Below are 57,671 nucleotides of genomic sequence, written 5' to 3'. Positions count from 1 at the left end.
ATAGAAATCACCGTTGATCTGTGTATGGTGAATCACGTAGTCAAGAAAGGCTTGATAGAGTGCCATATCCGGCGGTTCAGCCTCGCTCCAGAAGGAGTGCAGCCCTTGCTGCCACGTGAGCCCCGGGATGTCATAAATTGCGTCGCCCAGTGCGATGAGCGGACGCCGGTGATGCAAAGCCGAGAGACCCACCGTACTGTTGACTAGGACGACACCCAGCGCGTGATCGAGCAGCGTCGGCAAATGGCCGGCGTCGATGAAGCGCAGCCGATTTTCGATATCGAGTTCCCGGGCAAGCGATTGCGCATAGCGGCGATAGTCGATCAGCCCCGTGTCAAGCGGATGATTTTTGATCACCAGGCAGTTCCCGATCGGCGCGTGTGAAGCAAATGACCGCATGACCTGCTCGATCGCGTGCCGAACCCCATCGAACTCGGAGTGGACGACGATCTGCGTATCCGAGTTGAGCTGGAGCGGAAACAGATAGTACGGCAGCCTCGACTCCAGCAACTCCCGGGTCACCTCGTCCGCATGTCGGTGTTGCCACCGCGATTTCAACGCACGCGAGGCAAGTCCCGCGTACTCTACGAATCCGTTTTGGGGCCGATGGCTTCGATAGTGCGGAAAGCGGAACGCATACAGCGCATTCGCAAGACGGTAGCGGATATCGTGAAACGCCCGCTCACGCAGGTTATAGCCGGTCTCTCGCCCAGGCGCACTGGCAGGAATGTCGGCCCGATGCTCCAGATACCACGCCGGATCACGCGGTAGCAGCGAACGGCCGTTGACACCATGCTGTTCAAACGTGAGCCAGTTCGGACGAACGTAGCCCTCTTCGAACACACGCACGGCAACGCCGGCCTGCTTTGCGACGGCATGCACCGGGCGGTGGATGGGCCGGCAATCCCCGAACATCAACACATCGGTAAATTTTCCACCAGCTAGGACTTCCGAGTACCAGTCCGGTAACAACTCCGACGACGACGTAAAATTCCAAGCATCGCAAACACCCCCATACAAGGCATCTCCGCCGCAAAAATTCACTCGACGGACAGCATGCCCGCGCTCGGTCAAGGCAACCGCAAGGCGCCCGAAAAACGGCGAAGCCGTACCTTGCAAAAGCAAAAAGGAACGTCGCATGCGGTAAAGCAACGGGAAGTAATGTGAGTTGTAAGCAGAACAGGCAGCAGCCTACCGAGGCAGATCCGTAGAATCATGCGGCGGCCGGCAGAAATTTTATGTTCCGTAGGCAAAATAGACCGCGCAGGGCGGTTGCAATATACAACATTGCAGCCCAAACGAATACCACCCGGCCCAAAATAACAACACGCAAACCGCCATCAATTAAGGTAGCGAAGTCACAACAAAATCTCTACAATGCCGCCCCTTCCGCGGAAGCCCCGAGCTGCCGGAACGTCGCAAGCCCCTTCAAACCTACACTTTACGAGTCGGAGCGACCAAGAGGAGCGAGTTCAGCGCGCGTACGAGCCGGGCACATGAAACACAATTTCGCACCGCCCAGCGATCACGCCTACAATCTCCTCACCTCCGTTTCGAGGGGGAACCGTTGTCCTGCCCCCCTCGCACTCCTTAGTACGTACGCGCCTGCTCGAATTGCGCAAACGCATCGGCATTTAGAAATGAGTCAACCGAACCCACCCGACACCCCGCGACGGCGCATTCTACTGGAAATGCGCCCTGCTCTCGACGGCTTCGCCGGCATCCCGCAGGAGACCCGACTCCTGTTCCGCAATCTAGCGACCAGCCCCTTGATCGAAATTGCCGGCTTGCTTCAAACATCGCTGCGATTTCTCAGCCCCGGAACCTTGCTACCCAATGACGGCAAGGACGACGACACGCACCCCATAAGCGAGCGATTTAATCAATATTCCAGAACGATCGTTAGCCTGGATACGAAACCGAACAACAAGTTGCTGAGTGAAATCGAGCTGTATTTGAAGCGCAGGCGAGTCGCGTATGGATTGATGCTAAAGACCGCTCTACTCGGCGGACGCAACACGATCCCGCTTACACATTTCGACTCGCGTCATTTTGAGGAATACGTGTGGCAAGCCCTGTTCAGTAAAACCTTGCCAGCCGAGGATTTTTCACACGTCACATTACGCCCGTTCCGCGTATGCACGGTCCCGTGGAACATAATGCAGTCAGCCGGATTGCTGTCTCTCAAATGGCGAAAACGCGCCGTTTATCCGACAATTGATACCACTGGGCACGACGTCTTTATCGCACAGACGCCTTATCCTGGCCGGGTTGCGCCAGGCACGAAGTTAGTGGTCCGGTATCATGACGCTCTACCGATTTTCATGCCGCATGCTTTCGCAAACAAATCAAGACACCAGGCAACACACTTTCGCGCCTTGGCAGACAACGTCGCGCAAGGAGCTTATTTCGCGTGCGTATCGGAGTCTACCCGCCAAGATTTGCTGAGTGTATTTCCGGAGCTTGAAACACGCAGCGTCACGATCCCCAATATGGTGTCACACCATTTCTTTTCGGAAGATTCGCCAACTAGTCACGTCGAATCTATAGTCCGAACTAGACGAAACACCAGCATTAGCGACACTCCATTTCAGCACCCGCCAGGCGTAACGTTCCGCTATCTACTGATGGTGTCGACGCTTGAGCCGCGAAAGAATCATGCATTGCTGATATCTGCGTTTGCGGCACTTCGAGCCTCTACCGATCCGGAACTGAAGCTCATAATTGTAGGCAGCATTGGATGGGACGCTGACTCAATCATCCGGGATATGCAACCCTGGCTTGAACAGGATGCAATCTACCCACTGGAAAGGGTTCCAGCCGATGAGTTGAGGGTACTTTACCGCCACGCGACTGCAACCGTCTGCCCGAGTGTGGCGGAGGGTTTCGATTTTTCGGGCGTCGAAGCGATGCGCAGCGGCAGTGTGGTTGCAGCATCGGATATACCGGTGCACCGGGAAATTTACGCTGATGCTGCTGAGTACTTCGATGCGCATAGTGCGGCGAGTTTGACCGACAGTTTGAGACGGATGCTGACCTCACCTGAAGCTAGCGCGAAGCGTCAGCACGCGATCGAACGCGGCGCAGCAATTTCGGAGCAATACCTCCCCGACAACATCCTCCCTCAGTGGGAGGCATTTCTTTCACGGGTAGGCCCAACGGCATAAGTACAGCGCGAGGAGCAAATTTACCGCTCCTCGCCGAACATACCAGCAAATTCTAGTTAGAAATACTCAGCGTCAGCAAATGCAGATGCTGCCGCATCCTTCGCAGACACGATCGCCTCACCTTCAACCGGCCACTCGATCGCAATCGCAGGATCATCCCAACGGATCGCACGTTCTGCGTCCGGGTACCAATAGTCGGTTGTCTTATACAAAAACTCAGCCGACTCGGACGTTACAACGAAACCGTGCGCAAAGCCTTCAGGCACCCAGAGCTGCCGCTTGTTTTCCGCCGACAGGGTAACGCCGACCCACTGACCGAACGTTGGCGACGCGCGGCGAATATCCACTGCAACATCAAACACCTCACCCGCCACTACGCGCACCAATTTGCCTTGCGCATGATGAATCTGATAGTGCAACCCGCGCACAACGTGTTTTGCTGACTTCGAATGATTGTCCTGAACGAAGACAACAGGTCGACCGACGGCCGCCTCGAAAACCTGTTGGTTGAAACTCTCGAAGAAAAATCCACGCGAATCACCAAATACCCTCGGCTCGAAAATCTTGACGTCGGGAATAGCAGTCTCAATCACGTTCATCGTGCAGTTTCCCTCAGAATGTCCTTCAAATACCGACCATAGCCATTCTTGCTCAGCGGCTGCGCAAGACGAAGCAATTGCTCATCATCGATGTAACCAAGTCGGTATGCCACCTCCTCGATACACGCCACCTTCAAGCCTTGGCGATGCTCCACCGTAGCGATGAATTGTGACGCACTGAGCATCGAATCGTGCGTACCGGTGTCCAGCCACGCATAACCACGCCCCATTGTCTGCACATCGAGCGTACCCTCCTTAAGATAGAGCGCGTTGAGGTCGGTAATCTCGAGCTCTCCACGCGGCGACGGCTTGATCGACTTCGCGAAGTCTACGACGTGCTCGTCGTAGAAATAGAGGCCTGTCACTGCAAAGTGCGATTTCGGCTGCTCTGGCTTTTCCTCGATACTGATGGCCTTACCCGCGTCATTGAACTCAACGACCCCGTAACGCTCCGGATCCTGTACGTGATAAGCGAACACGCTAGCCCCGGACGTCTTGGCAGCGGCCTTTTGCAGCAACAACGCAAAATCGTGGCCGTAGAAAATGTTGTCACCGAGGATCAACGCTGACGGATCGCGACCGATAAACGACTCGCCAAGCAAGAACGCCTGCGCGAGCCCGTCGGGACTCGGCTGCACCTTGTATTCCAGGTTGATACCCCATTGCGATCCGTCGCCGAGCAACTGCTCGAAGCGAGGCGTGTCCTGAGGCGTCGAAATGATCAGGATGTCCCGGATTCCCGCGAGCAGTAAGGTGCTCAGCGGGTAATAGATCATCGGCTTGTCGTAAATAGGCAGGAGTTGCTTACTAACGACCTGCGTCGCGGGATAAAGCCTGGTGCCGGACCCACCGGCGAGAATAATGCCCTTTCGTTTCATATTGTCGCTACTCCTGCCTCAGTCGTGTATTTCAGAAAAGACGTGATCGACGCCATGGCGCCAATCAGGCAGATGTAGCCCGAACGCACCGGTCAACTTGCTGCAATCCAGCCGCGAATTGGCGGGACGCCTTGCTGGCAAAGGATATTCGTACGTCGCAATCGGCAGAATTTCTTCCGCCTTCAGTTTTAACGCAAGACCGCTTCGCTCCGCTGCGGCCACCACATGGCGCGCGTACTCATACCATGTCGTCTCGCCTCCGGCAGCCAAATGGTAGGTGCCATAGTCAAAAGCATCAGGCTGCTGACCATGTCGCGCAAGAAGAAGTGCCGTAACGTCGGCGATGAGAGCCGCGGAAGTCGGCGCGCCCACCTGATCCGCAACAATTTTAAGCTGCTCACGTTCACGAGCAAGACGCAAGATGGTCTTCAGAAAGTTGGCACCATGCGCTCCGACGACCCAACTGGTCCGCAAAATCAGATGCCGGCCTCCGGAGCGGCGCACCGCCTGCTCCCCCTCCCACTTTGTCAAACCATAGACGGACTGCGGGTCTGCCTGGTCCGACTCTCGGTAGGGCGTGGTTCCCGAACCCGAAAATACGTAGTCAGTCGAGTAGTGAACGATCGTTGCTCCGTGCGCGGCGGCCCACTCTGCCATGACACCCGGCGCCGCGCTGTTGATTGCACGCGCGACATCGGGCTCGCTCTCAGCCTTGTCGACAGCCGTATAAGCGGCCGGATTGACGATCACATCGGGCCGCTCTCGCTCAAGCACAGCGAGAATGCTGTCGGTCTTGCAGAGATCCATGTCCTGCCGGGTCAGCGCCGTAACCATACCCAACGGAGCAAGCGAGCGGCGCAACTCAAATCCGACCTGACCGTTAGCTCCACTAATCAGAATTCGCCGCATCGTCATGCTCCGTATTGCGACTCGATCCACGAGCGATACTGCCCACTTGTCACGTTCGCCACCCATGCTTGATTTTCAAGATACCACGCGACAGTTTTGCGTATCCCCGTCTCAAATGTTTCGACCGGCTTCCACCCCAGATCGCGCTCGAGCTTGCGCGCATCGATCGCGTACCGACGATCGTGGCCAGGACGATCCTGAACGAAACTGATTTGCGTCGCATACGACTCTCCGTCCACACGCGGCTTCAATTCGTCAAGAATCGAGCAAATCGTACGCACGACATCGAGATTGGCTTTTTCGTTCCATCCACCGACATTGTAGGTCTCGCCCAAGACACCCGACTTCAAAACCGCTCGAATCGCAGAGCAATGATCTTTCACATAGAGCCAGTCGCGAATCTGCTGACCATCACCATAAATAGGCAAAATCTTTCCAGCCAGCGCATTGAGAATGACAAGCGGAATAAGTTTCTCAGGAAAATGATACGGACCGTAGTTATTCGAACAGTTTGTCGTCACCGCAGGCAGGCCGTACGTGTGATGCCACGCCCGAACCAAATGGTCAGAAGCAGCCTTGCTGGCAGAATACGGGCTGTTCGGTTCGTACGGATTCGTTTCTGCAAATGGCGGATCGCTCTCGTCAAGCGTGCCGAATACCTCATCGGTCGACACATGAAGAAACCGGAACGCCTGACGTTCGTCGCTGGGGAGTTCGCTCCAGAAACCGCGCACGGCTTCAAGCAGATTGAACGTGCCCACCACATTCGTCTGAATGAACTCCCCTGGCCCCGTAATCGAACGATCTACATGGGATTCAGCTGCGAAATTCACAACGGCGCGAGGCCGGTACTGCTCAAGCAGCGAGCTGATAAGCTCACGATCGCCAATATCGCCGCGTACAAATGTGTGACGATTATCGCCATCCAGCGATTTCAGCGTATCAAGATTTCCAGCATAGGTCAGCTTATCGAGGTTGAGGATGTGCTCGTCGCTATTTGCAAGCCAATCCAGTACAAAATTGGCGCCGATAAAGCCAGCCCCGCCAGTAACGAGCAACATAAGTTCTCCCAGTCATGTAATCAAACAGAAAATCGAAAACAATTAACCCGAAGATCGGATTCGCGTTTGATTTTCTCAAATTATTATATTGACACATCCACGACCTTTAGAGTCAGGCCAGGAAATTCAAAAAATCGCACTCCAACGGAGATCAACCTCGTGCGCACCACCGATTTTCTCAGCATTCAGGAGCGCACGATCCTCTCCACATTTTTCGAGTTATCGCGTAACTTGGACACCCGTCAGGACAGGATATGCAGCCGAGAATACGAGATTCAAAACCTTCTGAAGCTCAGTGACAGGTGCATTAGACACATACAACAAGTCCTTGTTGTCCATCATGAAATTTCGCGCAATAAAAAACGAATTGGGATCATGGAGATCTAGTCGATAGACAACTGGCACTTTCCCGTCAGCAGTCGTACGCGCAGGCTGATCCGGCCAATTGAGAGCGTTTGCGTCCTCCATACGGAAGACGAACACCCCTTGTGCGTCGGCGCGCGAGTCTTCAAGCCCGCCGGCACGCGCAAGCGCCTGCGCGAGCGAGATACCCTGAGCTTCGAAATTGATTTCCTGATTCTTGCCGGTCGCCCCTAACGCCAGGAAGCTATATGGCTGGAAAAGCGCGGTGACGACATCGCCAGCACGCAGCGGAACATTTTGCCTCGGATCGCGAATCACGGTTTCAAGCGGCAGTGCAACCACCTTGTCACCACGGGTCACCTGCAGCGTGATCTTGTCGATTGGCTGGCGTACGCCGCCAGCGCTCGCCAGCGCATCTAGCAGCCGCTCGCCACGAGCAGACAACTGCATGCGGTTGCTGTTCACCACGTCCCCAACCACAGTCACGTATGAGGTCGCATTGCGAGAAAGCTTGACTAGGACCTGCGGATCGTGTGCGATATTCTTCAATCGATTTGTGATATCGCCAGCCAATTGTGTCGGTGTGCGGTTGGTCGCCTTGACATTGGCGATGAACGGTACGCTGATATAGCCGCTACCATCGATTGTCTGGTCCGGCAGCACCGTCACGCGAGCATTGCTGGGCCCGCTACGGTTGTCGCCCTGCGACGCCCCGAACAGCATTGCAGGAGGCGCCTCCCAGATCGACACTTCGATCGTATCGCCAACACCCAGTTGCTGCTGGAAGTTCGCTGAACCGCCAAGTGCCGTCGCAAAATCAGCACGGCCTCTCTCCGCAAAGAGCTTCCGAGCAATGTCGTCGGTTATGTCGACAACCTGGATTCCGGTCGCACCCTGGGTGGCAGATGAGGAATTCGCTGCTCGGTTGACCCGCGAGGCACTTGGCCCCGATGTCGGGATGGCGGAGCAACCAGCGAGTACGCCGATCAGCAGCAAGGGCGTTACGGCACGGCTTAGCAAATACGACATGTAGCGCGGATTTAAAAATAGACTGGCGCGAATTGTCGCACAGTGCGAGATATCATAGAATGATTTGGTCATTTCTGTTGCTTGAGTCTTCGAAGTTCAGCAAACGAACGCCATCCCACGACGATCGCCGCCTGCGCAGCGCAATACTATTACATCCCTGTGACACAATTTCTTCTGGACGTCACCCGACTTGTCAAACGTTTTCATAAAGGCCTGATTCCCACCGGCGTCGATCGAGTCGGGCTAGCTTACATTGAAAGATATGGCGAGCGAGCCCGTGGGATTCTGAGTGAACAGGGCTTCTCTGCGATAATGTCGGATCGGGACTCCCAGCGCATCTTCTCGCTGCTCCTGTCGGCAAAACAAGACACCGGATTGCTGCGCAGGCTTGTCGCTCGAACCTTGCTCCGGTCACTTGCCTCGCCCGAATCAGAACGCGCCACACTCCTCCATACCAGTCACAATGGCATGGAGTTTCCGCGCTACTATCGGGCCATGAAGAAGCGCAATGTCCGCACGGTCTTCATGGTGCACGACCTCATCCCGCTAACTCACGCTGAATACTGCCGCCCAGGCGTCGACGAGGCGCATCGCAAACGTATCCGGACTGCATTACGACATGCGAGCGGCCTAATTGCCAATTCTCGGGGCACGCTCGATGCGCTCGTCGACGAGGCACAACTGGCGGGTTTGCCGTTGCCCCCTAGCGTCGTTGCACATCTCGCGCCAGCGCCGGCGCACCGGATCACAAGCGCCCCGCCGCCGAGCGAACCATACTTTGTCATGCTTGGCACCATCGAACCCCGGAAGAATCACTGGTTCATGCTGCATGTATGGCGCAGACTTGTCGAACTGCATGGTGACACCGCACCGAAGCTCGTGATTGTCGGCCGTCGTGGCTGGGAATGCGAAAACGTCGTCGACATGCTCGAACGCTGCGCCGAACTGCGAGGCTTTGTCGTTGAGGAGCCGGACTGTTCGGACGAGCGCCTGAGCGCGCTGTTGCAACGTGCTCGTGCGCTGCTTTTCCCGTCTTTTGCGGAAGGTTACGGCCTGCCCCTCGTCGAAGCGCTCGGGCTGAACGTACCCGTGCTGGCAAGTGACATCGCGATATTTCATGAGATCGCTGATGACATCCCCGATTATCTCGATCCGCTGGACGGACCGGGATGGCAGGCGCGGATAATGTCGTACGCAACAAGGGACAGCCCGGAGCGCTCGGCTCAACTCTTGCGTATTCCCCGCTTTCGCGTGCCAACGTGGTGCGATCATTTTGACCGCGTCGATGCATTTCTCGCCACACTGAACTGAACGATGACTCGCCTGATTTTCGCCCGGATGGAAGCGGTGCGCGTACAACCAATCAATCGCTATCGGGCAATCCGAGCCACATGCGGCGCATAGTCAACGGCATCGCGGCGATCTGGCACCGCCACATGATACGCGCAAGGCTACGCCCTCTCGCCGGTTGGTCACGCGGAGGAATCGTTGCGGGCCCAATCGCTGGACGACCATCTACCGGATTGCCGCCCCTGTCGTGGCTGCCATCGATTGGCGGCGAAAACGCCGATCAGTTCGTCGCCGCACTGAACACGAAATTGCAGCTTGCACCACGGACAAAAACGTCACCGGTAATAGAAACGCTGATGTCCCGTGTTTTAGCATCGGATGCGCTGCACATGCGCACCAGGAATATCGCCTTGCCGAGCGATCTGGAACACGATGCAATGCGCCCGGCTGTCCTCCTGATCGACGAGCGAACGCATTCGGCAGTCGATCGTGACTCACGACCGACTCAGCGCGTGAAACAATTTCGAGAAATGGTTGCCCAAGTCTGCAATCTTGATCACGGCGCGTCAATCTGGATATTGCGCAGCAACGATCCAGGAAGCGGCCCCTGGCTGTCGTCGCACGTCTCAATGCCGGACAGCGCGCGCTTCCTCCACGCAAACACGTCACTGTGCGATCTCCTTCGTCACGTCAACCGCGTGTACGTCGTCACGGCGTCGGAAGGCATGGGCGCACTGCTCGCGAGCGTGCCGCTGCATGTGTTCGGTCACCCGCTCTATGCCGGATGGGGATTGACTAGTGACGCCCGGTCACTGCCCGGTCGCGTTGCACGCCCGACGATCGCAGCACTGTTCGAATGTATATTTCTGGAGCACGTGCATTATCTTGACCCGATAACGTACGGTCCCGGAACGCTCGGCTCGTTGCTCGATTTCATCGAAGTGCAACACTCAATCGCACGGAGATTCACAGGCATCGATCAGCTCGTGGGCATCCGCTTTCAATGGTGGAAACGGCCGTTTGCTACACCCTTTCTGACCGCGGGCGGCGGGCGGCTTCGCTGGGCGGACGGATCGCATCCAACGAAACAGGGCGAATTCGCCGCCTTCTGGGGGGCACGCACGGCGGACAAACTGTCCAGCGCGCCACATCTCCGAATCGAAGATGGTTTTATCCATTCCGCAGGCTTGGGATCGGATATGTCACCGCCGCGCAGCCAGGTCGTTGATCTCCGAGGCATCTATTTCGACGCCAGCACACCCAGCGACCTGACTGATCTGCTGAATCACGAGACTTTTAACGACGCTGAACTGGCGCGAGCAGCAGCATTGCGGCACAAGATCGTCAGCGCGGGCTTGACCAAATACAACCTGGGTCGCCGAGCACCAAAATGGCGTGCCCCGGACGGCAAAACCATCATTCTTGTGCCGGGCCAAGTCGCTGACGACGCGTCAATCCGGCTCGGCACGCGTGGCATTAACAGCCTGGATATGTTGCTGCGCCGCGTGCGCGAGCGTCAACCCAGCGCGTTTATCGTGTACAAGCCTCATCCGGATGTTTTGTCCGGAAACCGGAACGGCCTCATCAACGCCGCCCAGCTTGCGAACATCGTCGACTCCGAGTCGGACATGATTTCGCTGATCGAGGCTGCCGACGAAGTGCACACACTGTCGTCCCTCGCCGGATTCGACGCGTTGCTGCGAGGCAAAACAGTGTGCACGTACGGGTTACCGTTCTATGCCGGCTGGGGTCTGACCGAGGATAACCTCGCACCGCTGCCTTGGCGCGAACGGACACTGTCGCTCGATATGTTGGTGGCTGGTACCCTCCTGCGCTATCCGCTTTACTGGGACTGGCAGCTCCAGCTCTTTACCACTCCCGAAGCCGTCGTCAGCCAACTATCGGAAGCTGCTGCGCGCCCGCTCAGAACCGTCGCTCGGGATCGCTGGCGCCCATATCTGAAGGCATTTCGCTGGACTCGCAACGCCTTGCGCCACCTTTCCTGGCGCTATCGACAGTACTCAACTCATCGAGACCCAGCATAATCGAGCATGCAAATCAAAGCGCCAACCTTTTGCACGGCGCCGAGCTGCATAACTATCATCGGGTTGCCCACGGACCTATGTCACAGTATAAAAATCGCGGCGACACCTCTCCTCGCGCCCGCCTTTTCCCAGTTCCCCCGGAGAACGCATGATAGAGCTCGCCACCGCCCAGCAATTCCTGATGACCCGCGGTCTCGACTTCGGCCTCAACCTCCTCGCCGCGATCGTGTTGTGGTTCGTCGGCCGCGTGGCGATCCGCATCGCCACGCGCCTGCTCGGCAAGGTCGTCCGCCGCAGCGGCAAGGTCGACCCGACACTGACCGACTACCTGACGTCCGTCGTCGGCGTGCTGCTGACGATTCTGCTAATCCTCGCGATCCTGCAAATCTTCGGTGTGCAGACGACCTCGTTCGCCGCCCTGCTCGCCGGCCTCGGCCTCGCGATCGGCACCGCCTGGGGCGGCTTGCTCGCGCATTTCGCCGCAGGAGTGTTCATGCAGGTGCTGCGTCCGTTCAAGATCGGCGACGTGATCAACGCAGGCGGCGTCACCGGCACGGTCAAGGAGCTCGGCCTGTTCGGCACGACGATCGTCACCGCCGACAACATCGTGACGATCGTCGGCAACAACAAGATCTTCTCGGACAACATCGCGAACTACAGCGCAACGTCGTATCGTCGCGTCGACCTGACCGCGAAGATCGCGAACGGCGTCGATGCGGTCGACGCGATCAATCGCCTGAAGACGTCGATCCAGCAGATCCCGAACGTGCTGACGACCCCGGCGCCGGACGTCGGCGTGCTGCAGTTCACACCGGAAGGCCCGTTGCTGTTCGTGCGCCCGTCCACGGCCCCCGAGAACTACTGGCAGGTGTACTGCGATACCAACCGCGTGATCCTCGATACGTTCCGCGACGCGCAATACCCGACGCCCGAAACCCCGGTCTCGCACCGCACTGCTTGACGGCGCAGTCCATCAACGAACGTGACGCGATCACATTTCAAACTTCCTACAACCCCTCGTCCTTCGGAACGAGGGGTTGACTGTCAAGGTCGACCCTAACCCTGGCGCTTTGGTTTGTACTGCAAGGTTCCGGGCGGATCAGGACTGACTATCCGCGCTTCGACTATGGCGCTACAGCAGCCATCTTCCCAACACAGCACACGCGAACTTCCCTCACGACGGAACAAAAACAAGGCGGGGAATGACCACCGTCACCGGAGTAGAATTAACAGATTATCGGAATACTTACAGTTGCTTACAGCAAATTGAAACATCACCTTCTCATCGCTGGCACGGGTCGTGCCGGAACAAGCTTCCTGGTCCAATATCTCACAGCGTGCGGACTCGAAACTCATCTCAGCAGAAATCCCGATGGTTGGATCGACGAGAATGCCAATGCGGGCCTTGAAGACTTTCCAGCAAAGGATGCCGACCTCCCCTATGTCGTCAAGTCCCCATGGCTCTATGAATTTGTCAATGAGCTACTGGCGCGCGATGACGTCCAGGTCGATGCCGTCATCGTCCCCATGCGGGATCTTGTGGAAGCCGCCACTAGCAGAGTAGTAAACGAATTGCGTGCACGCCTCGGGCGCGAAGAAATTCCCAATGAACTGACGCGCTGGCATACGTGGGGAACCGTACCAGGGGGCACGGTCTATTCGTTGAACCCGATCGACCAAGCGCGGCTACTATCGATGGGTTTCCACCAAGTAATCCATGCCTGTGTAAAGAAGCGCGTACCGCTTATCTTCCTCGAGTTCCCGCGGTTCATCACCGATGGCAAATATCTCTATGAACAATTGCGATCGGTCCTGGCTGGAATCGATTCATCCAGGGCAATGCGCTCGCACGCCCAAACGGCCCGGCCCGACAAAGTAAGGATTGCTAGCGAACTTGCGAATTCAGCAAGCATTTCAAAAGGAGATCTCTTTCCGAGCTTCGATTCGCTTGATCGGGTCGCGCTTCACCGAGAGATCACAAACGCACGGCGCGATCGCGATATTCATCGCACGGAAGCGGAACACCTGAAATCCGTCATTGTTGATGTCGAACGAAGACTGGGACAGAGCATACCTTCTGCAGCGAAAATCCAACTTTTTGTTGATTTTGGTAACGGCTTTTCGGAAGAGCATTCGTCAAGCCAAGCCATCGATCAGCACAAGGTTTCCGCAAGATATGTCTTTAACGTCGATCGCACCACCGACATTAAGACACTGCGACTCGACCCGATCGATGACTCTGCGGTCCTGATTGTCGAAGATGCCATCCTCACTCGACCGAACGATTCGATCAACTTGATGGACAAGCTGACATCAAATTGCTCATTCAGCGTAGACGGCATTCTCTACTTCGAGAGCAAGGACCCTCAGATCATCTTCAACGACATCCAGATTCAGTCACCAGACCCAACCGCTTTCCGTCTCGAATTTCAGATCAATTTCCTCAAGATCGGCATAGACGCGCAACTTGCCTGTGCGAAACTCGCGTGCCAACACGGCGAGATTCGGGCAAGGGAGCTGGAAGCTGAGGTAACGCAGTTACAGGGGGCATTACATGCGCACGTCAGCGCGCGCGAAGAACAGACCAGGTTGACGCAATCCCTTGAGGACGCTCATCGGCAAACCTTGCAGACGATGCAACTGGAACTCGCGCGCCGCGACACCCAGCATGCGGCGGCGATGGAACTGCTGAAAGCACAATTCGAGACTGCAACGCGCAGTTCGGACGAGCAGCATACCCGATTGACTCAATCTCTTGAGGATGCCCACCGGCAAACTTTGCAGGCATTGAAGCAGGATCTCGCACAACGCGACACTCAGCACAACGCGGCAATCGAATTGCTGAAAGCTCAGTTCGAAGCAGCAGCGCGCATTTCGGAAGAGCAGCAGACTGCGCTGGCGCAAGAATACAAAACGACAAACGCCGCCTTGACGGCATCCCATACAACCGCGCTTGAGCTCCAAGCGGAAAAGCAACGTGCTGCTCACGAATCGGCGATAGACTCCCTTCGCTCAGCCCATCAGAATGCCATTCGAGCAATTGAGGATCGGATTCGCGAGGTCATCGAACAGCAAATCGTTGAACTCGTCGCGTTCGATAGTACGATTTTGAGTTGGTTCGCGAGCGCGGAGTCCATGCTCGATCAATTCGACGGATTCACCGAATTGCAACGACTGCGGCCGATAGACGTAGCAGCAACCACTGAGCCGGATCTCCCTCAGCAGCCCGCCGTTCCCGAACTGTCAGACGCTCCGGCGACGCGTTCGCTAGGCTTCCATAACGAACATGCTTCGTGCAATCCGGATGCACTGTCAACCGCTCTCACCAAACTAGCATCGGAATTTGCCCAATACGAGCCGAGTTCTCGCGGTAGCCAATCGAGTCTCGGTAAACGCTACCTCGCAGCTCTTGCTTCGCTTCGACACGATCACGCGCATGCCGCGGAGCAGTTCGCGACTCGAAACCACCAACTGCTGACATGCCAACTGGAAAATCTTGCACAGGCAGAGCGGAAACACGGGAACGAGGTAAAGGACCTAATGGAACAGATCGAGGCACTTGAAGCAACCATTGAAACCATTCGGAAATGGAAGGGCTTCCGAACCGTCGCTTGGCTGAATGAGCGAAGCAATTAAGCTCCCCCGAACGCGTTGGCAGTCCGGCAGCCAACACGTCACTGAGCAGGCTAAAGTAAGACGCGGCGCGCCCGAGCCTCACGCCTCAAACAGCAGTGCTCTCAGTCGCCGCAGCCCGGAACGGCGATGCCCTTCCTTGCCCCCAGACAACCGTGTCAGTCCGTTCGGCACAACGATCTTCAACGCCGAATCCAGCAAATCTAGACCATGCTGATCAGCCGGCACTGGACGAAAAAAAGCGTGGCACCCGCCACGCTTTTTCATTGAACCAAAAAGAAAACGAACCGCTCCCCGCTCAGCGCCCGCCCGTCTTCTGCGCGTTATCCGACCGCCGCCCCCGCACCAGCTTCCACACCGCGCCAAGCGCGACCGGCACGACCGCCGCCCCGATCCCGACCAGCACGATCACGTTCAGGTACTGGCGGATGAACGGGATGTTGCCGAAGAAATAGCCGAGCAGCACGAGCAGCAGCACCCACACCAGCGCACCGATCACGTTGAAGAGCTGGAAGCGAGCGGCGCTCATCGACGACGCACCCGCCACGAACGGCGCGAACGTCCGCACGACCGGAATGAAGCGTGCGAGCACGATCGTCTTGCCGCCGTGCTTGTCGTAGAACGAGTGGGTCTTCTGCAGCGCGGCGCGATCGAGGAAGCGCTCGAGCACCGGGATATGCGTATTGAACACCTTCGGGCCGATCCAGCGGCCGATCATGTAGTTCACCGTGTTGCCGGAAATCGCCGCGACGAGCAGCAGCACGATCAGCAGGCCGACATTCATCTCGCCCGTCGCCGCGAACGCGCCGCCGATGAACAGCAGCGAATCGCCGGGCAGGAACGGAAACACGACGAGCCCCGTCTCGCAGAACACGATCAGGAACAGCACGAGATAGACCCACGCGCCGTACTGCCGGATGAAATCGCCGAGGAAAGCGTCGATATGCAGGACAAGGTTGACGAAATGAAGCAGCGTATCCAAATGCGATTCCTCGAAGGCGATAGGGCCGGAACGGCCGAAAAAGGCTGAAGCGCCCACCGGTCAAGGCCGGGCGTGTTACGGACCCATGATACCGAAACTACCTTAAGGCTCCGTGAAAAAACGTAACCGCCGGTCGCCCCGGCACGCATTCGCCGCCTCGCTATAATTCGGCCATGTCCGATATCACCGAAACGGCCGCGGGCGCCGCGCCCGCCCCCGCTCCGCGCCCGCTGCGCGCGATCCAGCCCCTGCCCGACCAGCTGATCAGCCAGATCGCCGCCGGCGAGGTCGTCGAACGCCCGGCGTCGGTCGTCAAGGAACTGCTCGAAAACGCGATGGACGCCGGTGCCAGCACGCTACGCATCGTGCTGGAAGAAGGCGGCGTCAAGCGCATCTCGATCACCGACGACGGTTGCGGGATTCCGCCGGACGAGCTGGCGCTCGCACTGATGCGCCATGCGACCAGCAAGATCCGCTCGCTCGAGGAGCTCGAGGCGGTCGCGACGCTCGGGTTCCGCGGAGAAGCGCTCGCGTCGATCGCGTCGGTCGCCGAGATGTCGATCACGAGCCGGACGGCCGAGGCCGCGCACGCGATGAAGATCGACGCGCAGACGGGCGTGCTGTCGCCGGCCGCCGGGGCGACCGGCACGACGATCGAGGTGCGCGAGCTGTACTTCAACACGCCCGCGCGGCGCAAGTTCCTGAAGAGCGAGCAGACCGAGTTCGGCCACTGCCTGGAAATGATTCGCCGCGCGGCGCTCGCGCGGCCGGACGTCGCGATCTCGGTGCTGCACAACGGCAAGGCGGTCGAGCACTGGAATGCGACCGAGCCGGCGCAGCGCGTCGCGAAGATCCTCGGCGACAGCTTCGCGACCGCGCACCTGCCGCTCGACGAGCAGGCCGGCCCGCTCGCGGTCTACGGCTGCGCCGGCCTGCCGACCGCAAGCCGCGGTCGCGCCGACCAGCAATACTTCTTCGTCAACGGCCGCTTCGTACGCGACAAGCTGCTGACGCACGCAGTACGCGCGGCCTACGAGGACGTGCTGCACGGCGACCGCTACCCGTCGTATGTGCTGTTTCTTGACCTTCCTCCTGAAGCCGTCGACGTGAACGTGCACCCGTCGAAGATCGAGGTGCGCTTCCGCGATTCGCGCTCGATCCACCAATATGTTTTCCATGCGGTCCAGCGCGCACTGGCGCGCCACGCGGGCGCGTCGCCGGAAACCACGGCGGGCGGCCATGCTGCGCAACTCTCACCGGCGCCGCGTGGGCCCGCTTCGTTCCTGGACACACCGCTCGGGCAAAGCCAGGGCCACGCAACCGGCAGCGGCGGTAGCGGCTTCTCGTCGCCGTCGTCGTCCTCATCGTCGGGCAACACGTGGATGCGCCAGGCGCGGATGACCCAGGGCACGCTGCCCGTTGCGCAGCCGCTCGCGCTCTATGACGCGCTGCTCGGCCGCAAGGACACGGGCGCGGGCACGCCGGACGGCACGACGACCCTCGCACGCGATTCGGCCGACGCGCCGATCGCACCGCTGTCGGGCTTCACCGCGTCGCCGATCGCCGCGACCACGCACGACGAGCAGCCACTCGGCTTCGCGCTGGGCCAGATCCACGGCATTTACGTGCTCGCGCAAAATGCGCACGGCCTCGTGATCGTCGACATGCACGCGGCGCACGAGCGGATCCTGTACGAACAGTTCAAGAACGCGCTTGCCGACCGCTCGGTCGCCGTGCAGGCGCTGCTGCTGCCGATCTCGATGACGGCCACGCCGGTCGAGATCGGTACGGTCGAGGAAGAGCGCGACACGCTCGAATCGCTCGGCTTCGACCTGGCGGTGCTGTCGCCGACGACGCTCGCGATCCGCGCGGTCCCGGCGCTGCTGAAGGATGCCGACCTGCAGTCGCTCGCGCGCGCGGTGCTCGCCGATCTGCACGCGTTCGGCGGCTCGCGCGTGCTCACCGAGCGTCAGCACGAACTGCTCGGCACGCTCGCGTGTCATCACGCGGTGCGCGCGAACCGGCGCCTGACGCTCGACGAGATGAACGCGCTGCTGCGGCAGATGGAAGCGACCGAACGCGCGGACCAGTGCAATCACGGCCGGCCGACGTGGTATCAGCTCACGCTGAACGATCTCGACCGCCTCTTCATGCGCGGCCAATGAGCGCAGCACAGCACGCCACCCCCAGCCCGACGACGATCGCCTGCCTGCTCGGCCCCACCGCATCGGGCAAGACGGCCGCGGCGCTGGCGCTCGCCGCGCGTCGCCCGATCGAGATCGTCAGCGTCGATTCGGCGCTCGTCTACCGCGACATGGATATCGGTACCGCGAAACCGTCGCGCGACGAGCGCGCGAGCGTGCCGCATCACCTGATCGACATCATCGATCCGGCCGACGCGTATTCGGCCGCGAGCTTCCGCGCGGACACGCTGCGCCTGATCGGCGAGATCGCCGCGCGCGGCCGCACGCCGCTGCTCGCGGGCGGCACGATGCTGTACTACAAGGCGCTGACGCAGGGACTCAACGACCTGCCGGGCGCCGATCCGGACGTACGCGCGACACTCGATGCCGAAGCCGAGCGCGATGGCTGGCCCGCGCTGCATGCGCGGCTCGCGCAGGTCGATCCCGACACGGCCGCGCGGCTCGCACCGAACGATTCGCAGCGGATCCAGCGTGCGCTCGAAGTGTTCATGCTGAGCGGGCAGCCGATGTCGGTGCTGCTTGCCGCGCCGCGGCGCACCGACGATGCGGCCGCCGCTTACCGCTTCGTGCCGGTCGCGCTCGAACCGTCGGATCGCGCAGTACTGCACAAACGGATCGAACAGCGCTTCGATGCGATGCTCGACGCGGGCTTCATCGACGAAGTCGAACGGCTGCGTCGTCGCGAGGACCTCCATCCCGATCTGCCGTCGATGCGCTGCGTCGGCTACCGGCAGGCGTGGGAATTCCTCGACGGCGACACCGACTACCGGACGATGCGCGACAAGGGCATCTTCGCGACGCGCCAGCTCTGCAAGCGCCAGATCACCTGGCTGCGCGCGATGCCGGAGCGGATCGTCGTCGACTGCATCGCGCCGGACTCGACGGCCCGCGCACTCGACGCGCTCGAACGCGTGCTCGACGGCCGCACGCCGGGCTGACCGCGTCAGCCGCGCTTGCGCGCTGCCAGGCGCGCACGGGCGCCGTCGACGATCAACGCAACGCCACGCTCGAACGCCTCGTCGCCGCTGCGCGCGCGCAGCGCGGCCCAGCCTTTCGCGAGCAGCGGATACTCGGCCGCGTCCGGCAGCGGCGCATCGGCGTCGCCGTCCGGTTCCGCCTGCTCTTCCAGCACCCATCCGACCACGAAGCGGCCCAGCGCATACATCACGTCGACCGCCTCGTCCGGCGCGAAACCCGCGTCGCCGAGCAGCGCGACCTTGCGTTCGATCGAGCCGAAATGCAGCGCGCGCGGCCGCGTCCCGGCATGCAGGCGCGCGCCGTCGCGATAGGCCAGCAGCGCACGACGAAAACTGCGCGCGTTGTCCAAAAGCCACGCATCCCACGCTTCGCCCGGCCGCGGCAGCGACGCATCGTGACGCTCGAGCATGATCGCCTCGGCCATCGCGTCGAGCAGTTCGCCCTTGTTCTTGAAATGCCAGTAAAGCGTCGGCGACTGCACGCCGAGCCGCTCGGCGAGCTTGCGCGTCGACAGCCCGTCGATGCCGACTTCGTCGAGCAGGTCGAGCGCCGCGCGCAATACCGTGTCGCGCGTCAGCCGCGCCCCTGTGTCCTTCATCTCTATCACCGATAGGGAAAGCTGTGGAATAATCGCCACTCTATCACCGATAGAGTCACGCTCTTGAATCCATCCCTGATCGCCATCCTGGCCACGGTCCTGCTCGACGCGATCGGCGTCGGGATCGTGATGCCGATCCTGCCCGGGCTGCTGCGCTCGCTCGCCGACGCAGGCAGCACCGACACCCATTACGGGATCCTGCTTGCGCTGTATGCGTTCGCGCAGTTCCTGTGCGCCCCGCTGCTCGGCGCGCTGAGCGACCGTTTCGGCCGCCGGCCGGTCCTGCTCGCGTCGCTCGCGGGCGCCGCGCTCGACTACCTGCTGATGGCGCTCGCGCCGACGCTCGCCTGGCTTTATGTGGGGCGGCTGATCGCAGGCATCACCGGCGCGAACGTCGCGGTCGCGACTGCCTATGTCACCGACGTCACCGCCGAACCCGATCGCGCACGACGCTTCGGCCAGCTCGGCGCGATGATGGGCATCGGCTTCATCGCCGGCCCGCTGATCGGCGGCCTGCTCGGCGCGCTGCACCTGCGCGCACCGTTCGTCGCAGCCGCCGTGCTCAACGCGCTCAATCTCGCGCTGGTCTGGCGTGCGCTGCCGGAATCGCGGCCGCGTTCGGCCCGCGAAAGCCATGCGGTTGGCGCGCTCAATCCGTTCGCCAGCCTGCGCCGGCTGACCGGCACGCCCGCGCTCGCACCGCTGATCGGCATTTACGTGATCGTGGCGCTGGTGTCGCAGGCGCCCGCAACACTGTGGATCCTGTACGGCCAGGAGCATTTCGGCTGGTCGACGCCGATCGCGGGGCTGTCGCTGGCGGGCTACGGCGCGTGTCACGCACTCGCGCAGGCCTTCGCGATCGGGCCGCTGATCGCGCGGCTCGGCGAGCGCCGCGCGCTTGCACTGGGTCTCGCAGGCGATGCGCTGGGGCTCGCGGCAATTGCGTTCGCGACCGCCGCGTGGGTGCCGTTCGCGCTGCTGCCGCTGTTCGCGGCAGGCGGAATGACGCTGCCGGCCCTGCAGGCGATGCTCGCGCGGCAGGTCGACGATGCGCGCCAGGGTGAGCTGCAAGGCGCGCTCGCGAGCGTGGCGAGCCTGATCGGCGTCGCGGGGCCGCTGGTCGTCACCGCGACCTATGCGGCGACACGCGCGACGTGGCCGGGGCTCGTCTGGGCCGCGGCCGCGCTGCTTTATCTGCTCGTCCCGCCGTTGCTGGCCGGTGCGCGGCCGGCGGGCGCGACACGGCCGTCCGCATGAGCGTCAGCGGGCACCGTCGTGCTCAATGCGCAAGCGTCACGAGATTCGCGTCGCGCACGAGCTGCCAGCGGCCGTCGGCCTTGCGGAAGATCGTCAGCGTATGGCCCGACCGGCGGATCGTCTCGCCGCCCGGCGGGGTCGCCTCGATCTCGATGAAATTGCGCATGTACGCCCAGTCGCCCAGCACGCGCAGTTCGTCGATCCGGTAACGGCCGTCGATCGTCGGCGCGTTGCCGCCCCCGGCGTTCGCGTCGCGCGACGCGGCCGCAAACGCCGCCTTGTCGAACGGCGGCTTGCCGGCCACCATGAAGATCGCGTCGTCGGCGATCAGGTCGAGCACCGTCGCCAGGTCGCCACGCCGGCTCGACACGAACCAGTTGTCCACGAGCTCGCGGATCGCGCGTTCGTCTTCGGTCATCGTCGTCCCTCCTTCATCGGCGCGCGCCCGTACGCCACGCAACGCCCGAAAAAAACCGCCCGGATCGACTCCGGGCGGCTTTCCTTGCTGCATCTGCTGCGGGCAGTGCGTCAGACCACGACCGTCTGCGCCTCGCCTTCGCGGGTCGCACGCACGGTACCGATCTTCCACACCTGTTCGCCGGCGGCGGTCAGGTCGGCGATCGCTGCGTCGGCATCGGCCGCCGACACGATCACGGCCATGCCGATGCCGCAGTTGAACACGCGGTGCATTTCGGCATCGGCGACACCGCCGTGCTCCTGCAGCCACTTGAACAGCGGCGGCAGCGGCCATGCGTTCTGGTCGAGCTCGGCGGTGAGGCCTTCGCGCAGCACGCGCGGAATGTTCTCGACGAGACCGCCGCCCGTGATGTGCGCCATGCCCTTCACCGACAGCTTCTGCATCAGCGCGAGCAGCGGCTTCACGTAGATGCGGGTCGGCGCCATCAGCGCGTCGGCCAGCGAGCGGCCGTGGAAATCGGCCGACAGGTCGGGGTTCGCGCGCTCGATGATCTTGCGCACGAGCGAGAAGCCGTTCGAGTGGATGCCGCTCGATGCGAGGCCCAGCACCACGTCGCCTTCGGCGATCGTGCTGCCGTCGATGATCTTGCTCTTCTCGACCGCGCCGACCGCGAAGCCGGCCAGGTCGTATTCGCCGTCCGGGTACATGCCCGGCATTTCGGCCGTCTCACCGCCGATCAGCGCGCAGCCCGACAGTTCGCAACCCTGCGCGATGCCCTTGACGACCGTTGCCGCGGTGTCGACGTCGAGCTTGCCGCACGCGAAGTAGTCGAGGAAGAACAGCGGCTCGGCGCCCTGCACGAGGATGTCGTTCACGCTCATCGCGACGAGATCCTGGCCGACGGTGTCGTGTTTGTTCAGATGAAACGCCAGCTTGAGCTTGGTGCCCACGCCGTCGGTGCCCGATACGAGCACGGGCTCCTTGTACTTCTTCGGCACTTCGAACAGCGCGCCGAACCCGCCGATGCCGCCGAGCACGCCGTCGCGCAGGGTTTTCTTCGCAAAAGGCTTGATCTTGTCGATGAGTGCGTCGCCCGCGTCGATGTCGACACCTGCGTCGCGATAGGACAGACCCTGAGCGTCGGGAGCGGATTTCGGAGGATTCATGGGGGAATGCGAGAAGGTCGGTAAAATGCGATTTTACCCGAAGCCGGCCCGTTGGCCGGAATTCCCAGCACCGAATCGTCAGGGATTGCATCTTGGTCAACACGTCCCCGTTTTCATCGCCGAGCGAACCGCGCCGAAACCGGCGTGGCGCCGTGCGTGCGGCCGCGCGTGAAGCCCGTGAAGACGCAAGCCCCGGCGCGTGCCCGGCGTACGGCGCGCGTATTTTCAACCGACCCGCATTGTGACTGTTGTGTCTCGTCAACTGACGCTCGATCTCGGCACGCCGCCGCCCGCCACGTTCGACAACTTCATCATGAACGAGGAGAACGACGAGCTCATCTCGCGCCTGCAGAAGCTCGACCTCGCGCTCGCGGCGGGCCCCGTGCCGGACCGGTCGTTCTACATCTGGGGCGAGCCCGGCTGCGGCCGCACCCATCTGCTGCAGGCGCTCGTGAGCGACGCGTCGTACGGCTATGCGCGCTACCTGACGCCGCAGAGCCCGCTCGGCGCGTTCACGTTCGACCCGCGCATCGGCATCTACGCGATCGACGACTGCGACCGGATGAGCGACACGCAGCAGGTCGCGCTGTTCAACCTGTTCAACGAAGTGCGCGCGCACCCGTCGAGCGCGTTCGTCGCGGCAGGCCCCGCGGCACCGCTCGCGCTCGACGTGCGCGAGGATCTCCGCACGCGCCTCGGCTGGGGGCTCGTGTTCCACCTGTCGCCGCCGTCCGACGCCGGCAAGATCGCCGTGCTCAAGCTCGCGGCGAAGGAGCGCGGAATCGCGCTCACCGACGACATCGCCGCCTACCTGCTGACCCATTTCCGCCGCGACATGCCGAGCCTGATGGCGCTGCTCGACGCGCTCGACCGCTTCTCGCTCGAGCAGAAACGCGCCGTCACGCTGCCGTTGCTGCGCCGCATGCTGGCGCGTCCCGGCGACGACATCACACCACCGGGCACGGGCCCGAACCGCTTCGAGTAAAATGCGCTTCCATGACTAATCTGGCACTCTTTGACCTCGATCACACGCTGATCCCGACCGATAGCGACCACGAATGGGGCCGCTTCATGGTGAAGCTCGGCATCGTCGACGCGGAAAGCTTCTCGCGTCAGAACGATCAGTTCTTCGCCGACTACAAGGCCGGCAAGCTCGACATCCACGCGTACCTCACGGCGATGATCACGCCGCTCGCGAAATATTCGCGCGCGCAGCTGGCCGAATGGCACGATCAGTACATGCACGAGGTGATCCGGCCCGCCATGACACCCGCCGCGCTCGAGCTCGTGCGCAAGCACCTCGATGCGGGCGACCTGTGCTGCGTCGTGACGGCGACCAACGAATTCATCACGCGCCCGATCGCGTCCGCGTTCGGCGTCGACACGCTGATCGCCTGCGAGGTCGAAACGACCGACGGGCATCCCGATTCGCCGTACACGGGCCGGCCGACCGGCACGCCGAGCTATCGCGAAGGCAAGATCGTGCGGACCGAAGCGTGGCTCGCGTCGCTCGGCAAGCAATGGAGCGACTTCCCGCACACCTATTTCTACAGCGACTCGCACAACGACATCCCGTTGCTCGAGAAAGTCACCGACCCGATCGCGACCAACCCTGACGACACGCTGCGTGCGCATGCAAGCAACCGCGGCTGGCGCATCCTCGATCTCTTCTGAACGTCGTGATCAAAAAATTCATCCGCAAGCTGCTCGGCCAGGACGAAACCGAGCAAACGTCTCCCGCAACGGCCCCGGCCGACGAAGCGGCCCCTGCTACCCCGCGCGCCCCGAAGGGCGCCCGCGGCGGCGGCGCGAAGAAACCGCGCAGCAACCATGAACCGACCGTCGTGCCGGCCAGCGTGCACGGCATCAACCCGGCGCTGATCTCGAAGAATGCCGTGCGCGTGACCGACACGCTGCAGCAGGCGGGCTTCCGTGCCTTCATCGTCGGCGGTGCGGTACGCGACCTGCTGCTCGGCATCGCGCCGAAGGACTTCGACGTCGCGACCGACGCCACGCCGACCGAGGTGCAGCGCCTGTTCCGCCGCGCACGCCTGATCGGCCGCCGCTTCCAGATCGTGCACGTGCAGTTCGGCCAGGAGCTGATCGAGGTCTCGACGTTCCGCGCGCTGGTCGATGCGCCGCCCGAGGCGGCCGCTGCCGAGCCGCCGAAGCGCCTGAAGCGCGACGAACTCGATCGCCGCACGCATGCGGTGGACGCGAGCGGCCGCGTGCTGCGCGACAACGTGTGGGGCGAGCAGCACGAAGACGCCGCGCGCCGCGACTTCACGATCAACGCGATGTACTACGACCCGTCGACGCAGACGGTGCTCGACTACCACGACGGGATGGCCGACGTGCGCGCCCGCCTGTTGCGGATGATCGGCGATCCGGCCACGCGCTTCCGCGAAGATCCGGTGCGGATGCTGCGCGTCGTGCGCTTTGCAGCCAAGCTCGGTTTCGAGATCGAGCCGCATACGCGCGAACCGATCAACGCGCTCGCCGACCTGATCAACAACGTGCCGGCCGCGCGCCTGTTCGACGAAATGCTGAAGCTGCTGCTGTCGGGCCACGCGCTCGCGTGCCTGCAGCGGCTGCGCAAGGAGGGCCTGCACCACGGGCTGCTGCCGCTGCTCGACGTCGTGCTCGAACAGCCGCAGGGCGAGAAGTTCATCACGCTCGCGCTGAACAACACCGATGCACGCGTGCGCGCCGGCAAGCCGGTCTCGCCGGGCTTCCTGTTCGCGACGCTGCTGTGGCACGACATGCGCCAGCGCTTCGAGCAATACACGGCCGAAGGCGAAATCCCGGTGCCGGCGCTCCATCGCGCGATGGACGACGTGCTCGACATGCAGACCGAGAAACTCGCGATCCACAAGCGTTACTCGGCCGACATGCGCGAGATCTGGGGCCTGCAGCTGCGTCTCGAGAAACGCTCGGGCCGCAGCGCGATGCGGCTGCTGGAACACCAAAGGTTTAGAGCGGGGTATGATTTCCTCCTGTTACGCTGCGAATCCGGCGAGCTCGATATGGAAGTCGGACAGTGGTGGACGGATTTCATCGAAGGCGACGCGGCCGCTCGCGAGGCATTGCTCACGCAGGGCGGCACGAAGGAAAAATCGCCCCGCAAGCGGCGCCGCCGCGGCGGCGTGCGAAACCGCAAGCCGGGTGAAGGTGCCGCCGAGCCGGCACCGGACGCCTCGGGCGGTTCCGACGACTGACGCGCTCGCCGGCGAACGACGTAGGAAGTGATGCCATGACGGTTGCATATATCGGACTGGGGGCGAATCTCGGCGATGCGCGCCAGACCCTGAAGGACGCGGTGGTGTGCCTTGCGCAGCAGCGCACCATCTCGATCCTCGGCAAATCGAGCCTGTATCGCACGGCGCCCTTCGAAGCGGGCGGCGACGACTACTACAACTGCGTCGTCAAGCTCGACACGACGCTGTCGGCCCGCGAGCTGCTCGCGCTGTGCCAGAAGATCGAACATCACTTCGGCCGCGAGCGCCCGTATCGCAATGCGCCGCGCACGCTCGATCTCGACATCCTGCTGTTCGGCGACGATTCGATCGACGAGCCTGACCTGATCGTCCCGCATCCGCGCCTCACCGACCGTGCGTTCGCGCTCGTGCCGCTCGTCGAGATCGAGCCGGCACTCGACATCCCCGCGCGCGGCCGGGCCGACACCTTCCTCGCCGCCGTCGCGGACCAGCGCGTCGAGAAGGTGCAGACCTGCCAGTGCCTGATGCAGAAGGCGCTCGCTGCCAGCGAAGACGCCGACAAGAACCGCTGCCGATGACCCCGACTCCCCTCACCGTCACCGCGCCCGACCTGCGCGCCCCGCACCGCTATCTCGTGATCGAAGGCCCGATCGGCGTCGGCAAGACGACGCTCGCGCGCCTGCTCGGCGAACGCTGGTCGATGCAGACGCTGCTCGAGCGCCCGCAGGACAACCCGTTCCTCGAACGCTTCTATCGCGATACCGCGCGCTACGCGCTGCCCGTGCAGCTGTCGTTCGCGCTGCAGCGCGCGCAGCAGGCACGCGAGTTGATCGGTGCGCTCGAAACGGGCCGCCCGGTCATCGCCGATTTCATGCCGCAGAAGAACGACATCTTCGCGCGGCTGAACCTGCCGGAAGACGAGTGGCAGCTCTACCGCTCGGTCGCGACGCACGTGGACGTGCCGCAGGCGCCGTCGCCCGATCTCGTCGTCTACCTGCAGGCGAGCCCCGAAGTGCTGTTCTCGCGCATCCAGAAGCGCGGGCTGCCGATGGAGCTGCAGATCAGCGATGCGTACCTGCGCTCGCTCGTCGACGCGTACAACGAATTCTTCTACCACTACGACCGCACGCCGGTGCTGACGGTCGCCGCGGAACACCTGAATCCGCTGGATTCCCCCGAAGATCTCGCCCTGCTGGTCGAGCGCATCGAGACGATGCGCGGCCGCAAGGAATTCTTCGTCAAGGGCGAGACGACGCGCTGACGCGTCCTCGCCTGTCGTTCCTCACCTATTCGAACCGGATTTCCCATGACCTATCTCCAGGAATCGAGCCGGCCTGCCGTCACGGTGCCCAAGCTGCAGGCAATGCGCGACGCCGGCGAGAAGATCGCGATGCTCACCTGCTACGACGCGAGCTTTGCCGCACTGCTCGACCGTTCGGGCGTCGACGTGCTGCTGATCGGCGATTCGCTCGGCAACGTGCTGCAGGGCCACACGACCACGCTGCCCGTGTCGCTCGACGACATCGCGTATCACACCGCCTGCGTCGCCCGCGCGCAGCCGCGCGCGCTGATCATGGCCGACCTGCCGTTCGGCACGTACGGCACGCCGGCCGAGGCATTCGCAAGCAGCGTCAAGCTGATGCGCGCTGGTGCGCAGATGGTCAAGCTCGAAGGCGGCGAATGGCTCGCCGAGACGGTCCGCTTCCTCGTCGAGCGCGCGGTGCCCGTGTGTGCGCACGTGGGCCTCACGCCGCAGTCGGTGCATGCGTTCGGCGGCTTCAAGGTGCAAGGCAAGACCGAAGCCGGTGCGGCGCAACTGCTGCGCGACGCGCGTGCGGTCGAAGCGGCCGGGGCGCAGGTCGTCCTGCTCGAAGCCGTGCCGACGCTGATCGGTTCCGAGGTCACGCAGATGCTGCGCGTGCCGACGATCGGCATCGGTGCAGGCGCCGACTGCTCGGGCCAGGTGCTCGTGCTGCACGACATGCTCGGCGTGTTCCCCGGCAAGCGGCCGCGCTTCGTGAAGGATTTCATGCAGGGCGAGCCGAACATCCAGGCGGCCGTCGAAGCATACGTGCGCGCGGTGAAGGATGGTTCGTTCCCGGGCCCGGAACACTCGTTCTGATCGGGCCGGCAGCGCCGTGGGGCGCTGCCGACGACCGCATAACACACTCGCTGACGCGGCCAGCAATACGGTATGCCGTTTCTCGTACAGCATCGCCGGACAACGCGTACTTTCTAACTCGTCCTATTTCCGCTCATCTTCGCCGCTGCGACCATCAAACCTTCGTCAACCGAAGGAGTGGTAAAAGATGGCTCATGTGTATGAGAAGGCGGCCGAACTCGTCGGGCAAAAGCTGGCGGGCGACGGCGAATGCGTCGCGCTGGTCAAAATTTATACTTCCGTCGGCCCCACCGCCATCTGGCGCCCGGAAAAAAAAGCAAGCGGCGACTGGAGTATTCGCGCCGGAACCGTGATTGCAACTTTCGAGAATGATCGCTACCCAAGCCGATCGCATGGCAATCATGCGGCGTTCTATCTGGGCCAGGATGTGCGCGGTATCCACGTCGTTGAACAATGGCGCTCACTCAAGGCAATTCAGAGGAGATGCATTCCGTTCAAAGGCAAAGACAAAAATGGCCGTTACATCGACCCGAGCAATAACGCCGATGCATTTTCTGTCGTGAAATGATGATGCTCATCCGCCAAAATCCGTATCGATTGCTCGCCGTCGCTGCGCTCGCATACGTTTCGCTCGTCGCATCACCCGCGTCCGCCGCGACAACGGATTGTCCTACGCGACTCGCCGTTACCCAGCAGCTCGACGGTCAACCGCCCGATGGTTGGAAAAGCTTCGACACGCAAAGCTCCTATCCGCTTGCCAGCGTCACCTTCTGGTCAGGGCCGCCGGATCGGATGGCGTCGTTGTTGCCGAACCGCTCGCGCTCCGAGTCCAAAGGCGACATTTATATCTGGTCGCTCGCCGAAAGCCGTGAAGACTACTGGATTTCGTGCGACTACGGCAATACGAGCGTTGTAATCGCACGGCCACTGGGCAAGCAGGCACAGACTTGCGTCGCGCGCTACAGACGTGGGCACGCCATCGTACAAAGCTGGCAATGTACACCGCAGAAGTAATCTGCGTTCAGGCCGATGTGCAGCCGTGAATCAGCCGCGCCGCCACCGGCCCGCGCAGCGCATTGCAAATCATCAACTCATCCGCGTTCAGCACATCGTCGAGCGTCAGCGCACGCTCTTTTGCGCCGAGTACCGGATCGTCGAGCAGCACGCCGCGCATCACGCCCGGCAGCACGCCCGATTCGAGCGGCGGCGTCACCCACTGGCCGTCGAGCTTCACGAACAGGTTCGAGCGCCCGCCTTCCGTTACCTCGCCGCGCTCGTTGACGAACAGCATGTCGAACCCGCCGAGCGCCTCCGCAGCCTGCCACGCGCGGTCGTATTCCGCACGGCGCGTGGTCTTGTGCAGCAGCAGCGCGTCGCTCGCACGGGTCGGTGCGAAGCCGTGCGCGGACGCCAGCAGCACGCCGACCGGCCCCGCCGGCAACGGCTTGAGCGGCGCCGTGATGATCTCGATCGTGCCGTCCTTCGCGAGCGCGAGCTTCATCCGGTAAGCGCCGTCGCCGTCGAACGCCGCGCAGCGCGCATCGATCTCGCGACACAATGCGTCGGCGTCGAAGCGGAAGCCGAATGCATCCGCGCTACGCTGCAGCCGCGCGAGATGGCGATCGAGATGCCGGATGCCGTCCGCACGCGTGGCGGCCGTCGTTTCGAACAGCTGGAAGCCGGGATCGGCGTCCGTCAGGAATCGCGCTTTCAATTCGCACTCCGCATATTCGTCGGCCGCGACGCTGTCGAGCACGATGCCCGCGCCGACGCCCATCGTGCCGCAGCGCCGTCCGGCTGCGGCAGTGACCGTGCCGTCCGCGTCGTTGCCAACGCCGGCCGCATCGAGCGTCAGCGTCCGGATCGCCACCGACAGGCAGAAATCGCCGCAGCCGGCCGTGCCGCCGTGCGACGCATCGCCCGCGACTTCATTCGGCGCATCGAGCCAGCCGATCGCGCCCGTATAGAGCCCGCGCGGCGTCGACTCGATCGCGTCGATCAGTTCCATCGTCTTGTGCTTCGGCGCGCCCGTGATCGATCCGCACGGAAACAGCGCACGCAGCATCTGCGCGAACGTCGTCCCGTCGCGCCAGCCGGCCTCGACCGTCGACGTCATCTGCCACACCGACGCATACGGCTCGACGGAGAACAGCGCCGGCACGCGGACCGTGCCGGTGCGCGCGATCCGCGACACGTCGTTGCGCAGCAGGTCGACGATCATCACGTTTTCCGCGCGGTTCTTCGGATCGTTCGCGAGGAACGTGGCCGCCGCCGCATCGTCGCGAGGGTCGGCCGAACGCGGTGCCGTGCCCTTCATCGGCCGCGCGCGCAGCACGTCGCCGTGCTTCTCGACGAACAGCTCGGGCGAGCACGACACGACCCACGGTCCGTCGGGCAACGCGATCAGCGCGCCGTAGCGCACGGGCTGGCGCGCGCGCAGCCGCCGGTACAGCGCGAGCGGCGTGCCGAACACGTCGAAGTTCAGCCGGTACGTGTAGTTGACCTGATACGAATCGCCCGCGCGCAGCGCGTCGTGCACCGCGGCGATCGCTGCATCGAACGCATCGCGCGACACGCTCTTTTCGACATGCGCGACGCCCGCGATCGACGGCGCGCCGCCGCCATCCTGCTGCGCGAGCCACGCGTCGACTTCGTCGCGCGACAGGCGCTCGCAGCGCGCAAACAGCAAAAAGCGCAGCGGGGCATGGCCCGGCTGCGCTCGTTGCAAATCTCGTCCGAATTCGTAATCGCCGACGACGACCGCATGCAGCCCCTCGCGCAGATCCTGCGCCACCGCCGCGTCGACCTCGTCGAGCCGAGCCGGATCCGTGCACACGCGTTCGCGCACGAACCCCGAATACAAACGACTCGACCGCGCGAACGCGGTCGAGTCGCAATCGTCCAAGAGCGCGAACGACGCGCTCTCGTTGCCTTCAGTCATGCTGTTACTCGAGTTACTCGAAGAAGCTCTTCACACGATCGAACCAGCTCTTGCTCTGCGGGCTGTGACGCGCGCCGCCCTCGGCCAGCGATTTCTCGAACTGCTTGAGCAGGTCGCGCTGGTTGTCGGTCAGCTTCACCGGCGTCTCGACCTGCACGTGGACGTACAGATCGCCCGCGATGCTCGAACGCAGCCCCTTGATGCCCTTGCCGCGCAGGCGGAACGTCTTGCCCGACTGCGTGCCTTCCGGCACCGGGAACGACGCACGGCCGGCCAGCGTCGGCACCTCGATCTCGCCGCCGAGCGCGGCGGTCGTGAACGGGATCGGCATCTGGCAGTGGAGATCGTCGCCGTCGCGCTCGAACACCGAATGCGGCTTGATGTGGATCTCGACGTACAGGTCGCCCGGCGGCCCGCCGTTGATGCCCGGCTCGCCGTTGCCGGCCGAGCGGATCCGCATCCCGTCGTCGATCCCGGCCGGGATCTTCACTTCGAGCGTCTTGGTTTCCTTCACCTTGCCCGACCCGTGGCAATGCACGCACGGCTCGGGGATGTAGGTGCCCGTGCCGTGGCACTTCGGGCAGGTCTGCTGGATGCTGAAGAAGCCCTGCGACATGCGCACCGTGCCCTGGCCGTGACAGGTCGGGCAGGTTTCCGGCTTCGTGCCGGGCTTCGCACCCGACCCGTGGCAGACCTCGCACGACACCCAGCTCGGCACGCGGATCTGCGTGTCGTAGCCGTGTGCGGCCTGCTCGAGCGTGATTTCCATGCTGTAGCGCAGGTCGGCGCCGCGATACACCTGCGGGCCGCCACGGCCGCCGCGCGCGGCGCCGCCCGCCGCCTGGCCAAAGATGTCGCCGAAGATGTCGCCGAACGCGTCCGCGAAGCCGCCGAAGCCCTGTGCGCCCGCACCGCCCATGTTCGGATCGACGCCCGCGTGGCCGTACTGGTCGTACGCTGCCCGCTTCTGGCCGTCCGACAGCATTTCATAGGCTTCCTTCACCTCCTTGAAATGCTCTTCCGCATCCTTGCTGTCCGGATTGCGGTCAGGGTGATACTTCATCGCAAGCTTGCGATACGCCTTCTTGATTTCGTCGTCGCTCGCATTCTTCGCGACGCCCAGAACCTCGTAGTAATCCCGTTTCGCCATATCGATTCACTGTGCCGCCACGCATCGCGCACGCGGCGGCTCCTTTCGCCTGCAGTAAAGTCTCTCGACTCGTCTGGCGCTGCGCCCGCCGCGGACGGCGCGTGCAGCACCCGCCAAAAAACAAATGTGCCCGGAGGGCCGCGAAGCCCGCCAGGCGTGGAGTCGATCCGGCCATCCGGAAGGAAAGACAGACCGCTTGTCAGCCAACCCGTCAGCCGCACGCCGCGCGCGGGTGGCGCGCGGCGTGCGGCACCGGGGCAACCCGGCTTAGTCCTTCTTCACTTCCTTGAACTCGGCGTCGACGACATCGTCGGCAGCCTGTTGCGCACCGCCCGCGTGGGCCGCGCCTTCCGCTGCGCCCGCTGCACCGGCCGCACCTGCTTGCTGGGCCTGCATGTCGGCGTACATCTTTTCGCCGAGCTTCTGCGACACCTTGCCGAGCTCCTCGACCTTCGCGTCGATCGCAGCCTTGTCGGCCGACGAGTCCTTCAGCACTTCCTCGAGCGACTTCAGCGACGCTTCGATGGCTTCCTTCTCGCCCGCGTCCAGCTTGTCGCCGTACTCGGTCAGCGCCTTCTTCGTGCTGTGGACCAGCGCGTCGCCCTGGTTGCGCGAATCAGCCAGCTCGCGCAGCTTGTGATCTTCCGCTGCGTTCGCTTCCGCGTCCTTGATCATCTGGTCGATTTCAGCCTCGGACAGACCCGAATTCGCCTTGATCGTGATCTTGTTTTCCTTGCCGGTCGCCTTGTCCTTCGCGCCGACGTGCAGGATGCCGTTCGCGTCGATGTCGAAGGTCACTTCGATCTGCGGCACGCCGCGCGGTGCCGGCGGGATGCCTTCGAGGTTGAACTCGCCGAGCAGCTTGTTGCCGGCTGCCATTTCGCGTTCGCCCTGGAACACCTTGATCGTCACGGCGCCCTGGTTGTCGTCCGCCGTCGAGTACACCTGGGCGTGCTTCGTCGGGATCGTCGTGTTCTTGCTGATCATCTTCGTCATCACGCCGCCGAGCGTCTCGATGCCGAGCGACAGCGGGGTCACGTCGAGCAGCAGCACGTCCTTGCGGTCGCCCGACAGGACCTGGCCCTGGATCGCCGCGCCGACTGCGACGGCTTCGTCCGGGTTCACGTCACGGCGCGGATCCTTGCCGAAGAATTCCTTCACCTTCTCCAGCACCTTCGGCATGCGCGTCTGGCCGCCGACCAGGATCACGTCGTCGATGTCCGACACCTTGACGCCTGCGTCCTTGATCGCGATGCGGCACGGTTCGATCGTGCGCTCGACGAGGTCTTCCACCAGCGCTTCCAGCTTCGCGCGGGTGATCTTCAGGTTCAAGTGCTTCGGGCCCGACGCGTCAGCCGTGATGTACGGCAGGTTGATTTCGGTCTGCTGGCTCGACGACAGCTCGATCTTCGCCTTTTCAGCGGCTTCCTTCAGGCGCTGCAGCGCGAGCACGTCCTTCGACAGGTCGACGCCCTGCTCCTTCTTGAACTCGCCGATGATGTAATCGATGATGCGCTGGTCGAAGTCTTCACCGCCGAGGAACGTGTCGCCGTTGGTCGACAGCACTTCGAACTGCATTTCGCCGTCGACGTCCGCGATTTCGATGATCGACACGTCGAACGTACCGCCGCCGAGGTCATACACGGCGATCTTGCGGTCGCCCTTCTCGGCCTTGTCGAGGCCGAACGCGAGCGCAGCCGCGGTCGGCTCGTTGATGATCCGCTTGACTTCGAGGCCCGCGATGCGGCCGGCGTCCTTGGTTGCCTGGCGCTGGCTGTCGTTGAAGTACGCCGGCACCGTGATCACGGCTTCCGTGACCGGCTCGCCGAGGTAGTCTTCGGCCGTCTTCTTCATCTTGCGCAGCACTTCCGCCGACACTTGCGGCGGCGCGAGCTTCTCGCCGTGTGCCTCGACCCATGCATCGCCGTTGTCGGCCTTGATGATGGCGTACGGCATCAGGCCGATGTCCTTCTGGACTTCCTTCTCTTCGAAGCGGCGGCCGATCAGGCGCTTCACGGCGAACAGCGTGTTCTTCGGGTTGGTCACCGACTGGCGCTTGGCCGGCGCGCCGACCAGCACTTCGTTGTCGTCCATGTAGGCGATGATCGACGGCGTGGTGCGCGTGCCTTCCGAGTTCTCGATGACCTTGACCTGGTTGCCTTCCATGATGGCGACGCACGAGTTCGTGGTGCCGAGGTCAATACCGATGATCTTTCCCATTTTTTCCTAATCTCCAGAAATGCTTGTTTGCTGCGCAAAATCCCGCGTTTTGGGGCGGTTTCGCGCGCCAGAATTCAACTCTGTTCCCGAAATGCGTCCGTCCGGTTCGTTTTCAAGACCCGACGTGCGATGCGGATATTAAATTTTTTCAATCGCTGCCGGCTAGCGGATCGCCCCCGACGGATTGCCGCCCAGCGGATTGCCGCCCGCCGCGGCGATTTTCGCGCGTGCCGCCGACACCGCTGCCTGGAACTGCGCGAGGCCATGCCAGCCCGTCGCGCGGCCGAGCCGCTTGCCGCGGTGGAAGAAGAACCACGTCGGCACGCCGTGCAGCCCGAAGCGGCGCCCCAGCTGGTGGTGTTCGTACACGTTGCAATGGAACCACTTCAGGTCCAGCGCGCGGATCGCGTCGGGCTGGGCGAGCATCGCCTTCTTCGCGATCTCGCAGTTGAAGCAGTCGACGCCCCAGAAGAACACCACCGCGAGCGCATCGCCCGCGCCGTCGATCGCCGCGTCGAACGTGCCGGCGTCCAGCGCCTGCATGTCGAACGCGTCGAACGCGGCCGGATCGACGCCGGCTGGCAGCATCGCGACGGCCTTACTTCGGCTGCGCGACGGTGACGAGCGCCGGACGCAGCACGCGGTCGGCGATCATGTAGCCCTTTTGCAGCACGGTGACGACGGTGTTCGGCTCCTGGTCGGCCGGCACCATCGAAATGGCCTGGTGCTGGTGCGGATCGAACTTCTCGCCAACCGGGTTCAGCGCGACGACGCGGCCCTTCTCGAGCGCGCTCGTCAGCTGGCGCAGCGTCAGCTCGACGCCTTCGCGCACCTTCGCGATATCGCCGGACGTATCGTTGACGGCCGCTTCCAGGCTGTCCAGCACGGGCAGCAGGTGCTCCGCAAAGCTCTCGATCGCGAACTTGTGCGCCTTCGAGACGTCGTCCTGCGCGCGGCGGCGGACGTTCTCGGTTTCGGCCTTCGCCCGCAGGAAGCTCTCCTGCAGCTCGGCGACCTTGGCTTGAGCCTCCGCGAGCGCCGCGTCGGCTGCTTCGGCGGCGGGAGCAGCGCCTTGCGCCGCCTGCTTCTCGCTGCCGATCTCTTCGGCCGATTGGGATGCCGGGTTCTCTTGCGTGTTTTCCATGTCGCTGAAAGTCGATTAGAGGTTGAAGCCAAATCGGCAACCGCCGGACCGTATATCCGGTGGCACCGCACATTGCTGGTGCAAATAAGGGTGAAAACGACGATTTCAAGAGGGTTATTCGCCGGCATTCTCCAATACCGCGAAACAACCGCGCGTCACGCCGGGGCATCGGCCGCATAGTCCGCCAGATCGGGCGAAACGGCCGGTAACAACGCTTACCTGGCAAGTACTAGCTTGGCACAGGCCCGCTGCACTACACTCCACTCAAGCGTCGGAAAAGCGTGTTTACCCCTAGCTGACTGACGCCTGACATCCACCTGGCGCCGTTTTCACCCTTCTTCTCGAGGGGAGTACCATGAAACTGACGTTTGCGATCTCGGTGGTCGCGCTGGTACTCATTGCCGGCACCACCACCATCTGCCTGTCGGGAGCCGTCACCGACCGCACGACCGAATACGGAAGCGCGCGGGCGACGTTCGACCAGATGTTCAGCTCCCACCAGAAAATCTGTCGATGATGCGCCGGTCGCGCTTCGTCGGCCGGCCGTGCAATTCGGCTGCCGGCTCGCGATACGTGCGGCGCCGCTCCAGTTCGGCGAGCCGCGCGGCCCGCCCCGCTTCCGTCTCCGCGTAAAGCGTCTGCGCGACGCTCGCCGGCCCGCGCACGTCGCACACGCCGAGCACGGCAATGTGCCAGACGATGCCGTCGATCGCAATCTCGACCTCGTCGCCCACCCGCACTTCCTTCGCCGGCTTGACCGCCGCGCCGCCAATCTTCACGTGCCCCTTGTCCACCGCATCGGTCGCGAGCGAGCGCGTCTTGAAGAACCGGGCCGCCCACAGCCATTTATCGATGCGCAGCTTCGCGCCCGGTTCGGTCGAAATCTTGTAATTCATCGCGCTCAACTCACCGTTTCGGGCTGCGCGGCCTTGACCGGCCAGCCCTGCAGATTCTCGGCGACGATCTCGCCGAGCGCGCCGATCCACGCGGACGCGCCATTCAGGCACGGAATCCGGTGGAACGCCTTGCCGCCGCCGGCGAGGAACTCGTCGCGCACTTCCATGCCGATCTCCTCGATCGTCTCCAGGCAATCGGCCGTGAAACCGGGACAGAACACGTCGGCCCGCCGCACGCCGGCCTCGCCGAACTCGCGCAGCGTCGGCGCGGTGTAAGGCTGCAGCCATTCGGCCTTGCCGAAACGCGACTGGAACGTGACGCGGCATTCGGTCGTCGACAGCCCGAGCGCGGCCATCAGCAGCGCACCCGTCTGCTGGCACTGGTCGTGATAGGGATCGCCGAGGTCGAGCGTGCGCTTCGGCACGCCGTGAAAGCTCAGCACGAGCTTGTCGCCGGCCGCGAAATCGGGCCGGCCGTGCTGCGCCCAATACTGGCGCACCTGCTCGGCCAGCGCATGGATATAGGCCGGATGGTCGGCGTAGTGCCGTACCGTGCGCACCTCGGGCTGATTGCGCATGCGCGCGAGCGCGTCGAAGGCGGCGTCGAACGCCGTGGCGGTGGTCGACGCCGAGTATTGCGGATACATCGGCATCAGCAGCACGCGCTCGACGCCCGCCCGCTTGAACTGCGCGAGCGCGTGCGAAATGTTCGGGCTGCCGTAGCGCATCGCGTAGTCGACCATCACGTGATAGCCGTTCGACGTGAGCAGGTGCCGCACGCTGTCGGTCTGGCGCTCCGTGTACACGCGCAGCGGCGAGCCCTCGGGCATCCAGACCGCCGCGTATTTCTTCGCGGACGCGCGGCCGCGCAGCGGCAGGATCAACGTGCGCAGCAGCACCTGCCAGACGGCCTGCGGAATCTCGACGACCCGCGGATCCGACAGGAATTCGGCCAGGTAGCGCCGCACCGCGCGCGGTGTCGGGGCGTCGGGCGTGCCGAGATTGATCAGCAGCACACCGATGCGATGGGCAGCCGCGGTGCTCGAAGGCGGCTCAAGATCGAAACGCATGGGCAATTACGTGCTCGGGGCACGGGACCGGACGGCTCTCAATTATAGCGGGCCGCTCCGCGCCGGTCGGCTGGCCGTTCGGCCGACTGCCGGCACACGCGGTGCCGCGGCACGATGACGGGGCAGGATCGGGCCGGCGACGGCAGGCTACTGCTGGCTCAGCGTGAGCGACAGCAGGCGCGCGGTGATGTCGACGATCGGTATCACGCGGTTGTACGCCATGCGGGTCGGGCCGATCACGCCGAGCGTGCCGACGATCTGCCCGTTCACCTCGTAAGGCGCGGTAACGACGCTCATTTCCTCGATCGGCACGAGCGTCGATTCGCCGCCAATGAAGATCTGCACGCCCTGGGCGTGGCTCGACACGTCGAGCAGTTGCAGGAGGCCCGTCTTTTGGTCGAATACGTCGAACAGCTTGCGCAGTCGCGCCATGTCGGACGAGAGATCCGCCACTTCGAGCAGGTTGCGCTCGCCGGAAATCAGCACGGTGTCCTCGGTGTCGGGCACCTCGGTGCTGGCCGTCACGGCGGCGTGCATCAGCGCGGTCATGTCGCCGCGCAACTGGTCGATCTCGTCGCGCAGGCGGCGGCGCACCTCGTCGAACGACAGGCCGGCGAAATGCGCGTTGATGTAGTTGGACGCCTCCGTCAGTTGCGACGGCGAGTAATCGCGCGGCGTCGCGAGCATCCGGTTCTGCACGTCGCCTTCGGGCGTGACGATGATCAGCAGGATGCGCTTGTCCGACAGGCGCATGAACTCGATCTGCTTGAACACGTGGCTGCGGCGCGGCGTCAGCACCACGCCCGCGAACTGCGACAGGTTCGACAGCACGCTCGCGGCGGCCGCCACGACCCGCTGCTGCGGCTCGCCCGCCTGCAGCGTGTTCTGCACCTGCCGCGCGACGGCTTCGGCGTCGATCGGCGCCTCGACCGTCAGCATCGTGTCGACGAACAGCCGGTAGCCGCGCGGCGTCGGCACGCGGCCGGCCGACGTGTGCGGGCTCGACACGAGGCCGAGCTCCTCCAGGTCGGACATCACGTTGCGGATCGTTGCCGGGCTCAGCTCGAGCCCGGAGTAACGGGACAACGTGCGCGATCCGACTGGCTGACCGTCGGCGATATACCGTTCGATCAGGGTTTTCAGGAGGGTTCGTGCGCGAGGATCTAGCATGGTGGAAAATTTTAGCGCAACCGCGCGACCGCGGCGAGTGGCGTCGGCTACCGTTGCGCGGGCCGGCCCGATCCGGCCCCGACCGCGCACAGCCGGTTCTTTTCGTCAACGAGCTATGGTGTAATGCCGGCATGAAAACCGGTAATCAGTTCAACACTGTCGCGCTCGTCGGCCGGAGCAACACGCCGAACATCGCCGAGCCGCTCGCCACGCTGGCCGCCTGCGTCGCCAAGCGGGGCTTCGAGGTCGTCTTCGAAGCCGAGACCGCGCGCGAGATCGGCATCACCGGCTACCCGGCGCTGACCCCGGCCGAAATCGGGGCGCGTGCCGATGTGGCGGTCGTGCTGGGCGGCGACGGGACGATGCTCGGCATCGGCCGTCAGCTCGCGCCGTACAAGACACCGCTGATCGGGATCAACCACGGGCGGCTCGGCTTCATCACCGATATCGCGGCGGCCGACATGCAGGCGCTCGTCCCGGTGATCCTGTCGGGCAAGTTCGAACGCGAGGAGCGCGCGCTGCTCGAGGCCCGGATCATGCGCGACGGCGAACCGATCTACCACGCGCTCGCCTTCAACGACGTCGTCGTGAACCGCAGCGGCTTCTCCGGAATGGTCGAGCTGCGCGCATCGGTCGACGGCCGGTACATGTACAACCAGCGTTCGGACGGCCTGATCGTCGCCACGCCGACCGGCTCGACCGCTTACGCGCTGTCGTCGGCCGGCCCGATCCTCCATCCGCAGCTGGCAGGCATCGTGCTCGTGCCGATCGCGCCGCACGCGCTGTCGAACCGGCCGATCGTGCTGCCCGACGATTCGAAAATCGCGATCCAGATCGTCGGCGGGCGCGACGTCAACGTGAACTTCGACATGCAGTCGTTCACCGCGCTCGAACTGAACGACACGATCGAGGTGCGCCGCTCGAAGCACACGGTGCCGTTCCTGCACCCGATCGGCTACAGCTACTACGCGACGCTGCGCAAGAAGCTGCACTGGAACGAACACGCCTCGAACGAAGACGACAAGGCGTCCTGACGCCGCTCTGCCCGACACCATGCTCCGCCACCTCTCGATCCGCGACTTCGTCATCGTCGCCGCGCTCGATCTCGAATTCGACAGCGGCTTTTCCGTGTTTTCCGGTGAAACCGGCGCCGGGAAATCGATCCTGATCGACGCCCTCGCCCTCGCGCTCGGCGAACGTGCCGACGCGAGCGTCGTGCGCACCGGCTGCAGCCGCGCCGACATCACCGCCGAATTCACGCCGCACGACCGCGTCGCGCGCTGGCTCGACGAACACGCGTTCGACACCGAGGACACCGTGATGCTGCGCCGCGTGATCGATGCGAACGGCCGGTCGCGCGCGTTCATCAACGGCACCAGCGCGACGCTCGCGCAGCTGCGCGAGCTCGGCGAGATGCTCGTGGACATCCACGGCCAGCATGCGCACCAGCTGCTGATGCGGCCCGACGCGCAGCGCGAGCTGTTCGATACGCACGCGGGGCTCGTCGCCGATGCCGCGAACGTCGCGCGCGCATGGCGCGTGTGGCGCGACGCGACGCAGGCGATCGACGCTGCAAAAGCGCACGAGCGCGAGCTGCAGCTCGAGCGCGAAAAGCTCGCCTGGCAGCTCGCCGAACTCGACAAGCTCGCGCCGCAGCCCGGCGAATGGGACGAAGTCAGCAACGAACACAAGCGCCTGTCGCATTCGGCGAACCTGATCGAAGGCGTGCGCGGTGCGCTCAACGCGCTGTCGGAGTCCGACGACGCGATGCTCGCGCAGCTCGGCGCGATCGTGTCGAAGCTGCGCAGCCTCGCCGACTACGACACCTCGCTCGGCGACGCGCTCGCGTCGCTCGAACCGGCCGAGATCCAGTTGCAGGAAGCCGTCTATTCGCTGCAGCACTATGCGCAGCGCGTCGATCTCGATCCCGAACGGCTCGCGCAGGTCGAAACGCGTCTCGATGCGCTGCACTCGACCGCCCGCAAGTTCCGCTTGCCGCCCGACACGCTGCACGAAGAACACGCGGCACGCCGCGCGCAGCTCGCCGCACTCGATGCGGCGGCCGATCTCGGCGCGCTCGTGGCGGCGCAGGCCAAGGCGCGGGAAGCCTATCTCGCCGACGCCAAACACCTGTCCAAGGCACGCGCGCAGGCCGCCAAGGCGCTCGGCACGGCCGTCACGGCCGGCATGCAGGAACTGTCGATGGCGGGCGGGAGCTTCGAAGTCGCGCTCGTGCCGCTCGCCGACGGCGGCCCGCACGGGCTCGAGCAGGTCGAATTCCGGGTCGCCGGGCACCCCGGCGTGCCGCTGCGGCCGCTCGCGAAGGTGGCGTCGGGCGGCGAGCTCGCGCGGATCAGCCTCGCGCTCGCGGTGATCGCCAGCGCGGCAAGCCCGACGCCGACGCTGATCTTCGACGAAGTCGATACGGGGATCGGCGGCGGCGTCGCCGAAGTGGTCGGCCGCCTGCTGCACCAGCTCGGGCGCGATCGCCAGGTGCTGTGCGTGACGCACCTGCCGCAGGTCGCCGCGCGCGGTGATCACCACTACCAGGTCGCAAAAGGCGCCGACGACCGTGGCGGCACGGTGTCGACCGTCGTCGCGCTCGACCGCGCCAACCGCATCGAGGAAGTCGCGCGGATGCTCGGCGGGCTCGAGATCACGGCGACCACGCGCAAACACGCGAAGGAAATGCTCGCCGCATAAGGCACGGATACGCGGGAATGCACGCTCAGCCAACGTGAAAACGTAAAAAAGGCCGTTCCGGGTAATACCGGAGCGGCCTTTTGATGGGTTCCGACGTATCCGACGCGCTTCGCGGCACGGCGAACTGACCGGGTGGCACCAGATCGAACGGCACGCGCCAGCGCGGTCGCCCGCGCCGGCGCCTCGCCGTGCCTACTTGCCCTTGCACGTCGCGTGCATGTTCGCGACACCCTTCTCGCGCCACGCGCCCCACTCACCGCCCGTCCCCGGCACATCGCCGAGCACCCACCAGCCGTTGAGCCAGGTCTTGCCGGCGTGGCTGACCTCGTGGCACGGCGTCGCGTAGGTCTTCTTCTTGTCCCAGGCAGGCGCGCCCGTGGCCACGTCGGCACGCACCATGACGCCATGCGTCGCCACCGCACTGCGGTTCTGCGCATCGGTCACGGTCAGCTTCACGTCGTAGCGCTGCGCCTGCGTCGCCTTCGGCGCAACGAACGATGCATTCGCACCCTGCTGGTCGATCGCGAGTCCTGCCGGCGCGGTCCACGCATACTTCAGCCCCTTGCCGGTCGACGCCGCGCCGGACAACGCGACGGTCGCGCCACCGTCGACCGTCGCCGGCCCGCTGATCGCGGCCCGCGGCGGCGGGACGATTTCCTGCGCCTTCACCTTGACGACATGCGACGCCTGCGCCGTGTAGCCCTTGTCGTTGGTCACGGTCAGATCGAAGGCGTAATCGCGGTCCCGTTCGAACGCGGGCGCAACGAACTTCAGTTCCGCGCCGTTCGGTTTCGCATCGATGCCGGCCGGGGCCGTCCACGCATGGCGCAACTGCTCGCCGACCGACGATGCGCCCGACAACACAACCGTCGCGCCCGCGTTCGCCTGTTGCGGGCCGATGACGGCCGCCTGCGGCAGCAGCACCCCGTCGTTCTTCACCTCGACCACCGCGCCGTTCGGCCCGACCGACTTGACGGTGACGATCTTGCCCGACAGCGTGTCGTGCAACGCATGACCCGGCATCAGCGGCGCGTCCTTCATGCCCTGCGCGCTGCCCGGCGTCGCATCGACCAGCGTATTGGTCAGCACATTGCCGGCGTGTGCGACGGTTCGCACGATCACGCCATTGACGAACGGGTCGTCGGACTTCCAGTTGTCGAAGCCGGGCTGCGGCTGGCGAAACTCGAGCCACAGCGTCGAGCCGTCGGCGCGCGCCAGACGGTACGCCTTCGCACCCGACGCTTTGCCCCACAGCGGCGCGAGTTGGTACGTGCCCTCGCCCCTGATCTCGGGTACGTCGGCTTCGGTCAGCCAGCCTCTGAGCAACTGGTAGCTCGCCGGATACAAACGCCGTCCACCGCCGCCCATCGTGTCGGACGGATCGTCGACCCCGCCCGCGCGACACGCGCTGCCTACTTCGACCGTGCCGCCCGGCGTCGGGCAGTTGACGAGCGAGCCCGGATGCCGCGCGCCGAGGCTGTGACCGAATTCGTGGGACCACATCCAGTAACCCTGGCCGCTCGCGTTCGACAGGATCCAGTTGCCGGGAACCGCCGCCAGGCCGGCCCAGTTGCAGCTGCTCATTTTCGGCAGTTCGACGAACAGGTAGTCGAACTTGTCCGGGTTCACGCCGCGGGCGAACGCCGCGCTGCGCGCCGCCGCGCGAATCGCGCCGGAATCGCAACTGGCCGGACGGTCGCCCAGGTTGACGCTGTCGAGCGTCTGACCGTGCAACGTCAGCTTGCCGTGCGACGCGACCTCGACATAACGCCGCAGCGACGAATAGTCGTCGCCGTCGCCGAACACCGCCTTGCGCACCACTTCGCTATCGGACGGTTGCGAGTCGTTGAAGTGCGTCACCATCAGCAACGCCGACTTGTCGCCGAGCAGCGGGCGCTGCGACGGCGCGATCGATGCGGACGACCGCCAGACCGACGCCGGCTGGCCGCGCAGGTTCTGCATCGCGACGCCGGCGCTCCCTTCCCGCGGCGCCAGCACTTCGTTGGATCGGCCGGTGTTGACCCGGTACCGGTTGCCGAACGACACGCGGCCGTCGATGCCGATGTCCGCTCGCCAGTCGCGCATCGTCTGGTCGCCCTCGCTGCAGACGCCGACCGACACGCGCCCCATGCCGTTGTCGCCGGTGGCCGAATGCAGGCACATCTTCGTGCCGCGCGCCGCGCTCGCGCCGGCGTTGATGATGCGCTGGAAGCCGTCGCGCGGCTCGAAGGTCCAGTCCTGCGCGGCGCTGCCGTCGCATGCCGCGAACACGGCCGCGTTGTCGGCCGGCTGCCAGGCCAGGCACTGGCCATCGCCACGCGACAGGTTCTTCAGCGGGGTGGAAGCCGTTTCCGCTGCACCAGCGGAAACGGAGAACAGTCCAGCGACGGCCGCGGACAGCGCCGTCGTGGCAAGAGAGTAGCGGATAGGTTTCAAGATGAGTCGAGATCGCTGGTGGCGCACACGGCACCGGTTGAACGGAAAGCCGGATTCTTCCGATACCCGCCCTTCCGCTCAAACAATCTCAAACGAATCTCAATGCCGGCCGCTGCCGCGCGCCCGGCGTGCCGCGGTCAGATTCCGCCGAACACGCGCTCCCACAGCGCCGTCACGGCCGCCCGCTCGTCGGCCACCACGGCCGGATCGACCCGCGCCTTCTCCATCCCGTCGAGCCGCAGCTTGTGCTGCAGCTTCCGGTACTTGCGGTACGCCGCGCCGACGCGCTCGGCCTCGTCCTCACCCATCAGCCCGAAGCGCGCGACCTCGCGCAGCAGCGCGATGTTGCCCGTGTTGCGGATCAGCTCGGCATCGCTCGACGCGTGCAGCAGCACCCAGTACTGGACGATGAACTCGATGTCGACCATCCCGCCGCGATCGTGCTTCAGGTCGAACAGCTCGGTCTGGTTCGGGTGGCCGGCGAACACCTTGCCGCGCATGTCGACGATTTCCTTCGCGAGCACGCCGCCGTCGCGCGGCGTCGTCAGCACCTGCTGGCGAATCGCCTCGAAGTCCGCGCCGATCTGCGCGTCGCCCGCGCTGTAGCGGGCCCGCGTGAGCGCCTGATGCTCCCAGACCCACGCGGTATTCGCGGCGTCGCCCTCGCGCAGCTGGTAGCGGCGGAACGCGTCGAGATCGGTGACGAGCAGCCCGGCCTCGCCGTTCGGCCGCAGCCGCAGGTCGATGTCGAACAGCGCGCCCGCCCCGGTCGCCGTGGTGAGCCACGTGATCAGGCGCCGCGTGAAGGTCGTGTAGACGTCCGCCGAACGCTCGTCGGCGTCGTCGTACAGGAAGATCAGGTCGAGATCCGATGCGTAGCCGAGCTCCTTGCCGCCCAGCTTGCCGTACGCGATCACCGCGAACTTCGGCACGTCGCGATGGCGCTTCGCGAGCTGCGACCAGACGACTTCGATCGTCACGTCGAGCACCGCGTCGGCCAGCTCGGACAGCCGGTCGCTCACGTGCTCGACCGACAGTTGCCCGGCCAGGTCGATCAGCAGGATCCGGAACACCTCCGCGTGCTGCGCGTGCCGCAGCAGGTCCATCTGTTGCTCGGGGCCGTCGGCCGCGGCGAGGCGCGCGCGCAGCGCGTCCTTGAACGCGGGCCAGTCGAACGGGCTCGCGATCGCCTCGTCGTCGAGCAGTTCGTCGAGCAGTTGCGGATGGCGGATCAGGTAGCCGCCGCCCCAGCGCGTCGCACCGAGCACCGACAGCACGCGGTCGAGCGCGGCCGGATATTCGGTCAGCAGCGCGAGATAGACACCGCGCCGGCTGACCGTCTCGAGCAGGTCGAACAGGCGCACGATCGTGTCGTCGCGGCGCGCGGCGTCGATGTTCGGCGCGGCGTCGAGCGCCCGCTGCGCGACGCTGTCGAAGCGCTGCCGGCTCTTTTCCGGTAGGCCCGTGTAGCGCGACGACTGCCAGATCGCGCGCAGCCGGGCGAGCACGGTGGCCGGATCCGTAAAACCGAGGCCGTCGAGACGCGCGACCAGCGCGTCGTCCTCGCCGTCGTCGGCCAGCGCGCCGCTCCAGATCCACGCGGCGGCCGTGTCGTCGCCGGCCCCGCAGGGCGCGCCGCTCGCCTTGTCGGCAAAAATCTGGTCAAACTGCGCTTCGACGAACGTGCGGTGGCCGTCCAGCACCGTCATCAGCGCCGCATAGTCGGCGAAGCCCAGCGACGCGGCCAGCGCCGCGCGCTCGTCCGGCTCGACCGGCATCGCGTGCGTCTGCGCGTCGTTGCGGTACTGCAGACGGTGCTCGAGCGTGCGCAGGAAGTTGTAGGCCTCGGTCAGGCGCGCACGCACATCCTCGCCGATCAGCCCGCGCGCCTGCGCATGGCGCAGCACCGCAAGCGTCGGCCGCACGCGGAATTCCGCATCCTGGCCGCCGCGGATCAGCTGGAACACCTGGGCACTGAATTCGATCTCGCGGATCCCGCCGCGCCCGAGCTTGATGTCGTCGGCCTTGTCGGGCCGCATCGACGCGCGGCGCGCGGCTTCCTGCCGGATCTGCTGGTGCAGCGAGCGGATCGCGCCGATCACGCCGAAGTCGAGGTAGCGGCGGTACACGAACGGCTTGACGAGCGACTCGAGTTGCGACGCCAGCCGTTGCGCCGCGTCGCTGTCGCCTTCCGACACGAGCCGCCCCTTGATCCACGCATAGCGCTCCCACTCGCGCCCCTGTACGTAGAAATACTCCTCGAGCATGCCGAGGCTGCAGACGAGCGGCCCCGAATCGCCGTTCGGACGCAGCCGCATGTCGACGCGAAACACGTAGCCGTCGGCCGTGACTTCCGACAACACGCCGATCAGCCGCCGGCCGAGCCGCGTGAAGTATTCCTGCGTGGACAGCGGCGAACGCGCGCCGCCGGTCGTCTCGCCGTCGTCCTCGTAGACGAAGATCAGGTCGATGTCCGACGACACGTTCAGCTCGCGGCCGCCAAGCTTGCCCATCCCGACCACGCCGAGCACGACGCGCTGGCCGTCGGCGCCGCGCGGCTCGCCGTACAGCGCCTCGAGCTCGGCCGACAGCAGCGCGAGCGAGCGCTGCACGGCCACTTCCGCGAGATCGGTCATCGCGCCCGTCACCTCGGCGACGTCCGCCAGCCCGCGCAGGTCGCGCTCCGCCACCGCGCCGAATGCCTCGGCGCGCAGTTGCCGCAGCGCGCGCTTCAGGTGCTCCTCGGTCGGCGCGGCGGCGCCGGCCGGCGTTGCCAGCAGTTCGGTGAGGCGCGCGTCGAGCTGCGCGCGACCGAGCGGCGCGGCCGCCCACGCGGCGACCTGGTCGACGAGCGCGGGTCGCGCGGCGGCCGCGCGGGCCAGGTAACGGGAATAGGACGTGCTGATCAGGGCGGAAGCGTCGGTCATCGAGAAGCGGGCCTGGCGGAACGGCCGGCCGGCACGGGAACGCATGCGCGCCCCACTCCCGACCGGCTCCATGGACTCGGCGCGGCATCGCGGGGCGGGTACGCCCGTCGCGAAACCGCGCGCCGGAAAGCCCGTGCCGCGCTGCCGCATCGGCCGCCGGCACGAACCCGTGTGATACATTTCAACGTCAGTCTGCAAAACTACCATATCGCCGCCCGTCCGCCGCATGTCCGACCGTCAGGAATCCGCCGTAGCTGCGCCCGAAGCGGGACCTCCGAAGCACGATCATCCGGTCTTGCGTCGCGTGTTCAGGGTGACGCTGGCAGTCGGGATCGGCACCTACTTCATCGCGTCCGGCACCTTCCTCGGGCTGCGCTACGTCCTGCTGCCCCGCATCGACGAATTCCGTCCGCGCATCGAACGCGCGGTGTCCGACAAGCTCCACGCGCAGCTTTCAATCGGCAAGCTTTCCCCGAACTGGTCCGGCATGCAGCCGGGCGTCGAACTCACGAACCTGACGATCCGCGGCCATGACGGCAAGGTCGCGCTGTCGGTGCCGCATGCGACGGCCGCGCTGTCGTGGATGTCGCTGCTGAGGCTGTCGCCCGCGCTGTCGAGCCTGATCGTCGACCAGCCCGACCTGGTCGTCGCGCGGGCGGCCGACGGCTCGCTGAGCATCGCGGGCGTCGGCGTGGCGACCACCCACGGTGGCAACGACACGTTCGGCACGTGGCTGCTGAAACAGGAGGCGATCGTGCTGCGCGGCGGCACGCTGCGCTGGCGCGACGCGCAGCATGACGCGCCGGAGCTCGTGCTGTCGGGCATCCGGCTCGCGGTGCTCAATGCCGGCCGCGTGCACAAGGCCGCGCTGCAGGCGCCCGCGAACGGCACGCTGCTGCTCGGCCCGCTCGACTTCCGTGCGCGCTTCAAGCACAAGCCGCTCGCGCCGGTCGGCAAGCCGGCGAACTGGACGGGCGACGCGTACCTGTCGACGGGCCCGGTCGACCTGCAGACGCTGGCGCGCTACCTCGACATGCCGCTCACGATCCACGCGGGCCGGATCGACAACGCGATCTGGGCCACCTTCGGCGACGGCCACCTGCATTCGGCGGGCGGCGACCTGCAAGGCGCGGACGTCGCGCTGCGCGTGCGCCCGACGCAGCCGCGGCTCGACGTGCCGACGGTCGGCTTCGGCTGGGACATGCAGCTCGACGCCGGCCACGACTACACGCTGCACCTGACACGCTTCAACGCGGAGCTCGGCCAGCCGCCGCTGCCGGACGGCACGCCGCTCGCCCGCTCGCTCGCGCTGTCGACGCTGACGGCCCGCTACCGCGTGCCGACCGCGAACCAGGGGCAGTTGTTGAGCGTCGTCGGCGACCGCGTCGATCTCGGCATCCTCAGCGAGTTCATCCGCGGGCTGCCGCTGCCGGCACGCCTGCGCAACGAGCTGATCAAGCTTGACCCGCGCGGGATGGTGTCGAACTATCACATCGAGGTCGAGCGCGCGAAACCCGCGCATGCCGACCTCGCCGACGAGGAGCGGCGCACGGGCGCCGCGCCGATCGTGCGCTACCGCTTCCTCGGCGATCTCCAGGGCATCAGCTTCGCCGCGCAGGAGCCGCCGCCCGGGCTCTCGCCGCGCGGCCACCCGCGCGCCGGCTGGCCGGGTGTCGAGAACCTGTGGGGCCGCGTCGACGCGAACGAGACGGGCGGCTCCGCGCATTTCGACACGGTCAACGCGGCCGTCACGGTGCCCGGCGAATTCGACGAGCCGCGCCTGACGTTCGACCGGCTGCGCGGCAATGCGAAATGGACGATCACGCCCGCGCCCGGCGAGAAGCACGCGCGCGTCGACGTATCGCTGCCCGACCTGCTCGTCTCGAACCCCGATGCCGAAATCGCGGTGTCGGGCTCGTACGCGAACCCCGGCCACGGCCGCGGCACGCTCGACCTGCGCGCCGATTTCGCCCGCGCGTCGGTGGCGCGCATCCCGCGCTACCTGCCGACCGGGATGTCCGAACACCTGCGCGACTATCTCGGCCACGCGCTGCAGGACGGCCAGGTGACCAAGGGCGCGTCGATCGTCGCCCGTGGGCCGCTCGAGAAATTCCCGTTCGAACACGAGCCGGACGCCGGCGTGTTCCACATCGTCGCGCCGTTCACCGGCGGCCGGTTCGAACCGACGCCGTACCCGCCGCGCAAGCTCGCGAACGGCACGCCGAGCGTCTGGCCGGCGCTCGACGGGATCGACGGCGTATTCGAACTCGCGCAGAACAAGCTGCGCTTCGACATCCACCGCGCACACTACAAGCGCGTCGCGCTGACGAAGGTCGCCGGCCGCATCGACGATCTCGGCAATCCGACCCACTCGCCGCTCATCATCGACGGCCATGCGCAGGGCCCGCTCGCCGACCTGATCGACTACGCGGACAACAGCTCACTCGGCACGATGAGCGGACATATCGGCCAGCGGATCGATGCGCAGGGCCCCGCGTCGCTCGGGCTCAAGATCACGATTCCGCAGCACGTCGCGCATCCGCACACGCACGTCGAAGGCGCGCTCGCATTCGGCGGCAACACGCTGACGACCAGCGGCGTGCCGCCGCTGTCCGCACTGCGCGGCAGTGTCCGGTTCACCGAGGCCGGCGCGTCGCTGCACGAACTGTCGGGGCGCTTCCTCGGCGGCCCGGTGCGCGCGAACGGCAACTTCCAGTCGCACGGGCCGTACACGGTGGACGTCGACGGCCGGCTCGCACTCGACGCCGCGCGCGGCCTGAACCTGCACGGCCCGGCCGCCGCGCTGCTCGAGCACGTGGTCGGCGACGCGCCGTACAAGGTCGCCGTGCGCGGCGCGCCGGGCCGCCTGCCCGACATCAGCGCGCGTTCCGACCTGACCGGCGTCGCGCTGAATTTCCCCGCGCCGTTCGCGAAGGCGGCCGGCACGCCGATGCCGTTCAGCTTCACGCTGCAGCCGGCGCCGCAGGCGGACGGCAAGCGTCTCGAGCACGCCGACCTGACGCTCGGCCCCGTATCCGCGACCTACCTGCTCGACGCGACGCGCGGCCAGCCGCTGCGCGCGGTGCGCGGCGCGATGGGCATTCACCGGATGCCCGACATGCCGCAGGACGGCGTGAGCGCGGCCGTCGACGTCAACGAACTGGACGCCGACGCGTGGCTTGCGCTGGCCCATACGCTGAAGTCCGACACGCCGCGCGCGCCGGAGCCGCAGGCCGCGCCGCGCGTCGATTTCGCAAGCTTCGCGCCGAAGCGTTTCGCGCTCCACTTCGGCACGCTGAAGCTGCTCAAGCGCAACTGGGAAAACGTGATCATCGGCGCGTCTCACGTCGACGAGCTGTGGCAGGCGAACATCGCGTCGAACCAGGTGTCGGGCTACCTGTCGTGGGCGCCGGGCGGCGGCCACAACGGCGCGGGCGTGTTGAACGCGCGGCTCGCGAAGCTCGTGGTGCCCGACAGCGCACAGCACGATCTCGTCGGCCGCGCGATGAACCTGCCGACGCCGACCGACCGCCCGATGCCGTCCATCGACCTGATCGTCGACCAGGTCGTCGCGCGCAACCACGACATCGGCCGCCTCGTCGTCAACGCGCGCAACATCGACGAAGCCGGCACGCCGGTCTGGCAGCTCGACAAGCTGGAACTGTCGAACCCGGACGCGAAGCTGACGGCGACCGGCAACTGGCGCACGTCGCGCCGCGCACTCGCCCGCGGCGCCGACGAGAGCGACGCACCGCGCCGCACCGTGTTCGACTTCAAGCTCGACATCGGCAACGCGGGCGCGCTGCTCGACCGCGTCGGCCTGCCGCGCACGCTCGCGGACGGCCATGGCTCGGTGACCGGCAAGGTCGGCTGGCGCGGCGGCCCGACCGCGCTCGACTTCCCGTCGCTCGGCGGCCAGATCGCGATCGATCTCGAACACGGCCAGATCCTGAAGGTCGACCCGGGCGCCGCGAAGCTGCTCGGCGTGCTGAGCCTGCAGAGCCTCGCGCGCTTCCTGACGCTGAATTTCCGCGACGTGATCGGCAAGGGGCTGCCGTTCGACAAGATCACCGGCACCGGCCAGATCTCGAACGGGATCGCCCGCACCGACGACTTCTCGATGATGACGGGGCCCGCGAACGTCTCCGTGCGCGGCGCGGTCGATCTCGGCGCCGAGACGCAGGACCTGCACGCGCACGTCGCACCGAAGATCAGCGCGGGCGCCGCCGCGATCGGCGCGGCCATCATCAACCCGCTGCTTGGCGTCGGCGTGCTGGCCGCGAACTACGCGCTGTCGGAAACGCTGTCGCGCGCGTTCGCGCTCGACTACGCGATCACCGGCTCGTGGGCGCACCCGCACATCGAGCGGGTGCGGGGCGATCAGGGTAAGATGAATCACGGTCCGGCCGATGCGGCGAATCATTGAGCCGCGCATCGAATCGCGCACGGTGCCGGGCCGCACCCCATTTATGACGCAACCGATCCTGCGATGACCGACCACACCCGTTCCGCCACGCCCTTCCAGGTCGCCGCGCTGCAGATGGTGAGCACGCCGGACATCGCGCGCAATCTCGCCGAAGCCCGCCGCCTGATCGCGGAAGCCGCCGGCGAAGGCGCGCAGCTCGTGCTGCTGCCCGAGTATTTCTGCTTCATGGGCCACCGCGACACCGACAAGCTCGCGCTCGCCGAACCCTACCAGGACGGCCCGATCCAGCGCTTCCTCGCGGACGCCGCGCGTCGCCACGGCGTCTGGGTGATCGGCGGCACGCTGCCGCTGAAGGCGCCGGAACCCGATCGCGTGCTCAACACGACGCTCGTGTTCGATCCGTCCGGCAACGAAGCCGCACGCTACGACAAGATCCACCTGTTCAACTTCGAGAAAGGCGACGAGTCGTTCGACGAGGCGCGCACGATCCGCGCGGGCGATACGGTCGTCGCGTTCGACGCGCCGTTCGGGCGGGTCGGCCTGTCGGTCTGTTACGATCTCCGCTTTCCGGAGCTGTATCGCAGGATGGGCGACTGCACGCTGATCGTCGTCCCGTCGGCGTTTACGTATACGACGGGCCGCGCGCACTGGGAAACGCTGCTGCGCGCGCGGGCCGTCGAGAACCAGTGCTACGTGCTCGCGGCCGCGCAAGGCGGCAAGCACGAGAACGGCCGGCGCACCTGGGGCCACAGCATGCTGATCGACCCGTGGGGCGAGATCGTCGCGGTCCGCGACGTGGGCGCCAGCGTCGTGCTCGGCGCGATCGATCCGCAACGCATCGCCGACGTGCGCCAGAGCCTGCCCGCGTGGCGGCACCGCGTGCTGACCTGAATCCGCCGCGCCGCTTGAAACGCCGCGCGGCCAACCCATCTGCCCAGAAGCACCCGACAACTTTTTGAGAAACCCCGATATCCGCATGAACATCATCGAACCCGGCATCCGCAACCTCGCGCTGGCGAAGGACATCCTGCTCACGCCGTACGGCCTCGACGAAAGCCTGCTCACGCGCACGATCGCCGACATCTTCACGCATCGCGTCGACTACGCGGACCTGTACTTCCAGGCCACCCGCAGCGAAGCGTGGAGCCTCGAGGAAGGCATCGTCAAATCGGGCAGCTTCAGCATCGACCAGGGCGTCGGCGTGCGCGCGGTCGCGGGCGACCGCACCGCGTTCGCGTATTCCGACGACCTGTCGCCGGAAGCGATCGCGCAAGCCGCTGCCGCCACCAAGGCGATCGCGGCGGCCGGCGGCGGCCGCCAGAAGATCAAGGCAGCATCGTCGCTGAAGGGCATCTCGGGCCGCGACCTGTACCTGCCGTCCGATCCGCTCGCGTCGCTCGACGCGACGGCCAAGGTCAAGCTGCTCGAGCGCATCGAGCAGATGGCACGCGGCCGCGACCCGCGCATCACGCAGGTGATGGCGGGCCTCGCCGGCGAATACGACGTCGTGCTGGTCGCCCGCAGCGACGGCGCGCTCGCGGCCGACATCCGCCCGCTCGTGCGCGTGTCGGTCACGGTGATCGCCGAGCAGAACGGCCGCCGCGAGATCGGCTCCGGCGGCGGCGGCGGCCGCTTCGACTACGGCTACTTCACCGACGACGTGCTGTCGCGCTACGTCGACGACGCCGTCCATGCGGCGCTCGTGAACCTCGACGCCCGCCCCGCGCCGGCCGGCGCGATGACGGTCGTGCTCGGGCCGGGCTGGCCGGGCGTGCTGCTGCACGAGGCGATCGGCCACGGCCTCGAGGGCGACTTCAACCGCAAGGGCTCGTCGGCATTCGCGGGCCGGATCGGCGAGCGCGTCGCCGCGAAGGGCGTGACCGTCGTCGACGACGGCACGCTGCCGAACCGCCGCGGCTCGCTGAACATCGACGACGAAGGCAACCCGACGCAGTGCACGACGCTGATCGAGGACGGCATCCTGAAGGGCTACATCCAGGACACGCTGAACGCGCGCCTGATGAAGATGCCGGTTACCGGCAACGCGCGCCGCGAGTCGTACGCGGCGCTGCCGATGCCGCGCATGACCAACACGTACATGCTGAACGGCGACAAGGATCCGCAGGAAATCATCGCATCGGTGAAGAACGGCCTGTACGCGGTGAACTTCGGCGGCGGCCAGGTCGACATCACGAACGGCAAGTTCGTGTTCTCGGCGTCCGAGGCGTACATGATCGAGAACGGCAAGATCACCTACCCGGTGAAGGGTGCGACGCTGATCGGCAGCGGCCCGGAATCGCTGAAGGACGTGAGCATGATCGGCAACGACATGTCGCTCGACTCGGGTGTGGGCGTGTGCGGCAAGGAAGGCCAGAGCGTGCCGGTCGGCGTCGGCCAGCCGACCCTGCGGATCGACAGGATGACGGTCGGCGGTACGGCATAACCGCATCGCGGCGCAGACATTCCGCGCATTTTGAAGAAAACGCGCGGAATGTCCGCATTTTTGACGTTTCCCGGTTGCCAGCCGCCCGGCGACGGGGTATAAATTCCGAATCAACTTTTTTGACGAACCGAATCTCCGTCATGTCCGCCAAGTTTTACTTTTACTTTTTTTGGTATCTCAGACCGCTGGCGGATCGAGAGGGTTGATGGCGCGTAAAGCGCAACCGAAATTCCCGAAAAAACCGCCGGCGAACCCGGCGGTTTTTTTTCGCCCTTCGCCACCCGGTCGCCGCCGCTGCGGTCCCGCGGCCCCGACCGACACCACTGAATCGCTTGAATTGATGAATCTGCCGCACGCGCACTCGCACTGACCGAACCGCGCCCGGAACCAAGGAGAAACAGCATGCCCCCGCACAACACCGACGACGTCCGCATTCGCGAACTCAAGGAACTGACGCCGCCCGCCCACCTGATCCGCGAATTCGCGTGCTCCGAAGCCGCGTCCGAGCTGATCTACAACTCGCGCCAGTCGATGCACCGCATCCTGCACGGGATGGACGACCGGCTGATCGTCGTCATCGGGCCGTGCTCGATCCATGACACGAAGGCGGCGATCGAATACGCGGGCCGGCTGGTGAAGGAGCGCGAGCGCTTCAAGGGCGAACTGGAAATCGTGATGCGCGTGTACTTCGAGAAGCCGCGCACGACGGTCGGCTGGAAGGGCCTCATCAACGATCCGCACCTCGACAACAGCTTCAAGATCAACGAAGGGCTGCGCACCGCGCGCGAGCTGCTGCTGCAGATCAACGAAATGGGGCTGCCGGCCGCGACCGAATACCTCGACATGATCAGCCCGCAGTACATCGCCGACCTGATCTCGTGGGGTGCGATCGGCGCGCGCACGACGGAATCGCAGGTGCACCGCGAGCTCGCGTCGGGGCTGTCGTGCCCGGTCGGCTTCAAGAACGGCACCGACGGCAACGTGAAGATCGCGGTCGACGCGATCAAGGCCGCCTCGCAGCCGCACCATTTCCTGTCGGTGACGAAGGGCGGCCATTCGGCGATCGTGTCGACGGCGGGCAACGAGGACTGCCACGTGATCCTGCGCGGCGGCAAGGCGCCGAACTACGACGCGGACAGCGTGAACGCCGCGTGCGCGGACATCGGCAAGGCCGGGCTCGCCGCGCGCCTGATGATCGACGCGAGCCACGCGAACAGCTCGAAGAAGCACGAGAACCAGATCCCCGTCTGTGCCGACATCGGCCGCCAGATCGCGGCCGGCGACGCCCGCATCGTCGGCGTGATGATCGAGTCGCATCTCGTCGAGGGGCGCCAGGACCTGAAGGAAGGCTGCGAGCTGACCTACGGCCAGAGCATCACCGATGCGTGCATCGCATGGGACGACAGCGTGAAGGTGCTCGAAGGCCTCGCGGAGTCGGTGAAGGCGCGTCGCGTCACGCGCGGCAGCGGGAACTGACGACGCAAACAGGCTGGCCGCATGACCCCGCCTGCCGGCGGGCTGGCCATGCGGCCAGCGTGCGGTCGTCATTTCACTCTGCTAGACTAGCTAACGCTATCTAGCTAACTAGGGGGGGCGACGATGCCGACTGTCAACATGCATGATGCCAAGTCGCGGCTCTCAAGCCTCGTCGAAGCGCTTGAATTGGGGCGCGAGTCCGAAGTCGTGATTGCCCGCAATGGTCATCCGGTTGCGCGGATCGTTCCTTACGCGGCGCCGAAGCGAATCGGCGCCGCTCGTCAATTGCTTGCCGGGCTGAACATCCCGACAACCGTCGAGGCATTCAATGCCGGTGACGCATCGATCGCGGCCGACTTCGATGCCAGCTTGGAACAAGGGCTCGCGCCGTGAAGCTGCTGCTCGATACGCACATCGCACTATGGGCGGCTGAAGGCGCACCTCAACTTTCGGCGACCGCAGCCGCGTTGATCGAGCATCCCGAGAACACGCTGTACGTCAGCGCTGCGTCCATCTGGGAAATCGCGATCAAATACCGCAAAGGCAATCTGCCCGTTCACCCACGTGATGCACGCTCGGCATTTCGGCTCGCCGGTTTTGCGGAGTTACCGATCAGCAGCGATCACGTCGAAGGTGTCGCCGCGTTGCCCGATTTTCCAGATCACGCCGATCCGTTTGACCGCGTGATGGTCGCGCAGGCGCTCCATGAAGGCATGCCGCTCGTCAGTGCTGATCCGAAAGTGTGGCGTTATCACGCGACGCTGATGCTGCGCGCCTGACGCCCTATGCGCGCAACAAAAATGCCCGGCTCGCGCCGGGCATTTTCATTGGCGGGAGGCGATCCGCCCGCGCATCACTCGAGCGCGCCCGAACCGAAGATCTCGGTGTTCACGCGTTCCGGCGCGACGCCCAGCGCGACGAGCGCGTCACGCTGCGCCTTCATGAACCCGATCGGGCCGCAGATGTAATAGTCGGCGTCCGTCACCCGCGCGTACTGCTGCACGCGTTCCGGCGTGAGGCGCCCTTCCAGGTCGTGGTCGATGCCGGCGCGATCGTTCGGGCCGACCAGCTCGTACACCACCGTGCGCTTGACGTTCGCATGGTCGCGCACCGTATCGTTCAGCCAGTCGCGGAACGCATGCACCGCGCCCGAGCGGCAGGCATGGACGAACCGCACTTCGCGCCGGCTGCCCTCGGCGATCAGCGTCGACGCCATCGACATCATCGGCGTGATGCCGACACCGCCGGAGATCAGCACCACCGGCGTCTCGACGCCACGCTTCAGCGAGAATTCGCCCATCGGCGCGGTCACTTCGACGATCGCGCCCTCTTCCACGCCGTCGTGCATCAGCGTCGACACCTTGCCGGCCGGAATGACTTCCGGCTTGCCGGCTTCACGCTTCACCGAAATGCGCAGCCACTTGCCGTGCGGCGCGTCGGACAGGCTGTACTGGCGCGGCTGGTCGACGCCGAGGTCGCCGACGAAGCGCTTCACGGTGATGTACTGGCCCGGCTCGAACGTCGGCGCCGCGCCGCCGTCGGCCGGCGTCAGGTAGAACGACGTGATCTCGTCGCTTTCGCGCACCTTGCGCTCGACCTTGAACGGGCGGAACCCGCTCCACGCGGCGCCCGCGTACAGGTCGGCCTCGACGCCGATCAGGATCTGCGCGAGCTGGCCGTACGCGACGCGCCATGCCTCGAGCGTCTCGGCATCGACCGCGTCGCCCAGCACTTCAACGATCGACGCGAGCAGGTTCTCGCCGACGATCGGGTAATGCTCGGGGCGGATGTTCAGGCTCGCGTGCTTGTGCGCAATCTTGGTCACGGCGCCGCCCAGCGCGCCGAGGTTGTCGATGTTCGCCGCATACGCGTAGACGGCCTTCGCGAGCGTTTCAGGCTGGCTGCCCGTCTTCTGGTGCGTCTGGTTGAACAGGTTCTTGAGTTCCGGATGGCGCGCGAACATGCGCTGGTAGAAGTGCTTCGTGATCGTCGCGCCGTGCACGGCGAGGACAGGGGCAGTGGCCTTCACGCGAGCCATCTGGTCAGCGGTGATGTGGGTCATGTTCGTTCTCCGTTAAACATGCACACACAATACATCTTTAAAAATGGACGCCCCTCGGGCAAATTGTCGCAGTGCGTCAAAGGGGCAAACGGTCAGCGGACGCGACCGCGCTCCCACAGCACGTCCGATCCGCCGTCGGTGCGGTTCAGCACGCGCGCCAGCACGAACAGCAGGTCCGACAGCCGGTTCACGTAGCGCCGCGGCGCATCATTGAGCGTCTCGGTGCGCCCGAGCGCGACGATCGAGCGCTCCGCGCGGCGGCATACGGTTCGGCACACGTGCGCGAGCGACGCCGCGCGCGAGCCGGCCGGCAGGATGAATTCCTTCAGCGGCGGCAGCGTCGCGTTGTAGTCGGCGAGCCAGCGGTCGAGACGCGCGAGATGCGTGTCGTCGAGCACGGTATGGCCGGGAATGCACAGTTCGCCGCCGAGATCGAACAGGTCGTGCTGGATCGTGACGAGCGCCGTGCGGATGTCGTCCGGCAGCGTTTCGGCGAGCAGCACGCCGAGGTTCGAGTTCAGTTCGTCGACGTCGCCGATCGCGGCGATCCGCGTGTCGTCCTTGCCGATGCGCCGGCCGTCGCCGAGCCCGGTGGTGCCATCGTCGCCCGTGCGCGTGGCGATCTTGCTCAAGCGGTTGCCCATGCGAATGTCCTCTCGTGCGTGGCCGCGACGCGGCCCGGTTGCGTTC

At 64.8% G+C, this 57,671-nt stretch carries 48 protein-coding genes (1 of these 48 cut by a window edge); 25 read left to right on the top strand and 23 right to left on the bottom strand.

Going from position 1 to position 57,671, the window contains the following annotated elements; all coding sequences use genetic code 11:
• Positions 1–1,140 carry the 5' portion of a capsule biosynthesis protein gene (locus QZM35_RS29660; RefSeq protein ID WP_174973315.1) on the bottom strand. The gene continues 66 nt to the left of window position 1, outside the view, so only the first 1,140 of its 1,206 coding nucleotides appear in the window; it begins with the start codon at positions 1,138–1,140; its stop codon lies off the left edge, out of view.
• A gap of 500 nt (positions 1,141–1,640) precedes the next feature.
• Here QZM35_RS29660 and QZM35_RS29655 point away from each other — a divergent pair, with 500 nt between their 5' ends.
• Positions 1,641–3,167: a glycosyltransferase family 1 protein gene (locus tag QZM35_RS29655; protein WP_174973313.1), complete on the top strand. Its 1,527-nt coding sequence runs from the start codon at positions 1,641–1,643 to the stop codon at positions 3,165–3,167.
• A gap of 56 nt (positions 3,168–3,223) precedes the next feature.
• On the opposite strand, the gene rfbC is transcribed toward QZM35_RS29655, so the two are convergent.
• From rfbC to QZM35_RS29630, 5 genes are all read right to left on the bottom strand, one after another.
• On the bottom strand, positions 3,224–3,766 hold the full coding sequence (gene rfbC / locus QZM35_RS29650) for a dTDP-4-dehydrorhamnose 3,5-epimerase (protein ID WP_174973310.1): 543 nt from the start codon (positions 3,764–3,766) through the stop codon (positions 3,224–3,226).
• Complete coding sequence (gene rfbA, locus QZM35_RS29645; protein WP_174973308.1) at positions 3,763–4,644, bottom strand: glucose-1-phosphate thymidylyltransferase RfbA; 882 nt, start codon at positions 4,642–4,644, stop codon at positions 3,763–3,765. Before rfbA ends, rfbC begins: the two co-directional genes overlap by 4 nt.
• Positions 4,645–4,662: 18 nt before the next feature.
• Entirely contained in the window at positions 4,663–5,553 is an 891-nt protein-coding gene (gene rfbD, locus QZM35_RS29640) for a dTDP-4-dehydrorhamnose reductase (protein ID WP_174973306.1), read from the bottom strand.
• Positions 5,554–5,555: 2 nt separating this feature from the next.
• Positions 5,556–6,614, bottom strand: a complete 1,059-nt coding sequence (rfbB, locus tag QZM35_RS29635) for a dTDP-glucose 4,6-dehydratase (RefSeq protein WP_174973304.1) — start codon at positions 6,612–6,614, stop codon at positions 5,556–5,558.
• Positions 6,615–6,833: 219 nt separating this feature from the next.
• Positions 6,834–8,006: a polysaccharide biosynthesis/export family protein gene (locus tag QZM35_RS29630; protein ID WP_174973545.1), complete on the bottom strand. Its 1,173-nt coding sequence runs from the start codon at positions 8,004–8,006 to the stop codon at positions 6,834–6,836.
• Between the two features lie 159 nt (positions 8,007–8,165).
• Here QZM35_RS29630 and QZM35_RS29625 point away from each other — a divergent pair, with 159 nt between their 5' ends.
• From QZM35_RS29625 to QZM35_RS29610, 4 genes are all read left to right on the top strand, one after another.
• Positions 8,166–9,317 carry a glycosyltransferase family 1 protein gene (locus tag QZM35_RS29625; RefSeq protein ID WP_174973302.1) on the top strand — a complete coding sequence of 384 codons (1,152 nt, stop codon included), beginning with the start codon at positions 8,166–8,168 and terminating at the stop codon, positions 9,315–9,317.
• 212 nt (positions 9,318–9,529) lie between these two features.
• A complete protein-coding gene (locus tag QZM35_RS29620) occupies positions 9,530–11,341 on the top strand; it encodes a capsular biosynthesis protein (protein ID WP_254600193.1) in 1,812 nt (603 codons plus the stop codon).
• A gap of 148 nt (positions 11,342–11,489) precedes the next feature.
• Positions 11,490–12,302: a mechanosensitive ion channel family protein gene (locus tag QZM35_RS29615; protein ID WP_174973298.1), complete on the top strand. Its 813-nt coding sequence runs from the start codon at positions 11,490–11,492 to the stop codon at positions 12,300–12,302.
• A 305-nt stretch (positions 12,303–12,607) separates the two neighbouring features.
• On the top strand, positions 12,608–14,977 hold the full coding sequence (locus tag QZM35_RS29610) for a hypothetical protein (protein ID WP_301777353.1): 2,370 nt from the start codon (positions 12,608–12,610) through the stop codon (positions 14,975–14,977).
• A 295-nt stretch (positions 14,978–15,272) separates the two neighbouring features.
• Here the strand turns inward: QZM35_RS29610 and QZM35_RS29605 are convergent, their stop codons facing one another.
• Positions 15,273–15,956 (bottom strand): DedA family protein, encoded by a 684-nt coding sequence (locus tag QZM35_RS29605; RefSeq protein ID WP_174973294.1) that lies wholly within the window; start codon positions 15,954–15,956, stop codon positions 15,273–15,275.
• Between the two features lie 173 nt (positions 15,957–16,129).
• Between QZM35_RS29605 and mutL the strand changes: the two genes are divergently transcribed.
• Both mutL and miaA read left to right on the top strand, forming a co-directional pair.
• Entirely contained in the window at positions 16,130–18,121 is a 1,992-nt protein-coding gene (gene mutL / locus QZM35_RS29600; protein WP_301777352.1) for a DNA mismatch repair endonuclease MutL, read from the top strand.
• Complete coding sequence (gene miaA, locus QZM35_RS29595; protein ID WP_174973290.1) at positions 18,118–19,098, top strand: tRNA (adenosine(37)-N6)-dimethylallyltransferase MiaA; 981 nt, start codon at positions 18,118–18,120, stop codon at positions 19,096–19,098. The genes mutL and miaA overlap by 4 nt, the downstream gene beginning before the upstream one ends.
• Before the next feature lie 5 nt (positions 19,099–19,103).
• On the opposite strand, the gene tetR is transcribed toward miaA, so the two are convergent.
• Positions 19,104–19,736, bottom strand: a complete 633-nt coding sequence (gene tetR / locus QZM35_RS29590; RefSeq protein WP_089424567.1) for a tetracycline resistance transcriptional repressor TetR — start codon at positions 19,734–19,736, stop codon at positions 19,104–19,106.
• Positions 19,737–19,799: 63 nt separating this feature from the next.
• Between tetR and tet the strand changes: the two genes are divergently transcribed.
• A complete protein-coding gene (gene tet / locus QZM35_RS29585; protein ID WP_301777351.1) occupies positions 19,800–20,993 on the top strand; it encodes a Tet(A)/Tet(B)/Tet(C) family tetracycline efflux MFS transporter in 1,194 nt (397 codons plus the stop codon).
• A 22-nt stretch (positions 20,994–21,015) separates the two neighbouring features.
• On the opposite strand, the gene QZM35_RS29580 is transcribed toward tet, so the two are convergent.
• Entirely contained in the window at positions 21,016–21,411 is a 396-nt protein-coding gene (locus tag QZM35_RS29580) for an SgcJ/EcaC family oxidoreductase (protein ID WP_174973286.1), read from the bottom strand.
• Positions 21,412–21,521: 110 nt separating this feature from the next.
• Entirely contained in the window at positions 21,522–22,577 is a 1,056-nt protein-coding gene (gene purM, locus QZM35_RS29575; protein ID WP_006484927.1) for a phosphoribosylformylglycinamidine cyclo-ligase, read from the bottom strand.
• Positions 22,578–22,827: 250 nt separating this feature from the next.
• Between purM and hda the strand changes: the two genes are divergently transcribed.
• From hda to QZM35_RS29535, 8 genes are all read left to right on the top strand, one after another.
• Positions 22,828–23,562, top strand: a complete 735-nt coding sequence (gene hda, locus QZM35_RS29570; protein WP_006484992.1) for a DnaA regulatory inactivator Hda — start codon at positions 22,828–22,830, stop codon at positions 23,560–23,562.
• 11 nt (positions 23,563–23,573) lie between these two features.
• Positions 23,574–24,251 (top strand): HAD family phosphatase, encoded by a 678-nt coding sequence (locus tag QZM35_RS29565; RefSeq protein WP_089424564.1) that lies wholly within the window; start codon positions 23,574–23,576, stop codon positions 24,249–24,251.
• Positions 24,252–24,256: 5 nt separating this feature from the next.
• On the top strand, positions 24,257–25,795 hold the full coding sequence (gene pcnB, locus QZM35_RS29560) for a polynucleotide adenylyltransferase PcnB (RefSeq protein WP_089424563.1): 1,539 nt from the start codon (positions 24,257–24,259) through the stop codon (positions 25,793–25,795).
• 35 nt (positions 25,796–25,830) lie between these two features.
• A complete protein-coding gene (gene folK / locus QZM35_RS29555) occupies positions 25,831–26,373 on the top strand; it encodes a 2-amino-4-hydroxy-6-hydroxymethyldihydropteridine diphosphokinase (protein WP_089424562.1) in 543 nt (180 codons plus the stop codon).
• Entirely contained in the window at positions 26,370–27,056 is a 687-nt protein-coding gene (locus QZM35_RS29550; protein WP_039361352.1) for a deoxynucleoside kinase, read from the top strand. Before folK ends, QZM35_RS29550 begins: the two co-directional genes overlap by 4 nt.
• Before the next feature lie 45 nt (positions 27,057–27,101).
• On the top strand, positions 27,102–27,917 hold the full coding sequence (gene panB / locus QZM35_RS29545; RefSeq protein WP_089424560.1) for a 3-methyl-2-oxobutanoate hydroxymethyltransferase: 816 nt from the start codon (positions 27,102–27,104) through the stop codon (positions 27,915–27,917).
• 187 nt (positions 27,918–28,104) lie between these two features.
• Entirely contained in the window at positions 28,105–28,485 is a 381-nt protein-coding gene (locus QZM35_RS29540; protein ID WP_301777350.1) for a BPSL0067 family protein, read from the top strand.
• Entirely contained in the window at positions 28,485–28,931 is a 447-nt protein-coding gene (locus QZM35_RS29535) for an STY0301 family protein (protein ID WP_143329807.1), read from the top strand. Before QZM35_RS29540 ends, QZM35_RS29535 begins: the two co-directional genes overlap by 1 nt.
• A 7-nt stretch (positions 28,932–28,938) precedes the next feature.
• On the opposite strand, the gene QZM35_RS29530 is transcribed toward QZM35_RS29535, so the two are convergent.
• From QZM35_RS29530 to grpE, 5 genes are all read right to left on the bottom strand, one after another.
• Positions 28,939–30,858 (bottom strand): bifunctional anthranilate synthase component I family protein/class IV aminotransferase, encoded by a 1,920-nt coding sequence (locus QZM35_RS29530; protein ID WP_301777349.1) that lies wholly within the window; start codon positions 30,856–30,858, stop codon positions 28,939–28,941.
• A gap of 13 nt (positions 30,859–30,871) precedes the next feature.
• Positions 30,872–32,008: a molecular chaperone DnaJ gene (gene dnaJ / locus QZM35_RS29525; protein ID WP_089430628.1), complete on the bottom strand. Its 1,137-nt coding sequence runs from the start codon at positions 32,006–32,008 to the stop codon at positions 30,872–30,874.
• A gap of 267 nt (positions 32,009–32,275) precedes the next feature.
• Positions 32,276–34,228, bottom strand: coding sequence for a molecular chaperone DnaK (dnaK, locus tag QZM35_RS29520; protein WP_089424556.1), 1,953 nt, complete (start codon positions 34,226–34,228; stop codon positions 32,276–32,278).
• 162 nt (positions 34,229–34,390) lie between these two features.
• Positions 34,391–34,816, bottom strand: a complete 426-nt coding sequence (locus tag QZM35_RS29515; RefSeq protein ID WP_089424555.1) for a thioredoxin family protein — start codon at positions 34,814–34,816, stop codon at positions 34,391–34,393.
• Positions 34,817–34,826: 10 nt separating this feature from the next.
• Complete coding sequence (grpE, locus tag QZM35_RS29510; protein WP_089424554.1) at positions 34,827–35,372, bottom strand: nucleotide exchange factor GrpE; 546 nt, start codon at positions 35,370–35,372, stop codon at positions 34,827–34,829.
• Positions 35,373–35,727: 355 nt separating this feature from the next.
• Between grpE and QZM35_RS29505 the strand changes: the two genes are divergently transcribed.
• Positions 35,728–35,889 carry a hypothetical protein gene (locus QZM35_RS29505; protein ID WP_006476841.1) on the top strand — a complete coding sequence of 54 codons (162 nt, stop codon included), beginning with the start codon at positions 35,728–35,730 and terminating at the stop codon, positions 35,887–35,889.
• Here QZM35_RS29505 and QZM35_RS29500 read toward each other — a convergent pair.
• From QZM35_RS29500 to hrcA, 3 genes are all read right to left on the bottom strand, one after another.
• A complete protein-coding gene (locus tag QZM35_RS29500; RefSeq protein ID WP_011351021.1) occupies positions 35,861–36,268 on the bottom strand; it encodes an RNA-binding S4 domain-containing protein in 408 nt (135 codons plus the stop codon). The genes QZM35_RS29505 and QZM35_RS29500 overlap by 29 nt on opposite strands.
• A 5-nt stretch (positions 36,269–36,273) precedes the next feature.
• Positions 36,274–37,338 carry a ferrochelatase gene (gene hemH, locus QZM35_RS29495; RefSeq protein ID WP_089472185.1) on the bottom strand — a complete coding sequence of 355 codons (1,065 nt, stop codon included), beginning with the start codon at positions 37,336–37,338 and terminating at the stop codon, positions 36,274–36,276.
• 147 nt (positions 37,339–37,485) lie between these two features.
• Entirely contained in the window at positions 37,486–38,508 is a 1,023-nt protein-coding gene (hrcA, locus tag QZM35_RS29490; protein ID WP_031399637.1) for a heat-inducible transcriptional repressor HrcA, read from the bottom strand.
• Positions 38,509–38,639: 131 nt separating this feature from the next.
• On the opposite strand from hrcA, the gene QZM35_RS29485 reads away from it, so the two are divergent.
• Both QZM35_RS29485 and recN read left to right on the top strand, forming a co-directional pair.
• A complete protein-coding gene (locus tag QZM35_RS29485) occupies positions 38,640–39,542 on the top strand; it encodes an NAD kinase (RefSeq protein ID WP_089424551.1) in 903 nt (300 codons plus the stop codon).
• Positions 39,543–39,561: 19 nt separating this feature from the next.
• On the top strand, positions 39,562–41,211 hold the full coding sequence (gene recN, locus QZM35_RS29480; RefSeq protein ID WP_089424550.1) for a DNA repair protein RecN: 1,650 nt from the start codon (positions 39,562–39,564) through the stop codon (positions 41,209–41,211).
• Between the two features lie 192 nt (positions 41,212–41,403).
• On the opposite strand, the gene QZM35_RS29475 is transcribed toward recN, so the two are convergent.
• Positions 41,404–43,647, bottom strand: coding sequence for a carbohydrate-binding protein (locus tag QZM35_RS29475; protein ID WP_256976534.1), 2,244 nt, complete (start codon positions 43,645–43,647; stop codon positions 41,404–41,406).
• A 137-nt stretch (positions 43,648–43,784) separates the two neighbouring features.
• Entirely contained in the window at positions 43,785–46,574 is a 2,790-nt protein-coding gene (gene glnE / locus QZM35_RS29470; RefSeq protein WP_089425847.1) for a bifunctional [glutamate--ammonia ligase]-adenylyl-L-tyrosine phosphorylase/[glutamate--ammonia-ligase] adenylyltransferase, read from the bottom strand.
• Between the two features lie 226 nt (positions 46,575–46,800).
• On the opposite strand from glnE, the gene QZM35_RS29465 reads away from it, so the two are divergent.
• From QZM35_RS29465 to tldD, 3 genes are all read left to right on the top strand, one after another.
• Entirely contained in the window at positions 46,801–51,000 is a 4,200-nt protein-coding gene (locus QZM35_RS29465) for a YhdP family protein (protein ID WP_301777348.1), read from the top strand.
• A gap of 63 nt (positions 51,001–51,063) precedes the next feature.
• Positions 51,064–51,891 (top strand): carbon-nitrogen hydrolase family protein, encoded by an 828-nt coding sequence (locus QZM35_RS29460; protein ID WP_301777347.1) that lies wholly within the window; start codon positions 51,064–51,066, stop codon positions 51,889–51,891.
• A gap of 85 nt (positions 51,892–51,976) precedes the next feature.
• Entirely contained in the window at positions 51,977–53,443 is a 1,467-nt protein-coding gene (gene tldD / locus QZM35_RS29455) for a metalloprotease TldD (RefSeq protein ID WP_039361365.1), read from the top strand.
• Positions 53,444–53,553: 110 nt separating this feature from the next.
• On the opposite strand, the gene QZM35_RS29450 is transcribed toward tldD, so the two are convergent.
• Positions 53,554–53,847, bottom strand: a complete 294-nt coding sequence (locus tag QZM35_RS29450; RefSeq protein ID WP_174973275.1) for a hypothetical protein — start codon at positions 53,845–53,847, stop codon at positions 53,554–53,556.
• Between QZM35_RS29450 and aroG the strand changes: the two genes are divergently transcribed.
• The 3 genes from aroG (at position 53,846) to QZM35_RS29435 (ending at position 55,698) form a co-directional block, all read left to right on the top strand.
• Positions 53,846–54,919 (top strand): 3-deoxy-7-phosphoheptulonate synthase AroG, encoded by a 1,074-nt coding sequence (gene aroG / locus QZM35_RS29445; protein ID WP_089424547.1) that lies wholly within the window; start codon positions 53,846–53,848, stop codon positions 54,917–54,919. The two genes, QZM35_RS29450 and aroG, sit on opposite strands and share 2 nt — an antisense overlap.
• A 123-nt stretch (positions 54,920–55,042) precedes the next feature.
• Positions 55,043–55,312 (top strand): type II toxin-antitoxin system Phd/YefM family antitoxin, encoded by a 270-nt coding sequence (locus QZM35_RS29440; RefSeq protein WP_089424546.1) that lies wholly within the window; start codon positions 55,043–55,045, stop codon positions 55,310–55,312.
• Positions 55,309–55,698, top strand: a complete 390-nt coding sequence (locus tag QZM35_RS29435) for a type II toxin-antitoxin system VapC family toxin (RefSeq protein WP_011351011.1) — start codon at positions 55,309–55,311, stop codon at positions 55,696–55,698. The genes QZM35_RS29440 and QZM35_RS29435 overlap by 4 nt, the downstream gene beginning before the upstream one ends.
• Positions 55,699–55,772: 74 nt before the next feature.
• Here QZM35_RS29435 and hmpA read toward each other — a convergent pair whose 3' ends face one another.
• Together hmpA and QZM35_RS29425 are read right to left on the bottom strand one after the other, a co-directional pair.
• On the bottom strand, positions 55,773–56,981 hold the full coding sequence (gene hmpA / locus QZM35_RS29430; RefSeq protein WP_301777346.1) for an NO-inducible flavohemoprotein: 1,209 nt from the start codon (positions 56,979–56,981) through the stop codon (positions 55,773–55,775).
• A 92-nt stretch (positions 56,982–57,073) separates the two neighbouring features.
• Positions 57,074–57,625 carry a cob(I)yrinic acid a,c-diamide adenosyltransferase gene (locus QZM35_RS29425; protein ID WP_048022312.1) on the bottom strand — a complete coding sequence of 184 codons (552 nt, stop codon included), beginning with the start codon at positions 57,623–57,625 and terminating at the stop codon, positions 57,074–57,076.
• Positions 57,626–57,671 lie beyond the last annotated feature (46 nt).

The sequence above is a fragment of the Burkholderia sp. AU45274 genome, assembly GCF_030482505.1.
Lineage (GTDB): Bacteria > Pseudomonadota > Gammaproteobacteria > Burkholderiales > Burkholderiaceae > Burkholderia.
Note: the sequence above shows the minus strand (reverse complement) of the source record. Positions and strands in the feature narration are given on the sequence as shown.

Excerpts from the sequence above, each read along its gene's own strand:
- rfbB (WP_174973304.1), bottom strand. The coding sequence starts at position 6,614 with ATGTTGCTCGTTACTGGCGGGGCTGGCTTTATCGGCGCCAATTTTGTA.
- QZM35_RS29505 (WP_006476841.1), top strand. The coding sequence starts at position 35,728 with ATGAAACTGACGTTTGCGATCTCGGTGGTCGCGCTGGTACTCATTGCC.
- recN (WP_089424550.1), top strand. The coding sequence starts at position 39,562 with ATGCTCCGCCACCTCTCGATCCGCGACTTCGTCATCGTCGCCGCGCTC.
- hemH (WP_089472185.1), bottom strand. The coding sequence starts at position 37,338 with ATGCGTTTCGATCTTGAGCCGCCTTCGAGCACCGCGGCTGCCCATCGC.
- QZM35_RS29450 (WP_174973275.1), bottom strand. The coding sequence starts at position 53,847 with ATGCTGTTTCTCCTTGGTTCCGGGCGCGGTTCGGTCAGTGCGAGTGCG.
- QZM35_RS29540 (WP_301777350.1), top strand. The coding sequence starts at position 28,105 with ATGGCTCATGTGTATGAGAAGGCGGCCGAACTCGTCGGGCAAAAGCTG.
- QZM35_RS29530 (WP_301777349.1), bottom strand. The coding sequence starts at position 30,858 with ATGACTGAAGGCAACGAGAGCGCGTCGTTCGCGCTCTTGGACGATTGC.
- aroG (WP_089424547.1), top strand. The coding sequence starts at position 53,846 with ATGCCCCCGCACAACACCGACGACGTCCGCATTCGCGAACTCAAGGAA.
- QZM35_RS29485 (WP_089424551.1), top strand. The coding sequence starts at position 38,640 with ATGAAAACCGGTAATCAGTTCAACACTGTCGCGCTCGTCGGCCGGAGC.
- rfbC (WP_174973310.1), bottom strand. The coding sequence starts at position 3,766 with ATGAACGTGATTGAGACTGCTATTCCCGACGTCAAGATTTTCGAGCCG.
- QZM35_RS29465 (WP_301777348.1), top strand. The coding sequence starts at position 46,801 with ATGTCCGACCGTCAGGAATCCGCCGTAGCTGCGCCCGAAGCGGGACCT.
- QZM35_RS29615 (WP_174973298.1), top strand. The coding sequence starts at position 11,490 with ATGATAGAGCTCGCCACCGCCCAGCAATTCCTGATGACCCGCGGTCTC.
- rfbA (WP_174973308.1), bottom strand. The coding sequence starts at position 4,644 with ATGAAACGAAAGGGCATTATTCTCGCCGGTGGGTCCGGCACCAGGCTT.
- QZM35_RS29565 (WP_089424564.1), top strand. The coding sequence starts at position 23,574 with ATGACTAATCTGGCACTCTTTGACCTCGATCACACGCTGATCCCGACC.
- QZM35_RS29515 (WP_089424555.1), bottom strand. The coding sequence starts at position 34,816 with ATGCTGCCAGCCGGCGTCGATCCGGCCGCGTTCGACGCGTTCGACATG.
- folK (WP_089424562.1), top strand. The coding sequence starts at position 25,831 with ATGACGGTTGCATATATCGGACTGGGGGCGAATCTCGGCGATGCGCGC.
- dnaJ (WP_089430628.1), bottom strand. The coding sequence starts at position 32,008 with ATGGCGAAACGGGATTACTACGAGGTTCTGGGCGTCGCGAAGAATGCG.
- QZM35_RS29655 (WP_174973313.1), top strand. The coding sequence starts at position 1,641 with ATGAGTCAACCGAACCCACCCGACACCCCGCGACGGCGCATTCTACTG.
- QZM35_RS29630 (WP_174973545.1), bottom strand. The coding sequence starts at position 8,006 with ATGTCGTATTTGCTAAGCCGTGCCGTAACGCCCTTGCTGCTGATCGGC.
- glnE (WP_089425847.1), bottom strand. The coding sequence starts at position 46,574 with ATGACCGACGCTTCCGCCCTGATCAGCACGTCCTATTCCCGTTACCTG.
- purM (WP_006484927.1), bottom strand. The coding sequence starts at position 22,577 with ATGAATCCTCCGAAATCCGCTCCCGACGCTCAGGGTCTGTCCTATCGC.
- grpE (WP_089424554.1), bottom strand. The coding sequence starts at position 35,372 with ATGGAAAACACGCAAGAGAACCCGGCATCCCAATCGGCCGAAGAGATC.
- rfbD (WP_174973306.1), bottom strand. The coding sequence starts at position 5,553 with ATGCGGCGAATTCTGATTAGTGGAGCTAACGGTCAGGTCGGATTTGAG.
- miaA (WP_174973290.1), top strand. The coding sequence starts at position 18,118 with ATGAGCGCAGCACAGCACGCCACCCCCAGCCCGACGACGATCGCCTGC.
- panB (WP_089424560.1), top strand. The coding sequence starts at position 27,102 with ATGACCTATCTCCAGGAATCGAGCCGGCCTGCCGTCACGGTGCCCAAG.
- tetR (WP_089424567.1), bottom strand. The coding sequence starts at position 19,736 with ATGAAGGACACAGGGGCGCGGCTGACGCGCGACACGGTATTGCGCGCG.
- QZM35_RS29425 (WP_048022312.1), bottom strand. The coding sequence starts at position 57,625 with ATGGGCAACCGCTTGAGCAAGATCGCCACGCGCACGGGCGACGATGGC.
- hrcA (WP_031399637.1), bottom strand. The coding sequence starts at position 38,508 with ATGCTAGATCCTCGCGCACGAACCCTCCTGAAAACCCTGATCGAACGG.
- mutL (WP_301777352.1), top strand. The coding sequence starts at position 16,130 with ATGTCCGATATCACCGAAACGGCCGCGGGCGCCGCGCCCGCCCCCGCT.
- QZM35_RS29550 (WP_039361352.1), top strand. The coding sequence starts at position 26,370 with ATGACCCCGACTCCCCTCACCGTCACCGCGCCCGACCTGCGCGCCCCG.
- QZM35_RS29460 (WP_301777347.1), top strand. The coding sequence starts at position 51,064 with ATGACCGACCACACCCGTTCCGCCACGCCCTTCCAGGTCGCCGCGCTG.
- QZM35_RS29535 (WP_143329807.1), top strand. The coding sequence starts at position 28,485 with ATGATGCTCATCCGCCAAAATCCGTATCGATTGCTCGCCGTCGCTGCG.
- hmpA (WP_301777346.1), bottom strand. The coding sequence starts at position 56,981 with ATGACCCACATCACCGCTGACCAGATGGCTCGCGTGAAGGCCACTGCC.
- QZM35_RS29440 (WP_089424546.1), top strand. The coding sequence starts at position 55,043 with ATGCCGACTGTCAACATGCATGATGCCAAGTCGCGGCTCTCAAGCCTC.
- QZM35_RS29580 (WP_174973286.1), bottom strand. The coding sequence starts at position 21,411 with ATGACCGAAGACGAACGCGCGATCCGCGAGCTCGTGGACAACTGGTTC.
- dnaK (WP_089424556.1), bottom strand. The coding sequence starts at position 34,228 with ATGGGAAAGATCATCGGTATTGACCTCGGCACCACGAACTCGTGCGTC.
- QZM35_RS29500 (WP_011351021.1), bottom strand. The coding sequence starts at position 36,268 with ATGAATTACAAGATTTCGACCGAACCGGGCGCGAAGCTGCGCATCGAT.
- tldD (WP_039361365.1), top strand. The coding sequence starts at position 51,977 with ATGAACATCATCGAACCCGGCATCCGCAACCTCGCGCTGGCGAAGGAC.